Here is a 57,671-nt window from a genome sequence, read left to right on the forward strand (position 1 = left end):
TCCGTAGTGGAAAGCAACCTCAACAATAAAAAACAAGCCTTACTTTTTATTGTTCTAAACCAAGTCCTCAAACGAATTTGAAGGTGCGAAGTTTGAATATTTAACTTATGATATAATAGTGAAGAAAGGAGCTTTGTTTGTGTTTTCACAATCGTTTTTATTTTTATATCTTTTAGCTATCATTGCTTTTATTGCCAAAAATAATTCGTTGCTTTTTGCCGTTGTATTTTTATTATGTATGAAAATAATTGGTTTAGATACTAAAACCTTTTCCTTGATTCAATCTAAAGGCATAAATTGGGGTGTAACGATTATTACGATTGCTGTTCTTGTCCCTATTGCAACAGGTGATATTGGATTTAAAGATTTAACCTATACATTTAAATCACCGTTTGCTTGGATTGCTTTAATTTCAGGAATAGTAGTGGCTCTTTTAGCAAAAGGAGGAATTACCCTTTTGGCTGAAGATCCACAAATTACAACAGCATTAGTTCTTGGCACCATATTAGCTGTATCTATTTTTAATGGTGTTGCAGTCGGGCCTCTTATTGGGGCGGGAATTGCTTACATTGCCATCAAAGCAATGGAATGGATTAAGTGAACGAAAGAGGAGAGTTAGTCACATCTAGTATTACATAGCGTCCTTGTGGCAGCTTTATCTTTGGGTGTTTTCTCAAAGATTGTTGTTTTTTACATAAAAAAACATTTGAAAAAGTGTAACAATAAAGTAGAAGATTTAACAAGTCAGACAAAAATCTAACCCATTCTTATATGGATAGAGATGTCTGCCTTTTTTTTGATTGACTAAAAGTTTTTAATATTAATCGCTTTTTTATAAGTTTATCTTATGATAAACGATAACTTTATTATAATTTACTTATGAATAGGATTATATTAAAATCGGTAAATAGGGAATAGGAAAAATGAAAAGTGTGAATTGTTCGACTATAATCCTATTTTTAGTATATGATTATAAAGAGAGGATAATACATATGATGAAAGATGTATTTAACGCTCGCGAAACATTTGACTTAGATGGGAAGCGTTAAATTTGGTATTAATTAGCTTCATTAGAAGAAGTTGGAATCGATAAAGTTTCCAACCTACCATATTCTTTTAGCGTTCTAATAGAATCCGTTTTAAGATGAATGGATGGTTTTGTTCATATATCATAATTTTGTGGTAACGAGTTAGATATGTGTCTAGCTTCACAGTACAGGATGTACAAGTGCCGATATTGCCACAGGGCGTGGCGTAATTAATCGATTTTCCATGTTTGCGTAGTTGGTTGATTTACCTCTCTTGCGCTCTTAATAGGCCAGTGTTTTTCTTGCTACACTGTATAGGAAAGTTAATCTAATGCAGGCGATAATAATTTTTATAATAACTGTGGAAATGAAGTTTACTATATAGGAAACGAATTCAAGAGTAAAGGAGAGAGGCGTATGACAGTTATAAGAGGTCTAGAAGGGATAATAGCGACAACTTCTTCTATCAGCTCTATTATTGATGATTCATTAGCGTATGTTGGATATGATATTGACTCATTAGCAGAACATGCTAGTTTTGAAGAAATTGTCTTTTTATTATGGAATAGAAAATTACCAACAGACATAGAGTTAAGAAAATTTCAACAAGAGTTGGCGGAACATGCTGAACTTCCGGATTCGTTCATTGAGCAGCTTAAAATTATGCCGTTAAAGCAGGTTCATCCAATGGCAGCTCTTCGTTCAGCAGTTTCTCTTCTTGGCGTGTATGATGAAAGTGCTGAATTGATGGATGATAAATCGAATTATTTAAAAGCAGTGAAACTACAGGCGAAGATGCCAACCATCGTAACAGCGTTTTCCCGCTTAAGAAAGGGATTAGAACCAATTGGTCCTAGAAAGGATCTTAGCATTGCTGCAAACTTTCTATACATGTTAACAGGGGAAGAACCAGAGCCAATTGCAATTGAAGCCTTTAATAAAGCATTAGTATTGCATGCAGATCATGAGTTAAATGCGTCTACGTTTACAGCACGTGTTTGTGTAGCAACGTTATCCGATATTTATTCTGGCATTACTTCCGCAATCGGTGCTTTAAAAGGACCGTTGCATGGCGGTGCAAATGAAGCAGTTATGAAAATGTTGACAGAAATAGGAAGTTTAGAAAATGTTGATGCTTATATAAAAGAAAAAATGGCTAAGAAAGAAAAAATCATGGGATTCGGCCATCGTGTTTATCGAAAAGGAGATCCACGTGCAAAACATTTGAAAATAATGGCGAAAAAATTAACTGATTTAACAGGTGAAAGTTATCTTTATGATATGAGTGTAAAAATAGAGACGATGTTAAAACAAGAAAAAAATCTTGTACCAAATGTCGATTTCTTTTCCGCGTCTGTCTATCATAGTCTTAAAATTGATCATGATTTATTTACACCAATATTTGCAGTCAGCAGGGTATCTGGATGGCTTGCCCATATATTAGAGCAATATGACAACAATCGGTTAATTAGACCTAGAGCAGATTATGTAGGACCTGAAAGATTAGCATATATTCCAGTAGATGAACGCTCCTAAAGCGGGTTATCTTTTTAGTGATAAAAGGTGAATAATTTTTATCAGGTGAAATAGAACCTGATTCCCTGAAGTTTCAGCTAACTAAAACGAGTTCACCTATAAAAACAATAATGATGTTGTGTACTAAAGTAATTACTTTTTATAGGCACTGTTAAACGATAATGTTATTTAATGGGAAGGGAGTCGATTCCCTGACCTTTTGAAAATCAACAATGGAATTTAACAGAGTCTTTTTATAAAATAATGAAAGATTTTTGAAGTTAGATGGATGTCTAGCTCCGGCGCCTAGCATCTGGGAAAGATAACCTCTTGTGTCTATTCAAGAGAACATTTTTCTTCGGGGCTGAGCAAGGCGTCTGCGCTTTTCTCATAAAGGACATAAAATTCTTAGACGGAGGGATTTACATGCAAGGTGAAAAAATTACAGTCGTTGATGGAGTATTAAATGTACCAGCAAATCCAATAGTTCCTTATATTGAGGGAGATGGAATTGGTCCTGATATTTGGGCTGCAGCTTCCAGAGTATTAGATGCTGCTGTAGAAAAGGCTTATGATGGATCACGAAAAATCGTATGGAAAGAAGTACTTGCAGGTGAAAAAGCGTATAATCAAACAGGGGAATGGCTGCCTTCTGAAACATTAGATGTTATTAATGAATATTTAATCGCTATTAAAGGGCCATTAACAACGCCTGTTGGCGGCGGAATTCGTTCCCTGAATGTAGCGTTGCGACAAGAGTTGGATCTTTTTGTATGTTTACGTCCGGTAAGATGGTTTGAAGGCGTGCCTTCTCCAGTAAAAAGACCACAAGATACAGATATGGTCATTTTTCGCGAAAATACAGAAGATATTTATGCTGGTATTGAATATGAAAAAGGCTCAGAAGCTGTTGAAAAACTGATATCATTTCTTCAAAATGAAATGGGAGTAAATAAAATCCGCTTCCCTGAAACTTCTGGAATCGGAATTAAACCAGTATCACAAGAAGGGACAAGTCGCCTTGTTCGTTCAGCAATTAATTATGCCATTAAAGAAGGCAGAAAATCAGTTACGCTTGTACATAAGGGTAATATTATGAAATATACGGAAGGTGCTTTTAAAAACTGGGGCTACGAATTAGCAGAAAAAGAATTCGGAGACAAAGTGTTTACGTGGGCACAATACGACCGAATTAAAGAAGAACAAGGGGCAGATGCAGCAAATAAGGCACAAGCGGAAGCTGAGAGCTTAGGAAAAATAATTGTAAAAGATTCGATTGCCGATATCTTTTTACAACAAATATTAACTAGACCATTAGAATTTGACGTAGTAGCAACTATGAATTTAAATGGCGACTATATTTCAGATGCTCTTGCAGCACAAGTTGGTGGAATTGGAATTGCACCTGGAGCAAATATTAATTATGAAACAGGACATGCCATTTTTGAAGCAACACATGGTACAGCACCAAAATACGCTGGCTTGGATAAAGTAAATCCTTCATCTGTTATTCTTTCAGGTGTTCTGCTATTAGAACATTTAGGCTGGGGAGAAGCTGCTCAATTAGTAATTCAATCAGTAGAAGAAACAATTGCTTCTAAAGTAGTAACATATGATTTCGCCCGTTTAATGGACGGAGCAACAGAAGTAAAATGTTCTGAGTTTGGTGATGAACTGATTAAAAATATGAAGTAATACAGATAAGATTTTGTGGGAAGAGTATTTAAAGAGACTCTTCCCTCTTTTTAATTTTGGCTGTTTTCTAAAAGTTTATTGTTTTTGAATAAAATAATAAGCATAGCTGAAGCACTGAGCAGCCTGAATACACGTAGACTCCTGCTTAGAAAAGCGAGAAAGACGAGACCTCACAGGAGCCTGGCGACGAGGAGGATCGGCACTCGTCCGCGGAAAGCGAAGTGTATTCAGGCTGCGGGTTAAATAACAACAATTTATACGGAAAGAGCCTTAATTTTTAAAGGTGAATAGAACGAAATTATGGATAGAACAATTAATGGAGAAGCAGAAATTGTTCATTTATTTAGGGATGGAAGCGCTTTTTATGCTTCAGCTGCTTTCTTGACGGAAATATGTGAAATGAACGGATGGAATAATACGATATGCACTTCAATGTGCGAAAAACCAACGTTTTCTTTTATGAAATGTATATATTATAATAAAAGGGGGAAAATGGGGGATTCATAGGGGAATTATAATATTTGGAGGCAATGTATGAAAAAGAAAGTTCTTGTCGTAGATGATGAACAGTCTATATTAACACTAATACAGTATAACCTACAGCAGGCGGGTTATGATGTTATAACGGCGATGGATGGAGAAGAGGGCATGAATCTGGCATTAACAACTAATCCTGATGTTATTTTGTTAGATTTAATGTTGCCAAAATTAGATGGCATGGAAGTTTGCAAGCAACTTCGTCATCAACGAATAAATACTCCTATTCTTATGTTAACAGCAAAAGATGATGAATTAGATAAAATACTTGGATTAGAATTGGGTGCAGATGATTATATGACAAAACCTTTTAGTCCAAGGGAAGTAATTGCCAGAATAAAAGCTGTATTAAGAAGATCCCAGTATCAGTCTGAAGTACCGCAAAAAGAACCACAAGAAGATGATAGTATTGGTATTGGTGAATTAAAAATATTTCCTAATTTTTATGAAGCATATTTTAAAGAAGAATTATTAGAGCTTACTCCAAAAGAATTTGAATTATTGCTGTATTTGGCAAAACATAAGGGACGTGTTCTGACAAGGGATCAGCTATTAAGTGCAGTTTGGAATTATGATTTTGTTGGAGACACACGGATTGTAGACGTACATATAAGCCATTTAAGGGAGAAAATGGAGAGTAATACAAAAAAACCGATTTATATAAAAACGATCCGTGGTTTAGGATATAAACTTGAGGAACCAAAGTAAATGCGAAAGTTTAAATCAAAATTGCTTTCTAGTCTTTTATTACTTGTATTTATTGTTTTTCTGCTAATTGGTTTAATTCTCGGCCAACTAAACAAAAAATCTTATTTACAGTCATATGACCAAAGAATGAAAAGGGAAAGTATGTTCTTGGCAAATGAAATTGAAAATGCTGGTGGCATTGATTCTGTAAAGGCATCTACAATTAAAGAATATAGTGAATTGTTAGACTTGCAAATTACGATTACAGATAAAAAAGGAACGATTCTTTTTGATGAAGGACAAATGGAAGAAAGTTTACATGGTGCTCATATAAAGGCAATTGAATCGATTATCAGAAAGGGAAGGACAAACATGGAAGTGGGTGGGAATGCAGATTTTCATTATTATTCCAACGTCCTATCATTTAAAAATCAAAAGCAAGGATATTTATTTTTAAGTATAAAACTACAAGACATTCAGTATGCATACCATCAAATCAATGGGATTGTTATTGTTTCTCTAGTTGTTGCCTTTGCTCTACTATCATTAATAGGATTTAAACTGATTTATCGTTATATGAGACCGGTAGAATCGGCTACAAAAGTTGCTTCTGAACTTGCCAACGGAAATTATCATGCTCGTACTTATGAAGATCGAGTCGATGGAACGGGCGTGCTTAGCTCATCTATTAATACTTTAGCGAAAAATTTTCAGGATATGGTGAAAGCCCAGGAAATCCAACAAGATCGCCTAGGTACATTAATCGAGAGTATTGGAAGTGGGCTCTTACTTATTGATAGCAGAGGATATATTAATTTAATTAATAAAGCATATAAGGACTTGTTTTCTGTTCATTCTTCTGATTATTTATATAAACTCTATTATAAAGTTTTAGATCATCGGGAAATTACTGATCTAGTAGAAGAGATTTTTATGACGGAACAAAAAGTGGTAAGAGAGCTTGTTCTACAAGTAAATGAAGATAATAGAAATTTTCAAGTATACGGTGTGCCAATTATCGGTGCAAACGATGTATGGATGGGAATATTATTGGTTTTCCATGAAATAACTGAATTAAAAAAGTTAGAACAAATCCGAAAAGACTTTGTTGCGAATGTATCGCATGAATTGAAAACACCAATTACGTCCATTAAAGGATTTTCTGAAACACTATTAGATGGAGCAATGGAAAATAAAGAGACATTGGTAGAATTCTTAAGGATTATTTTAAAAGAAAGTGACCGGATGCAGCAGTTGATTCAAGATTTACTTGATTTAACAAAGTTGGAGCAGCATGGATTCTCATTAATACGTGAACGATTAAATATTTTAGATATTTTAGATGAGGCCATTAAGATTTTATGGAAAAAAGCGGAAACGAAAGAGTTGGAATTAATTTTTAAACAAAAAGAAGAAAGTATATGGATTGAAGGAGACAGAGGCAGACTAACACAAGTGTTTCTTAACCTCATTTCAAATGCTATTTCGTACACGCCTAATGGTGGGAAAATAACGGTTTCTGTTTTAGAAAGACGTAAAGATGTCATTGTTTTTGTGGAAGATACTGGTATAGGGATTGAAAACAGTGAAATAACGAGGATTTTTGAACGCTTTTATCGAGTAGATAAAGCAAGAAGCAGAAATTCCGGAGGTACAGGTTTAGGACTAGCAATCGTAAAACATTTAATCGAATTACATAAGGGGACGATTAAAGTAGAAAGCAAAATAGGGAAAGGGACCACTTTTCAAGTACAATTAAAAAAGGAACTTCCTTATTTGTGAGTGATTAAATAGAAGGGTCATTAGATTGTAGGTGTGCTTTGTTGAGGACTAGAGGTCACAACAGTGTGAACAGATTCGCCAGTGATGGTTCTCAACCTTTATAAAACAATTTGTACGAGTTTACACTACTTTTACAAACTATTTATAATCTATTAATACTTCCTTGCTACAATGTTTGGTGAAGACCCCCTTATCCATAAGGCTAAGTCGAGAGCCGAAAGCTACCCCGCTTTCGGCTCTCACCTATCTATAAGACAGTTGAGAGCTGTAAGAAAAGCTGTCGCAGAAATTCGACAGTAATTTTCCCCAGACTTTTTGAAAACCTCTATTAAGCCTATTAAAACAGCAGCCGCATTTAAAATATTCCATTAACCTCCTTTTATGAGCCTTTTTGAAAGGTACTGCTTTCCTTACAATCTTTTTATCCGCATGGTAAAATAGAGTGAACGAAATAATAATAGTATTTAGGTAATTACATACATATCGTGAATAATTAAGGAGGATTTTTATTTTGACAAAAAAGCTCATTTTAATAGATGGAAACAGCATTGCTTATCGTGCCTTTTTTGCACTGCCGCTTTTAAATAATGATAAAGGGGTGCATACTAACGCAGTTTATGGGTTTACGATGATGTTAATGAAAATATTAGAAGATGAAAAGCCGAGTAATGTACTGGTAGCATTTGATGCAGGTAAAACAACTTTTCGGCATAATACATTCAGTGAATATAAAGGAGGCCGCCAAAAGACACCTCCTGAATTATCGGAACAATTTCCATACATTAGAGAATTGTTGAATGCATTTGGCATCCGCCATTATGAATTGGAGAATTATGAAGCAGATGACATAATCGGGACGTTATCCTTGCAAGGAGAAAAAGAAGGCTATGAAGTCATCGTAATCTCTGGTGACAAGGATTTAACCCAGTTAAGCTCTGAAAAAACAACGGTGTATATTACAAAAAAAGGTATCACGGACATAGAAACGTATACCCCAAATCATATTCAAGAAAAATACGGTTTAAAACCAGAACAAATCATTGATATGAAAGGGTTGATGGGCGACAGCTCTGATAATATTCCCGGCGTTCCAGGTGTAGGAGAAAAGACGGCCATTAAGCTTCTAAAAGAATTCCAAACACTAGAAACTCTATTGCAGTCGATTGATCAAGTGAGTGGGAAAAAATTAAAAGAGAAGCTGGAAGAATTTAAAGACCAGGCAATCATGAGTAAAGAACTTGCTACGATTACAAGAGAAGCGCCACTGGCAATTGGCTTAAATGAAGTGGAGTATCCTGGTATGCAGGCAGACAAGTTAAAGGGAATCTTTAAAGAACTAGGGTTTAATTCCTTGTTAGCAAAATTAGGAGACGATGTTGCAGAAGAGGAAGTAAGCCTTGATAAGATAGAGTATAAGGAAGTAATTGAAATTTCTAAAGACATTTTTGCAGATGAAAACGTAATGTATGTAGAAATACTAGACGATAACTATCATTATGCTCCTATTATCGGTCTTTCCCTAGTAAACGAAAAAGGTGCATTCTATCTTCCGATAAAGCTTGTACTAGAATCTGAAGTTTTCAAAGAGTGGGCAGAAGATGAAACAAGCAAAAAAATTGTGTACGATGCAAAACGTTCCGAAGTGTCTTTAAGGCATAAAGGGATTCATTTAAAGGGCATCACGTTTGATGTTTTACTTGCAGCCTATATAGCAGATCCTTCTGTCACCATTGAAGACGTTGCATCGGTTGCCAAAAAATACGGATATATGAATATCCAATCAGATGAAGCATTTTATGGAAAAGGTGCAAAACGAAAAGTACCAGAAGAAGCTATCCTTTCTGAACATCTAGTTCGAAAAACGCTGGCACTTGCAGCAATAATTGACAAAATGGAAGAAGAACTAAAAGAAAACGGACAAGAAGCATTATTTTATGATTTAGAAATGCCGTTAAGCCTTGTGCTTGCAGATATGGAGTTTACAGGAATTAAAGTGGATTTAGACAGACTCCAAACAATGGGCGCAGAAATTAATGAGCGATTAAAAGAAATTGAAAGCCGCATTTATGAATTAGCTGGAGAAACGTTTAATATTAATTCGCCGAAACAGCTTGGTGTTATTCTTTTTGAAAAACTTGGTTTGCCTGTTATTAAAAAAACAAAAACGGGCTATTCTACTTCAGCAGATGTACTCGATCAGCTAGCAAGTTCTCATGAAGTCATTGGAGAAATTTTAAACTATCGACAATTAGGAAAACTTCAATCAACGTATATTGAAGGACTGCAAAAAGTGGTTCATAACAGTAAAATACACACTCGTTTTAATCAAGCATTAACACAAACAGGACGGTTAAGTTCAACAGATCCGAACCTACAAAATATCCCGATTCGTTTAGAAGAAGGAAGAAAAATTAGACAAGCGTTTGTGCCTTCAGAAGAGGGCTGGATTGTTTTTGCGGCGGATTATAGTCAAATCGAGCTGCGAGTTCTAGCAGATATAGCGAATGACGAAAAATTGATTGAAGCATTTAAAGAAGACCACGATATTCATACAGAAACAGCGATGTCTGTTTTTCATGTGGACGCGGATGAAGTAACTTCTAATATGCGTAGACATGCAAAAGCAGTTAACTTTGGCATTGTGTATGGAATTAGTGACTATGGTTTATCACAAAGCCTTCATATCACAAGAAAAGAAGCAGCAAGGTTTATTGAACGGTATTTAGAAAGCTACCCTGGTGTAAAAAATTATATGGAGGAAATTGTTGCTGACGCAAAACAACAAGGTTTTGTATCCACATTGCTTCATAGAAGAAGATATTTGCCTGAGATTACGAGCAGAAACTTTAATGTAAGAAGCTTTGCAGAAAGAACGGCGATGAATACACCGATTCAAGGAAGTGCTGCGGACATTATTAAAAAAGCTATGATTGAAATGGCGAAGCGTATAGAAGCAGAAGGTTTAAAAACACGATTATTATTACAAGTGCATGATGAATTAATATTCGAAGCGCCAAAAGATGAAATTGAAAAGTTAAAAGAAGTCGTTCCTGATGTAATGGAACATGCAGTAGAATTAAAAGTCCCATTAAAAGTGGATTATTCATACGGAGATACATGGTTTGATGCAAAGTAAAGGAAATGAGGAGAAAACTATTGCCAGAATTACCTGAAGTGGAAACAGTCAGAAGAACATTAAAAGAACTAACGCTGCACAAGGTTATAAAAGAAGTCGTTGTTTCTTGGGCAAAAATGATAAAAAAACCAGAAAATGTCGAAGAATTTTCTGATGCATTAGTTGGACAAACAATAGAAGATGTACAAAGAAGAGGAAAGTTTTTATTAATTGTTACGACCGATTTTACGATTGTATCGCATTTACGGATGGAAGGGCGTTATGGCGTATTTTCAGCTGACGATCCAGTTGATAAGCATACTCATGTTATTTTTTATTTTGAAGATGGTACAGAATTGCGCTATAAGGACGTTCGTAAGTTTGGAACGATGCATTTATTTAAAAAAGGGGAAGAGCATCATTCATTGCCTCTGTCTCAACTTGGACCGGAACCATTTGACAGCTCCTTTACGATCATGAATTTTAAAGAAAGATTAGCAAAAACGACAAGAAGCATAAAAACAGCTTTATTGGATCAAAAAATAGTCGTAGGTTTAGGAAATATTTATGTTGATGAAGCGTTGTTTAGAAGTCGCATCCATCCAGAAAGAATAGCAAATACATTAAATGACGAAGAAATCGACTGTTTATACAAAGAAATTATTGCTACATTATCAGAAGCCGTGGAAAAGGGAGGAAGTACGATTCGCTCTTATGTAAATTCTCAAGGGCAAATTGGTATGTTTCAGCTTGAACTGTATGTTTACGGCCGAAAAGGAGAAGCATGCAAAAATTGTGGCACGACATTAGAGAGAACCATTGTCGGAGGCAGAGGAACCGTATATTGCCCTGATTGTCAAAAGTAATAAAAGTCCGTGTTCAAAAAGGTAAAAAATTAGAAGCAAGAAGGTCGAGGCGGAGTAGCTAAGCAAGCTGACGAAGAAATTCGACAGCTATTTTTCCCGGACTTTTTGAACATCCTTTAAAAGAGAAAATCCATTACTTATTTAACATTGGATGGGCTCCTTCCATATATTATAGTACTATTCATTAGGAAGGGGCTTTTTTCATATGGCACAAGTAATTTCTCTTATTTTGCTGGCACTAGCTGTAAGTATCGATAACTTTAGTGTAGGTTTCACTTATGGTCTTAGAAAAATGAAGATACCTTTTAAATCAATCTTCATTATTGCTTGCTGCTCAGGATTTACATTATTAGTGGGAATGTTTTTTGGGCATGTGATTTCCCGCATATTTTCTCCAAACTTTGCAGAAAGTATCGGCGGTTTTATTTTAATATTATTAGGCATTTGGATTTTATTTCAATTTTTCCGGCCTTCAAAGGAAAAAGAAGTATTAACACATGAAAAAAATATTATTAATTTTGAGATTAAGTCCCTTGGTATTGTTATTAATATATTAAAAAAGCCAATGTCTGCTGATTTTGATAACTCTGGTACGATAACTGGAATGGAAGCAGTCGTACTAGGGCTTGCATTATCTTTAGATGCATTTGGTGCGGGGATAGGCGCCTCTATGCTAGGGTTTTCTCCTGTTTATTTAACCATTGCTGTTATTGGGATGAGTACTTCTTTTGTTTCTTTGGGAATAATAGGAGGATCTTTTTTTTCGAAAAAGAGCTTCATGGAGAAATTTTCTTTTATTCCTGGTGTTATTTTAATTATTATCGGCATTTTTAAATTATAGAGGTTGTTCAAAAAGTTTCAAGATCTCTTTCAAAACAGCATTAAAAGAGCAAAATTAGAAAAAAGGCAGGAATCATAATGACATTAATTGTGGGGCTGACAGGTGGCATTGCCAGTGGGAAAAGTACTATTTCAGCTTATTTTCAATCACTAAATTTCCCCGTTATTGATGCAGATGTAGAAGCACGGCTTGCAGTAGAAGCAGGTGAACCGGCATATAATGCCATTGTTGCACATTTTGGAACCAGTATTCTTCAAAAAGATGGCAGCATAAATAGAGGGAAGCTTGGTGAAATTGTTTTTAACAATGAAAAGGAAAGAAAAGTATTAAACAGTATCGTTCATCCAGAAGTGCGAAAAAGGATGGATGAAAAGAAAAAAAAGGCGATGGAAGATGAAGCCAAGATGGTTATTTTAGATATTCCGCTATTATTTGAAAATAACTTACATAAGGGCTGCGATCAAACAATCCTCGTTTATGTGGAAGAAGAAATTCAAATAAAACGGTTAATGAAAAGAAACAAACTTTCTTATGAAGAAGCAGTGCTAAGAATTCAAGCGCAAATGCTGCTAACAGAAAAACGTGCTTTAGCAGATGAATTAATTGATAATAATGGAACAATAGAAGGTGCGAAAATGCAGGCAAAAAACATTTTAAAAAAATGGGGCATATTGTAAGTGTTGAATATAGAAATGAAGTTTTGCGAATGAAGAGCGGATGACAGCGAATCAAGACTACTTTTGTGTAAAAGTGGAGTCGTGAGAACATCTTTTTTGGGCTGGTCAAAGCGCTTTCGTTTTTCTTATAAGAAATCCTCACAATTACTTGTACAAATAATTACTTTTCTATAAGATGATAGTAAGTATCAATACATTGCGAAACAATGAATTCGGGAGTTGATAAAGATGAGATGTCCTTCATGTCAACATAACAATACTCGTGTTCTTGATTCACGACCTGTTGATGATAGTCGCTCGATCCGAAGAAGAAGAGAGTGTGAAGTTTGCGGATATCGCTTTACTACTTTTGAAAAAGTAGAAGAAATCCCTTTAATAGTTGTGAAAAAAGAAGGCACACGGGAAGAGTTTAGCCGTGATAAAATATTACGAGGACTAATAAGAGCATGTGAAAAAAGACCGGTTGCGTTAAAACAATTGGAAGAAATAACAGCAATAGTAGAAAAAGAGCTTCGCAGCAATGCTGTTTCAGAAGTTAAAAGTGACATTATCGGCGAAATGGTGATGGATCGACTGGCAGAAGTGGATGAAGTGGCATATGTGCGTTTTGCTTCTGTTTATCGCCAATTTAAAGACATTAATGTCTTTATCAATGAGTTAAAGGAATTAATCAAAAAAGATTAGTTTATGTTCTGTTTCTAACAAATGGAATGATGGTGAAATAGTTTATAATTCACATTATTTCCTAAAAGGGAGCTAAAGGATTCTTTGGCTCTTTTTTGAATTTTAGCATTTCTGTTTCAATAATAAGTGGAATTGGAAGAGGGAGGGATAAGCTGAAATATGGCACAACATTGGCAAGACTTGCTTCCAATTGATAGGTATCATGTAGCTGTTAATGGTTTATTAAATGATTATGATCGGAAAATAATTACCTTTCTATATCAGCCTTTAATCGGTACGTATTGCATCAGTTTATATATGACATTATGGGCAGAGGTGGAAGAAAATCGGCTTTGGTCTACATCTAATTCTCATCATAGCTTAATGAATTTTATGAATTGTGGATTAAAAGAGATTTATGAAGCCAGGTTAAAGTTAGAAGGTATTGGACTATTAAAATCATTTATGAAAAAAGAAGATGAAAATCGCACCTTTATTTATGAAATACAGCCTCCATTAACACCTGAACAATTTTTTCTAGATGGTATGTTAAATGTTTATCTTTATCGGAAAATAGGGAAGGCACAATATGGCCGTTTAAAACGATTCTTTTCCGATCAAAGCAAGCCGGATGCTGGTGATTATCAATCTGTAACAAAAGCATTTCAAGATGTATTTACATCCGATCATAATCGTATTATTCAGTCCAATTATGAATTGGAAAAAGAAGATAAGCTAGAAGAAGAGTCCGTTTATATGGGAAGACAGGAGCAAAATGGGATTCAAATTCAAAATAGCTCTTTTGATTTTGACCTGCTTTTTGCAGGGCTGCATGATTCATTAATATCAAAAAAAGCGTTTACGAAAAAGGTGCTTGATGCCATTCAAAACCTGGCATTTTTATATGGGATTGATGCGATTCAAATGAAAAATATTGTCATTAGTGCCATCAATCAATCGGATGATATTGATATAGAAGAGCTTAGGATTTCTGCAAGAGATTGGTATCAATTTCAGCATAATGATCTGCTGCCGATGCTAGTAGATCGAACCCAGCCTCAGATGCATCAAATGAAAATGGAAAAACCAACAACAAAAGAAGAAGAGTTGTTGCATTACTTGGATCGTACATCCCCAAGACAGCTTTTAAAGGATATATCTGGCGGTGCTGATCCATCGAAAGCCGATTTGCAAATTATTGAGGAAATCATGTTTACTCAAAAGTTATTACCTGGTGTAATAAATGTTCTCATTCAGTATGTTATGCTGAAAACAGATATGAAACTGACAAAAGGTTATATGGAAAAAATTGCTGGACAATGGGTAAGGAAGAATATCCGTACCGTAAAAGATGCGATGGATCTTGCCAAAAAAGAACATCTGCAATATTTAGAATGGGCACAAGGGAAAAATAAGAAACAAACAACCTCTAGGAAAAAAGCTATTCGAACAGAAAAGATTCCAGAATGGTTCGGAGAAGAGCAAGAATCTGGAAATAATAATCATGAGCGAAATGAAAGTGAAGACTTTTTAAAGATTAAACAAGAGCTGGAAGAAGAAATAAAAAATTTAAGAAAATAGGTGGTGAAGACGATTGTGGAAAAAATAAATGATACGCTGCGTAAGCTGGGGGCAAACTCCAGCTTTCAGGAAAGATATAAGGTGATGAAACAAGAAGTGCTTAACCATCCAGATGTACGAGCTTTTTTTCGTGAGCATGAAGAAGAACTTACATCAAATATGGTGGAACTTGGCATGAGCAAATTGTATGAGTTTGCTAATCAAAGTAAGGAATGTAACAAATGCCCGAATCTGCAGTCTTGTATTAATATGATGAAAGGATATCATCCAAAACTCGTGATTATTAGAGGAGCAATTGATATTCAATATGATCGTTGTCCAAGAAAAGTGATGGAGGATAACCAGAAGAAAAAAGAAAAATTAATTCAAAGCTTATATGTTCCTAAGGATATACTAGAAGCTTCTTTCTCCAATATGGATATTGGAGAAGATCGTACAGATGCTGTAAGGGCTGCTATTAATTTTGTAAAGCAGTACGAGCCTGGCCAAAGGCAAAAGGGAATTTATTTTTATGGTAAATTCGGTGTCGGAAAGTCATATATTTTAGGCGCTATTGCCAATGAATTATCCCAAAAGCAAATTTCTTCCATGATTGTATACGTACCAGAGCTTTTTAGAGAAATGAAGAGTTCCATCGGTGACAGCACGTTAAACGAAAAATTAGAAAGAATAAAACGAGAGCCGATACTTATGCTAGACGATATCGGTGCTGAAACGATGTCGAGCTGGATTAGAGATGAAGTGCTTGGACCGATACTGCAATTCAGGATGTTGGAGAATTTACCAACTTTATTCACTTCTAATTTTGACTTTAGTGGATTAGAGCATCATTTAACCTATTCTCAAAGAGGAGAAGAGGAGAAGATGAAAGCGATGAGAGTGATGGAACGAATAAGATATTTAGCAAATCCTATTCATGTAAAAGGACCAAATAAAAGAATGTAATAAAAAAGCGGACATTTTCCAACAGTATAATACTGTGGGAAAATGTCCGCTTTTTTTCTTGTAAATTTACTTCTATTTTTCATATTTCCTCCATATACATGCTATCAGGGATTTCTTTAAAAAATTAGAATTAAATCGACTCAATTTAGATACCTGTCTAGCTCTGGCGCCTAGCCCCTGTGAAAAATAACCTCTTGTCTCTAAAAGTAAAAAACACTTTTTGAGTCAAGAGAGCATTTTTCTTCGGGGCTGATCAAGGCGCCTGCGCTTTTCTTATAAGGGGGGATATGATTGATTGAAATTACTTTTAAACATCTAGATGATGTGAAAAAATTAAAAAAACTCATTCATCATAAGTTCTACCATGTAGAATGGAAGGTAAATGATAATGAAGGAATAAATGAATATTTGTTAGTAATAGGTTGGAAAAAACCTTTTAATAATAGTAGAAATTTAAAAAAATTACAAATGCTTTTTTTTCAATATATTTTAAACAATAAATGTGATGATTGGACAAAGGAAATATTAGCAAAGCAATATTTCTTTAAAGATGAAACGGAACAACGACATATAGTGGAAATTATGCATTCTTTAATAGAAGGAAAAAGAGAAGAACTGGAAAATTTAGTTCATGATGTGGATATAGAAGCATGTTTAACAGAAGCGATTGAAGAAATATTTCAGGGGGATGTTTCCTTTTCTTTCGATTCTTTCGTTACTTTTCGTTTACGTACTTTTATGGAAGTATTAAAAAAATATATAGAAATCTCCATTGATGAATATAAAATGGAGCAGGAATATCAAGTGTTTATTCAAACTTTAAGGGATTTTTTATCCGATCGTGTTTCGAAAAAACAAACTATTCATGTTCTGCTTGATTTAGACATTCAATTTTATGACGAACATTACCGGGAAATGACACAACAAGACATAATGATGATGTGGGATAAAAAATTATTTGCTCATCAGTCGGTGTATATCGATCCTTTTTCCATCGGTCCACTTTTATCATTAGCTCCTAATAAAATTTATTTATATACAGAAGATAGAGAGCAGCCTATTGTTCGAACAATTGTCAATATATTTGAAGAACGTGTGCAAATTTTAGGAAAACAAGACTTTTTTCAAGATGTCAGCATCCTTTCTCGCCGATTCGAACAGAAATAAAGGATTGCCCTTGATTTTCTACCCTTTTAAGCATATAATAACGTACATAAATTAACTATATTTTTGTTACATGTTATGATGAGGACAATAGTTTTCTTATACGGTTCAAAGAGAGGGAAGATAGAGCTGAGAGCTTCCTAACACGATGAGATTACTTACCACCTTTAAACTTCAGCCAAGAACAGGTGATAAACCTAATTAATGGTTGGCGGTTTGCAGCCGTTATCTGTTTTATCTAAGCCGTTTAAAAAGCATTTTTTAAGCGGGAATTAGGGTGGAACCACGTGCTTATAGATGATATAACTCGTCCCTTTCTATTTAAGGGACGGGTTTTTTGTGTTTTCATTGGCCTTTTTAAAGTGTGTGGAACATCCTCTTCAACATGTTAATGAAAAGGAGGAATTATCATGTCAGAATTAATGAAAATATCGTTTCCTGATGGAGCTGTTAAGGAGTTTCCAGTCGGAACAACAACAGAAGAGATCGCTGCGTCTATAAGTCCTGGGTTGAGAAAAAAAGCGCTTGCCGGAAAAATTAATGGTTCTTTATATGATTTGAAAAGACCAATTAATGAAGATTGTTCTTTTGAAATAATTACACCGGAAAGAGAAGAAGCACTGGAAATTTTACGTCACAGTAGTGCTCACTTAATGGCTCAAGCGATTAAACGACTGTATAAAAATGTGAAACTAGGTGTTGGCCCTGTTATTGAAGGCGGATTTTATTATGATATTGATATCGAAGAATCTTTAACACCAGAAGATCTTCCATTAATTGAAAAAGAAATGACAAAAATCATTAACGAAAACATTGAGGTTATCCGCAAAGAAGTAAGTCGGAATGACGCAGTTGATCTGTTTAAAGAAATGGATGACGAATATAAATTAGAGCTGATCGAAGCGATTCCAGCAGATGAAACAGTAACATTATACGAACAAGGGGAGTTTATTGACCTATGCCGCGGAGTGCATGTTCCTTCTACTGGAAAATTAAAAGAGTTTAAACTGCTAAGCATTGCAGGAGCTTATTGGCGTGGAAACAGCGACAATAAAATGCTGCAGCGTATTTATGGAACAGCGTTCTTTAAAAAAGCGGAATTAACTGAGCATCTGCGTTTACTAGAAGAAGCAAAAGAAAGAGATCATCGTAAAATCGGAAAAGAACTAGACTTGTTTATGACATCACAAAAAGTGGGACAAGGCCTTCCTCTATGGCTGCCTAAGGGTGCGACTGTTCGCCGAATCGTAGAGCGTTATATTGTCGATAAAGAAGAAAAACTAGGATACGACCATGTGTATACTCCTATAATGGGAAGTGTCGATCTTTATAAAACATCTGGCCACTGGGATCATTATCAAGAGGATATGTTTCCTCCGATGGAAATGGATAATGAACAATTAGTGCTGCGTCCAATGAATTGTCCTCACCATATGGTCGTGTATAAAAATGATATTCACAGCTACAGAGAACTGCCAATTCGTATTGCAGAACTGGGAACGATGCACCGTTACGAGATGTCTGGAGCATTATCTGGTTTACAGCGCGTTCGCGGCATGACATTAAATGATGCACATATTTTTGTTCGTCCAGACCAAATTAAGGATGAATTTAAACGGGTTGTAAATCTTGTTTTAGATGTTTATAAAGATTTTGATATTACCGAGTATTCGTTCCGTTTATCTTACCGCGATCCGGAAGATACAGAAAAATATTTTGATGACGATGAAATGTGGAACAAAGCACAAAGCATGTTAAAAGAGGCAATGGATGATCTTGGTTTAGACTATTTTGAAGCAGAGGGAGAAGCGGCGTTCTACGGCCCTAAACTGGATGTTCAAGTGAAAACAGCACTAGGGAAAGAAGAAACGCTTTCTACTGTTCAATTAGACTTCTTGCTTCCTGAACGATTTGATTTAACATATGTTGGTGAAGACGGAAAACAACATCGTCCAGTTGTTATTCACCGCGGTGTTGTATCAACAATGGAAAGATTTATTGCTTTCCTTATTGAAGAGTATAAGGGCGCGTTCCCAACATGGTTATCACCAGTGCAGGTTCAAGTTATTCCAGTTTCACCTTCTGTTCATTTTGATTACGCGAAACAAGTACAAGAAAAATTACAGCTGCAAGGATTCCGTGTAGAGTTAGATGAACGTGATGAAAAAATCGGCTATAAAATCCGTGAAGCACAAATGAGAAAAATCCCATATATGCTAGTACTTGGTGATAAAGAAGTAGAAGAACAAGCGGTAAATGTTCGTAAATATGGCGAGCAAAAATCAGAAACGGTTCCATTTGATGCATTTTTAGAAAACTTAAAAATAGAAGTAAGCCGTTAAACAATCCGTATTTTTATTGAGCAAAATAAAAGAATACTAATAAGCTAAATAGACTAAAAAAGTTGTTTGTTCGAAAAAAATCATGAAAAGTATTGCATTGTATAAATAATTTTGATAAAATTTTTCTCGTTGTGATATTTCTTTCGTTGACTAATATATATCTACTGTGATATAGTTACTAAGGTAAATTGAATATGAGTTTGAGGAAAAGAAGAAGCACCCGCTTCTCACCTGATTGACACAAGATTCTAAAAGTAGTTAACAGGTAATACGTGAACATTTATTAGTCTTACTATGTTTGTTATCGTAAGTGTGGGTGGATTTCCATCCACACTTTTTTATTGTTTAGCTGCATGCAAAGAATGTTGGTACAGATATTCACTGATGAAAGCTATTACATGGAAACTGTGAACTATTTTTTCCATACGATTCAACTTGGAGGTCAAGTGTCAATTAGTGTTATTAACGAGTGGGACTTGAAAAGTTTCTCCTTGTTAAAAGATAGGAACTTCTTGACCCGAACGTTGTATTCGTTCATAAACCTTGGAGGTGTATTAACTATTAGCAAAGATATGATTTTAAATGAAGGTATTCGCGCTAGAGAGGTTCGACTTATTGACCAAAATGGTGAACAGCTTGGTATTAAAACAAAATTCGAAGCTCTTGAAATCGCAACACGTGTAAATCTTGATGTTGTTCTTGTTGCACCAAATGCAAAACCACCAGTAGCTCGTATTATGGACTACGGAAAATACAAGTTTGAGCAGCAGAAGAAAGAAAAAGAAGCACGTAAAAATCAAAAAGTTATTAATATTAAAGAAGTTCGCCTAAGTCCGACTATAGATGAGCATGACTTTAATACAAAGCTTCGCAATGCTATTAAATTCCTAGAAAAAGGCGATAAGGTAAAAGCATCTATCCGTTTTAAAGGACGTGCTATTACACATAAAGAAATCGGTCAACGTGTATTGGTTCGCTTTGCAGAATCTTGTACAGAAGTTGCCTCAGTGGAATCGCATCCGAAAATGGACGGCCGAAGCATGTTCATGACTTTAGCGCCTAAAACCGACAAGTAAAGAGGAGGAATACGAAATGCCAAAAATGAAAACTCACCGTGGAGCTGCTAAACGTTTCAAAAAAACTGGCTCTGGTAAATTAAAACGTTCACATGCTTATACAAGCCATTTATTTGCTAACAAATCTACAAAACAAAAACGCAAACTTCGCAAAGGTGCTTTAGTATCTTCTGGAGATTACAAACGCATCCGTCATTTATTAGATAACATTAAGTAATACTCAGGAAAATAGGAGGGAAACAATATGCCACGTGTTAAAGGCGGTACAGTTACACGCAAACGTCGTAAAAAAGTTCTTAAATTAGCTAAAGGTTATTTCGGTTCCAAACATACATTATACAAAGTTGCAAACCAACAAGTAATGAAATCTTTAATGTATGCATACCGCGATCGTCGTCAGAAAAAACGCGACTTCCGCAAATTATGGATTACTCGTATCAATGCAGCTGCACGTATTAACGGTTTATCTTACAGCCGTTTAATGCACGGATTAAAAGTTGCTGGTATCGAAGTAAACCGCAAAATGCTTGCTGAGCTAGCTGTTAGCGATGAAAAAGCATTTGCTGAATTAGCTTCTGTTGCAAAACAAAACTTAAAATAATTACTGAAAAAAGAAGGTATACGGTTACCTTCTTTTTTTGCGTATATGGGTTTGTCTAATATAATAGGAGAGACAGCGGGAAAAACGAGTGCTAAAGTGAAGAAAAAAACAATGCCCCTCTTTAAAGCATATTAGTCCGCACCTTCACCGATAAACTATCAGATTGAAAACAAAGGCTATATTAAAGCTCATTGTTGATTTTGGCACTTTGTTTATTGGAGTGGAAGGCGTGAGACTCCTGCGAGATAAGCGAGTCAAAGGGAGACCCCACAGGAGCAAAGCGACGAGGAGGCTCCCGGACCGCCCGCGGAAAGCGAACGCCTCTCGCTGCAATCAACAGGCAAGTTTAACAGAGCCAAAATAAAAGGAGGAAAAAATGAACTACATTCTATACATACTAGCAATTTATTTCGTTTTTATTAATATAGTTGGTTATTTTTTGATGAAAGTCGATAAAAAGCGAGCGACTAAACATCAATATCGAATAAGTGAAAAGACGTTATGGAGCATTGCCTTTCTTTTTGGCTCTATTGGCTTAACAGTGGGCATGAATACTTTTCGGCATAAAACAAAACATACGAATTTTAAAGTAGGGCTGCCGTTATTATCATTGCTTGAAATAGGAATTATCGCTTATATTCTGTTCCTATTGTCATAAAAAGCAAGACCGCATTATACAATGAAGTAACAGCTAGATTCTACAGAACTGAAGGTGATGAAGGTGAATGAACAATTATCGATGTTATTTGTGATGATTGAATTAAGCGGGATTTTTGCACCAATCGCATTTATTCTTTTTCATACGGCAAGGCAAGTGTTGTTTATTCCTCCGATGATTGTTTGTATTGCTGGAGGAATTCTTTTTGGAATCACATTAGGAACGATTTATTCGATTATTGGCTTGACACTAAATTGTATCTTTTTTTATCTTATCATTCATAAGTTCCCGAAAATACATCGTAAACTTTCCGTGTTAAAAAAACGCTGGTTTGGAGAATTTCGAAATTTAACCGTCGGACAAATCACCGTACTTCGCCTCATTCCCTTTATTAACTATCATTTATTAAACTTTTGCTTGTTGGAAAAAAGACAGGGTATAAAAGATTATATAAAATATGCATGTATAAGCAACATCCCGTTAGCATTTTTTTATACGATTTTTGGACAGTTTATTAAACAATTTACGCCGACGATGATGATCATCATCTTATTTTCCTTATGCATCCTTGTGTATATTTTAAGGGAAAAAGTGACCATCATTAAGTGGAAAGAATTTTTTAAAGAAGCACATGAAATTCAAAAAAGCTAAAACAAAATCGTTTTAGCTTTCAGGCTGATGGCAAACACGATCTACAATAGAAGATCGCTTTAAATTTTTGGCAAGTTCCACTGTATTTTTGCATGTGGATAAGTAGATTGAATAGAATTCTCTATAAATAGTTTATCTTCCTTCATAAGTTTTGTGTCAAACGGTTCTGTTGGCCAAATCAAAATACTAACTACATTGCTGGATGAAGGATTGTTATCAACGTATTTTTCTCCTTCGAATAAAAAACCTTTATACGTCAAAAGAAAATTCATTCGCACATTTTTAGGGTCATCCAATAAATAATATTTGTTTTGTCTGCGATAGAATGCCAGTTTTCTTTCTGGTTTTAGGAAAAATGCAACGATGCGATAAAGGATAAATAGAATAAGTGCAAGCAATAATGAACGCAATATCCACATCATATAAAAGCCTCCAATGAAATTGTCATTAAGATTACAATTAACTAATGTTATACGTTCAAAAAGTTAAAAGGTTTCATTTTTTTTGAAAAAATTTTATGTCTTTAAATCATTAATTTGGAGAAAAAGTAATTATTTTAATAGAAAAAGGAAAAAGTGATATACTAGGAACATAATTTATTACCTAGTATAATAAGAATTGTTTGGACAACTAACATTAAGGGAGTCGAAATAATGAAAAAAATGGATGAAACGTTACTCATGTTAAAGGAATTAACAGACGCTAAAGGGATTCCTGGCAATGAGCAGGAACCAAGAGAAGTCATGAAAAAATACATAACTCCACATGCAGATGAAGTTACTACCGATAATTTAGGCAGTTTAATTGCCAAAAAAATCGGCAATGAAAAAGGTCCGAAAATTATGGTAGCTGGACATTTAGATGAAGTTGGTTTTATGATCACCCGTATTGATGACAAAGGCTTTCTTTATTTTCAAACAGTAGGAGGCTGGTGGTCACAAGTCATGCTGGCACAGCGAGTAACCATTGTCACAAAAAATGGGGAGCTTACAGGTGTGATTGGTTCAAAGCCACCGCATATTCTACCACCGGAAGCACGTAAAAAACCAGTTGAAATAAAAGATATGTTTATTGATATTGGTGCGTCGTCAAAAGAAGAAGCCGGGGAGTGGGGCGTTAGACCTGGTGATATGGTCGTTCCGTATTTTGAATTTACTGTGATGAATAATGAAAAAATGCTGCTTGCAAAAGCATGGGATAACCGGATTGGTTGTGCAATTGCAATTGATGTACTAAAAGGATTAAAAACAGCCGAACACGAAAACATTGTATACGGTGTTGGAACGGTTCAAGAAGAAGTTGGGTTGCGCGGTGCAAAAACAGCTGCGCAAAAAATTAAACCAGATATTGCTTTTGCTGTGGATGTTGGCATCGCCGGAGATACACCTGGAATAACGGAAAAAGAAGCATTAAGCAAAATGGGAAAAGGTCCACAAATTATTTTATACGATGCATCAATGGTGTCCCATAAAGGATTAAGAGATTTAGTAACAGATACAGCAGATAAATTGGAAATTCCTTACCAATTTGACAGTGTACCTGGAGGTGGAACAGATTCAGGGGCTATTCACTTAACACATGATGGTGTACCAGCACTTTCTATTACCATTGCAACACGTTATATTCATTCTCATGCAGCTATGCTTCATCGAGATGATTATGAAAATGCTGTAAAATTAATTATCGAAGTGATAAAAAAATTAGATCGTGAAACTGTGGATAGGCTGACATTTTCATAAAATATATACTGTTTTTTAATCGTTCGAGAGAGAAGTTATCTTAGTGGCCTTCTCTCTTTTTTTTTGGCCAGACTGTATAACTGAAGCTGATGATAAAATCAATGCCAAGAATAATAGACCAAATTTTTATCAAACGGATAAAGGGATCTGTTTGTTGTGGGTTATTGATCCAAGTAATGATGATAAGCAATAAGGAAGTGCCAATCACATAAGATAATAAGTGACGCAGCCACCCCGTTCTTTCTTTTTTTGCATGCTCCTGTCCGTATTTTTTCTCTGGCTTTGGACCGTTTGCAAATTGATAGGCAAAGCGCTGATCCATCCATTTAATAAGCTGATGCCCAAATCCTATTGTAACTCCAATATAAACGGCTGCTAATCCATGGACAGTAGATGCTGGACTGCCGTTTTTTAAATCAACAACTGTGAATAAAAGTAAAAACAAATCAATGAAAGGCGTAAGCAATAACAAAATATTTCCTAATTTTTTTTGATGGAAAATATACCGGCAGCATAACCCGACCGTAACGACTATCCAAAAAGCAATTTCACAGCCTATAATCAAATAACCAATCATAATAAATCCTCCTGTTTTTAATACAGATGTATTATAAAAATAAAATAACACAACTGTATTAAAAAAACAATAGATGATATACTGAATATATGCCGAAAATAGTTGATCATAAAAAACAAAAAGAAAAAATTGCAAAAGCAACCTGGAGTGTAATTAAAAAAGTTGGAATTGAAAAAGCTTCTGTCCGGACAATAGCAGAAGAAGCAGAACTATCTGTCGGTGCTTTGCGCCACTATTTTAAAACACAATCAGAGTTGCTGCAGTTTACGATGAAACTTGCATCTGAAAGAGTGAATGAGCGAATTTCTTCCTTAACTTTTAGCGAAGATGTATTAGAAGATATCTGTTCCGTATTATACGAACTTCTTCCATTGGATAAGGAAAGAAAAGAAGAAATGGAGGTTTATTTTGAATTCACGAAAAAGTCTTTTGTTGATTCAAATATTATTGCAATACGAAACCAAATATATAAAGAATTAGAATTAGGCATTAGCCGTTGTATCGAGTATTTAATCCAAAGCGGCAAAGCGTCTCCTACTTTATCTATTCCTTTAGAAGTTGCACGATTATTTGCGCTAATTGATGGGTTGGCGTTGCATGGATTAATGAATGAAATAGAGGAAGAAAAAATAAAAGAAATTGTAAAACTGCATGTACAATCGTTGTGTAAATAGGAATACTGAAATAAGTAAGAGGTCCCTATAAGAGACCTCTTACTTATTAACTAAAATTATTATTAGGATGTTCTTCTTCAACCGCAATGGCGGCTTTTCTTGCCCGCAACAGACGAATAATATTTAAAACAATCGTTTTCGCGACAGCGTAAGTCGGGATCGCTAAAATCATGCCAAGCACACCAGCTAAATTTCCAGCCACCAATAATAAAATAATAATCGTTGCCGGATGCGTATCTAATCTTTTTCCTAAAATAAGCGGTGATAATACATTTCCTTCGACTTGTTGAGCGATGGTAATAACCACGATAACAAGAAGTGCCTGTGTAGGCGATGTAAACAACGCGATAATAACAGCAGGCGCACCGCCGATTAAAGGACCTACATAAGGAATAATATTTGTAATGGCGACAATCATAGCCATTACAAGCGCATAATCCAAGTCGATAATCCAATAGCCGATATATGCTAATGTACCGACAAATGTTGCAACCATTACTTGACCTTGAATATAAGCAGCCAATGTTTCACTTGTTTCTTTAATAATTTTTACACCTTCATTACGGTAAGAGGAAGGAAAAAATTTGGATAATGCAGAAGGGAATTTATTCCCGTCTTTGAAAAAGTAAAACAGTAAAAATGGAACGGTTACAATGGTGACCGTAATATTTGTCATCGTACTGATAATAGTGGAAAGGCTATTTGTTAAATTACTTGGAATTGTTTGGGCAATTTCGTTTAGCCTGTCACCAATATCCTCCAATGTCACGTAATTTTGATTCAACAGCCATTGATATTGTTTTGTATCATTTAAATAATGGAAATATTTAATTGTTTGATCAGCATAATTAGGAATATTGCTGAACAGTTCTGTTATCTGTTTAGATATTAGCGGGAAGACACTTCCAATTGCCAGAATGACTAAACCGATAATGACAACATAGATAAGCAAAATCGCCAATGTTTTAGGAATTTTAGATTTTTGTAAAAAAACAACAATAGGGTTAAGCAGAAAATATAAAAACCCGGTAATAATAATAGGAGCAAAAAGCGTAGAAAAGAGCACTCCTACCGGTTGAAATAGAAAAGAAATTTTTGTGCAAATATAAATGATGGCGACAATTAATAATATTTGCAACAGCCAGTATTGAAACTTCTTTTTAGTCAAATTCTTCACCTTTTTCTTTTATAGTAAAGGCACTGTTAAACTTGCCTGTTGATTTCCGTTCCAGGCGTTCGCTTTCCGCGGGCGGTCCGGGAGCCTCCTCGGCGCTTTGCGCCTGTGGGGTCTCCCTCTGACTCGCTTTTCCCGTAGGAGTTTCACGCCTTCCACTCCAATCAACATAGTGCCAAAATCAACAATGAGCTTTAACATAGCCATAGTAAAAGTAGTATAGCATAGAAAAGATTCCTTATATACCCAATTTGCAGAATAGTAAAAAGGAATGTGATTTGCGTTGATAAAAGGAATACGAAAAAGCTGGACAGATAGTTTCAAAAAAGGAAAAATTTATTGGAAGTTTAAAAAAATAGTGTGTTTATGGATGGGAGACAATGGATTGTTGATAGTCAAATTTTCCGATTTAGAGAAAAATTATTAGAATGGATTTTGCTTAAAACTACAAAAACATAATAAAAGGCTGTTTTCTAAAAGTTTGTTGTTTTTGAATAAAATAATAAACATGGATGAAGCACTGAGCAGCCTGAATACACGTAGACTCCTGCGGGAAACGCGAGAAAGACGAGACCCCACAGGAGCATAGCATTGATGCGGCTCGGCACTCGTCCGCGGAAAGCGAAGTGTATTCAGGCTGCGGGTTACATAACAACAATCTATACGAAAAGAGCGTAATAAAAAATTGTTTTTAATCTATAAGCCATGTAAAGTTGTTTATCTTCTAAGGCAATCTTGGCATAGTTTAACAAGAATAAATATGGATTGACTGATGTCAGAATATAGAATAAAATGAGGAAAAATTTACAAATGTAATGAAACGATGATTAGGGGTATTTAGGAATCGTAATTGTTCAGAGAGTTGTCGGCTCGTGAAAGGCAGTCAATAAAATTACCCAACTCGCCCATAATTGGTTAGTTTGAATTATTGTTATTGGAAATAAATATAACATTTTGCTAGAAGAGATTTTTCAAACACATCGTTAAAAAGCTAATGATCGTTTATTGAATGAGGAACGATTTTATGTATAAGATGTGCTATTAATTTTGATAAAGAGGGAGTTCATACATAATATGCGAGATATTGAACTAATGAGTTTTGCTATAGGGTTGCCTAAAAAGATGAAGTATAATCTTGATAAAGAAATGGATACGGGGATCTGTAAAGAAGAAGTGGAACAGGCTTTCTTAGATAAAGAAGGCTTTCGTGGTGATGGAGTAGCTGATTTAAGGTATCATGGGGGTCCAGATCGTGCTGTTTGCGTCTATCCTTATGAACATTATTTAGTTTGGGCAAAAGAGTTTAGTAGTACATTACCTTTAGCGGCATTCGGAGAAAATTTAACAGTAACAAACATGTTGGAACGTGATGTATGCATTGGAGATGTTTATCAACTAGGAGATGCAATAATACAAATAACACAAGGAAGAGTTCCTTGTAGTACGATAACAAAGAGAACGAATATACCAGGTATTCTAAAAAGAATCGTAGAAACTGGTCATACGGGTTATTTATGTCGAGTTATAGAAGAAGGCACTGTCAGAAAGGACTCAAAAATAACGTTAATAGAGCCTCATCCAAAACAAGTCTCCATTCTTTTTAGTAATCAAATCTATTTTCATAGACAGAAGGATGTTGAAGGGATTAAAAAAGTATTAGAAGTCGAAGAATTGGCTTGCGAATGGAGAAAACAGTTAACAGGGCGATTAGAGAAACTAACGAAATAAATGATGAATACTGAGATATTTTTCAACCAGCAAAAATCGGTTTCCATAAGTGAAGAACCGAAAAGTCTTCACTTATGGGTTCTTCTCTTTATTTTAACCCGCTTTCAAGTGTTTGCAGCATTTCTGTTTTTTCTGGTTCAGAAGAATTTTGCCAGATGATTTCGAAAAGAACGCCAAGTCCTGGAAGCATTTTTTCTTCCCCGTTTTGAATAGCATCGACAATCGTATTCTTTAACTCATCTTGTGAATTTCCTGAAACATTATGAATAATCGCGTTACGTAAATTTAAATTCATTGCTGGATATGCCCTCCTGAATAATTTTCTAGTGAATGCTTAAAGAAACATTCTATTATAGCATTTCTCCTTTACCGTTTATTATGTATTTCGATTGAGCTATAATGAGTATTAGTGCATTATAAAAGTGAGGAGAAATAAGTTGAAGCATATACATTCCGTTAAAAACCCTCAAGTAAAAGAGTGGAAAAAACGTTTAAGCAAAAAGGAAAGAGATAAAACAGGAACATTTCTTGTGGAGGGATTTCATCTTGTGGAAGAAGCGTTTAAAGCAGATGCGATTCTTGATTTAATCATTTCAGAAGAGATTGATTTACCTGGGTGGGATTATGGAGATATACCCGTTACCATTGTGACAAAAGAAATTATGGACCAACTGACAGATACAGAAACACCACAAGGAATTGTTGCAGTTTGCAAGCAAATGGAGAACGCGTCTATTATTTCTTCAGGTAAAACGTTTATCGTATTAGATAAAGTACAAGATCCAGGAAATTTAGGGACAATCATCCGAACAGCGGATGCTGCGGGAATGGATGCTGTTATTATTAGCGAAGGAACAGTCGATATTTATAATCCGAAAGTCGTTCGCTCCGCACAAGGCAGTCATTTTCATTTACCAATTTTAAAACAAAATATCCCGAATTTTATCGATGCTTTAAAAGAAAAAAGCATCCCTGTCTTTGGAACTTCGCTTGAAAATGGGAAAAACTATCGAGAGGTAGAACGCACACAGCAAGGATTTTGTCTCATAGTTGGAAATGAAGGAAATGGAGTCAGCAAGGAAGTACTGGCAAAAACGGATGCAAATTTATATATCCCTATTTATGGGAAAAGCGAGTCCTTAAATGTTGCAGTGGCTGCTGGTATTTTATTGTATCATTTTAACTAATGGCTGTTTTCTCAAAGTTTGTTGTTTTTTACATAAAACATTTGAAAAAGTGTTTCTTAGCAGCCTGCATACACGTAGACTCCTGTGGGAATGCGAGAAAGACGAGACCCCGCAGGAGCGAATGCGACGAGGAGGCTCGACGCTCGCTAAACGGACGAAGTGTATGCAGGCTGTGCATATGAAAGCAACAATCTATACGAAAACAGCCTAACTAATAGACAAACTATTGACGAACGATTAACTCAGATTACCCATTTATCAAAATAAACAAAGATTGCATTTGAAAATCGTATGAAAATATACTATAATTAATGGCAAATTGCATGAATAAAAACAAAGACGGAGAAAAGTAGTTTATTGCTTTGATAAAGGGAGAAAATGCCTTAGACTGAAAGCATTTTTATCAAAAAGATAAATGAAGTTCACCTCCTGAGTTGGCATCGGGACCATTTCATTTAGGTGAAATGTAAAGATGTACCGGTTTAATAAGCCGTTATCGAAATGAAGCGAACTTGATGCTTTTTATTGAGTTAATTAGGGTGGTACCGCGAATACAAAACCTCGTCCCTTTTTTAGGGAGAGGTTTTTTTTGTTGCCGAAAAACAAAAACTTGCTGCTATATCATGCAAATCGTTTAAGGAGGAATCAATGTGGAAGCAAAATTAAAAGAACTGCAGGCGGAAGCTTTACAAAGCATTTCAAACGCTGAAAATGTGAAACAATTAAATGATATTCGAATTGCTTATCTTGGAAAAAAAGGACCTATTACAGAAGTGTTAAAAGGGATGGGCAAACTTTCAGCGGAAGAGCGTCCAAAAATGGGAGCATTAGTAAATGTGATCCGTGATGAGATTACAAATCAGATAGAAGAGAAACAAAAAGTATTAGAAGAAGCAGAAGTGCAAAAGAAAATTGCAGCCGAAACAATTGATATCAGCTTGCCAGGCCGACCAATTGCTGTTGGAAACCATCATTCTTTAACGAGAGTAATCGAAGAAGTAGAAGATTTATTTATTGGCATGGGTTATACAGTAGAAGAAGGCCCAGAAGTAGAAGTTGACTACTACAATTTTGAAGCGCTGAATTTGCCAAAAAATCATCCGGCTCGTGATATGCAAGACTCTTTTTATATCACAGAAGAACTATTATTACGAACACATACTTCTCCTGTGCAGGCTCGTACAATGGAAAAACATAAAGGCAAAGGTCCTGTTAAAATCATTTGTCCAGGGAAAGTGTATCGCCGCGACAACGATGATGCAACACATTCGCATCAATTTATGCAAATTGAAGGTCTTGTAGTTGATGAAAATATTCGCATGAGCGATTTAAAAGGAACATTGGAAGTTTTTGCAAAAAAAATGTTTGGAGAAGAAAGAGAAATTCGTTTGCGCCCAAGTTTCTTCCCGTTTACAGAACCATCTGTTGAAGTGGATATTTCATGCAGCATTTGTAAAGGAAGCGGCTGCAGTGTTTGTAAAGGAACTGGCTGGATTGAAGTATTAGGTGCTGGAATGGTGCATCCGAATGTACTGGAGATGGCCGGCTTTGATTCAAAGAAATATTCTGGATTTGCTTTTGGAATCGGTGCAGAACGCATCGCAATGCTAAAATACGGAATTGATGATATTCGTCATTTCTATACAAATGACATTCGTTTCTTAAAGCAGTTTTCAGTACCGGAATATTAAGGTTGGAGGAGAATAATAATGTTAGTATCCTATAAATGGTTAAAAGATTATGTAGATTTAAGTGATATCGATCCACAAGAGTTGGCTGATAAAATTACAAAAAGCGGGATTGAAGTAGAAGGCGTTGACGTTTTAAATGACGGCATCAAAAATGTCGTAATCGGTTATGTAGTAGAAAGAGAACAGCATCCGAATGCTGACAAACTGAACAAATGTTTAGTAGATGTTGGTGAAGAAGCACCTATTCAAATTATTTGCGGCGCAGCCAATGTCGATAAAGGACAAAAAGTAGCAGTAGCAAAAGTTGGTGCGGTACTTCCTGGTAATTTTAAAATCAAAAAGGCGAAACTTCGCGGCGAAGAATCAAATGGAATGATTTGTTCATTGCAAGAGCTAGGCATCGAAAGCAAACTAACAGCGAAAGAGTATGCAGAAGGTATTTTTGTTTTCCAAAGTGATGTCGAAGTTGGCCAAGATGCGCTAGAATATTTACAGCGTGACGATGCGGTATTGGAATTAGGATTAACACCTAACCGTGCTGATTGTTTGAGCATGTTAGGGGTTGCGTATGAAGTGGCAGCTGTTCTAGGAAAAGAAGTAAAGCTTCCAACAGTTGAATATCCGACAGCAAATGAGAAAGCATCCGATTATGTACAAGTGAGCGTGGAAAATAAGGAAGATGCTCCATTATATACAGCAAAAATCATCAAAAACGTAAAGATTGCTCCATCTCCTTTATGGATGCAAGGTCGATTAATGGCAGCAGGCATTCGCCCGCATAATAATGTCGTGGATATTACGAATTACATTTTATTAGAATATGGCCAGCCTCTTCATGCATTTGATTATGACCGTCTAGCATCAAAAGAGATTCTTGTCAGAAGAGCGAAAAAAGACGAAACGATTGTAACGCTGGATGAAGCAAAACGAGTACTGTCAGAAGATAATTTAGTTATTACAAATGGCGAAACAGCAGTAGCAGTCGCTGGTGTAATGGGTGGAGCAAACTCTGAAGTGCAATCTGATACAACAACTGTATTATTAGAAGCTGCTTATTTTGACAGCGGCGTAATCCGCAAGTCATCGAAAGTATTAAGCTTAAGAAGTGAAGCGAGTGCACGATATGAAAAAGGCATTGATCCAAATCGTGTTCGTTTAGCGGCAGAAAGAGCAGCACAGCTTCTGCATTTATATGCAGGAGGCGAAGTTTTGGAAGGCGAAGCGGTTGTTGATACATTAACAGCAGAACCAAAAACGGTGTCTATCTCATTAGAAAAAATTAATAAAGTATTAGGTACTGCTTTAGAAGTAAATGAAGTAAAAGACATCTTTGCACGACTTCAGTTTGAAACAAAAGAAGAAGATACTGTATTTACAGTAACTGTACCAACAAGAAGAAATGATATTTCCATTGAAGAAGATTTAACAGAAGAAGTGGCACGTCTGTATGGTTATGATCATATTCCAACAACATTGCCAGTTGGTGCATCGATTCCTGGTGTGTTATCTCCATACCAGAAAAAACACCGCACTGTTCGTAAATATTTAGAAGGTGCCGGTCTTTATCAAGCGATTACTTATGCGCTGACAAGTGAAAAGAAGGTGCAGCAATTTGCTTTAGAAAAACGTAATCCTGTTCGTTTAAGCATGCCGATGAGTGAAGAACGCAGTCTTCTTCGACAAAGCATCATTCCACAATTATTAGAAGTGGTAAAATACAACAGTGCTCGTCAAAATGAAAGCCTTGCTGTATATGAAACAGGTGTTGTTTTCTTAGCAAACGAAGGTGCAGCCAATGAGCTTCCAGAAGAAAGAGAACATTTAGCAGGGGCGATTACTGGCTTATGGAGTGCGAACCTTTGGCAAGGAGAGAAAAAAGCAGTTGATTTCTTTGTGATCAAAGGGGTATTAGAAGGGTTATTCCAAAAACTAGGTGTTATGGATAAAATTGCTTTTGTAAGAGGAGCAATCGACGGCATGCATCCAGGAAGAACGGCAGATGTATTATTCAACGGCGAAGTAATAGGATTTGTTGGCCAAGTGCATCCGCAAGTACAAAATGATTTGGATATAAAAGAAACATATTGCTTTGAATTAAATTTAAGCAAGCTTTTAGCAGCAGACGTAGAAGATCTTCACTATACAACGATTCCTCGTTTCCCTTCTGTAACGAGAGATATTGCTTTAGTTGTCGATACAACGATTTTAGCAGGCGATATTCAAAATATCATTGTAGAAGCTGGCGGCTCCTTATTAAAAGAAGTTCAAGTATTTGACTTGTACGAAGGAGATAAAATGGAAGAAGGCAAAAAGTCGATTGCCTACACATTAAAGTATTTTGATCCAGAACAAACATTAACAGAAGAAATGATTACAAAAGCACATGATAAAGTATTAGCAGCAGTAAAAGAAAAAGCTGGTGCGGTACTAAGAGGATAAAAGAAACCGATTTGTTTAAGGGGTTGTCTCTAATAGAGATGGCCCTATTTTTTTATTGGCTGTTTTTCAAAGTTAGTTGTTTTTTACGTAAAAAATGGAAAAAGAAGTACTCAGCAGACTGAATACACGTAGACTCCTGTGGGAATGCGAGAAAGACGAGACCCCACAGGAGCGTATGTGACGAGGAGGCTCGACGCTCGCCCACGGAAAGCGAAGTGTATTCGGGCTGCGAGTTTAAAAGCAACAATCTATACGAAAACAGCCTTGTTTTTTGAAGAACTGTTAAAGAAGAGGGTTGTTTGAATAAGGTGTGTGAAAAGAAAAAAATGAATAGAATGAGTGGTAAAATAAAGAAAAAATGTTTTGGGAATTGGTATAGGTTAAATTCTTTGAAGAGGGGATACACATGATAGAAAACGTAAAAGAACTATTAAAAAACAAGGAATTTGAAGAAGCTAAAAAATTGCTTATCAGCCTACTTGAAAAAAATCCTGATGATGCTGAACTCAATTTTTATTGTGGTTCCATTCATGATTCTTTAGGTTTTGAAATAGAAGCTATTAAATATTATGAGAAAGCACTGTCAAATAATGTTGAAGGTGAATTAAGAGAAATGCTATTCATACAATTGGGAAGTAGTTACCGATGTATTGGTGAGTATCAATTATCTAAATCAATACTAACGCAAGGGTTGAGTGAGTTTCCAACTAACTTAGCCATCCAAACTTTTTTAGCTATTACACTTTATAACTTACAAGAAAATAAAGAGGCCGTATCTTCTTTATTAAACGTATTACTTGTTTCTTCTGATGATAAGTGGATAAAAAAATATAATAAGGCGTTTCAATTCTATTCTAATAATTTAGATGAAATATGGTAAATAATTTGTTAAACTAACAGGTGATTTAGCTAACGGAAAATCATGTAAATGGGCCCTTTTTTATGGTCTTTTTTTATGTGACATCACCATTACTATTTACTATAACTTTTTGCAAAAAAATAATAAATTGTAAAAGCATGACGTAATTTGACAGGGTATGACTTTCCTCTCTTGAACGGTTCATGTTATGATAGAGATTAGGATTCTTATGATTGGAGGCATAATTGTGACAGACACACCAAAAAACCGTACAACTGTAGAAATATATGGTACACCATATGTAATAATAGGTGAAGAACCGTCAAGCCATGTACGCTTGGTTGCCTCTATAGTAGATAAAAAAATGCGAGAACTCTATGCGAAGAATCCATCCCTTGATTTAAATAAATTAGCCGTGTTGACGACTGTTAATATAGTAAACGATTATGTTAAATTATTAGACCGAGTCGAACAGCTGGAAAATGAATTAAAAAGAGAAAAGGACTGAAAAAGTCATGTTGGATTTTATTGTTATTGTGTTATTGTTATTTGGACTGTTAAGAGGCTTAAAAAGAGGTTTTATTTTACAAATAGTCCATTTAACCGGGTTTATTGCTGCCTTTATTGTGGCAAATAAATATTACATACCTTTATCTGAAAAGTTAACCCTTTGGGTGCCATATCCTAATGTAGGTGAAAATAGTTTCATTACAACCCTTTTTAGCAATGCAAATGTGGAAGATGTATTTTATCGGGCAATTGCATTTGTGCTGATTTTTTTTGCTGTGAAAATCGTATGGCAAATAATTGGCAGCATGATAGACTTTGTTGCTAGTTTACCAGTTTTAAAACAGCTGAATACATGGGCGGGAGCGATATTAGGATTTATTGAAGTGTACTTAGTTATTTTTATTCTATTATATATCGCAGCACTTATGCCAATCGAATTTATTGAAAATAATTTAAATAAGTCGATAATAGCAGCTGGTATTATTGAAAACACCCCTTATTTTTCCGAAAAAATTAAAACGCTTTGGTTTGACTATATGGCTTCTTAAAAAGGGTATAAGACTCTTCTAGAAAATAGAGGAGTCTTTGCTTTGCACTTTCAACTAATTATTGAAACAGAAAAGAACATGATATGATAAAAGCAGGTGATAAAAATGAACATAACAAAAAAAGAAGTAATGCGTTTATTAGAACAAATTGCCGTCTATATGGAGTTAAAAGGAGAAAATACCTTTAAAGTTTCAGCCTTTCGGAAAGCTGCGGCAAGTTTAGAAAATAATGAAAAAAGCTTATCTGAAATTACTGATTATACAGCACTTCCTGGAATCGGCAAAGGAACGGCTGCTGTTATTGAAGAATATGTTACAACAGGAACATCCACAGCGTTACAACAGTTGAAAGAAGAAGTACCAAAAGGATTAATTCCACTATTACAGCTTCCTGGTCTAGGAGGAAAAAAAATCGCCAAGCTATATAAGGAGCTTGCTGTTACGAATGCAGAAGATTTACAGACTGCTTGTGTCGAAGGAAAAGTGCAAGCACTTAGTGGTTTTGGAAAAAAAACAGAAGAAAAAATCCTCGAAGCATTACAAAATGTAGGTTCGAGACCAGAAAGACTACCGATTGCTTATATGCTGTCAGTAGCTGTCTCTATTGAAAAAGACCTAAAGGAAATAGAAGAAATTAGTCAATTTTCTCGAGCTGGCAGTTTAAGAAGAATGCGCGAAACAATAAAAGATCTAGATTTTATTATTGCAACAGACAATCCTTCAGCAGTAAAAAATAAATTAACGAAGCTACCTTCTATTAAAGAAATAACGGGTGCAGGAAATACAAAAGTAAGCATCGTATTAGATTTAAAGTATGATGTTTCCGTAGACTTCCGCATCGTAACTCAAGCTGAATTTGCGACAACACTCCATCATTTTACCGGTTCTAAAGAACATAATGTAAAAATGAGGCAGTTGGCAAAAGAGCGGGGAGAAAAAATTAGTGAATACGGCGTGGAAAATGTAGAAACAGGAGAAATAAAAACATTCGCTGCAGAAGAAGATTTTTATCATTATTTTCAGCTTCCGTTTATTCCACCAGAATTAAGAGAGGATGGTAAAGAAGTAGAAGCATTTAGGGAAGACAATACGATTATTTCTTTGGAAGATATAAAAGGCGATTTACATATGCATTCTACATGGAGTGATGGTGCTTTTTCTATTGAAGAAATGGTAGAAGCAAACAGAGCCCTTGGTTATCAATATATGGCGATTACCGATCATTCTCAATATTTAAAAGTGGCCAATGGACTAACGCCCGAACGTTTGCGCGAACAAATTCAAGAGATAAAAAGGTTAAATGAAAAATATGACGATATCACGATCCTTGCTGGTGTAGAAATGGATATTCTGCCAGATGGCTCATTAGATTATGAAGATAGTTTATTAGCGGAATTAGATATCGTTATTGCATCCATTCATTCTTCTTTTTCCCAACCGAAAGACAAAATAATGGAAAGATTAAAAAACGCGATGCAAAATAAATATGTTGATATCATCGCCCATCCAACAGGCCGGAAAATCGGCATAAGAGACGGTTATGATGTCGATATGGAACAATTAATTCTTTTAGCAAAAGAAACAAATACAGTATTGGAACTGAATAGCAATCCAAATCGTTTGGATTTGCATGCAGAGTACGTGAAAATGGCCCAAGATAAAGGGGGTTACATTATCATTAATACAGATGCACATCATACAAAAGAGTTAAATAATATGAGCATTGGCGTATCAACAGCAAAAAAAGGCTGGATACAAAAAGAAACAGTAATAAATACGATGGATAAACAAGACTTGCTGAACTTTTTGCAAAAAAAGAAGCAGTAATATAAATAGAAGAAAAGCAAAGGAGAAAACTCCATGCACGAAAGAGTATTAAAAACATTAGAGTTTGACAAAATTAAAAGCCAATTATTAGAACATGTATCTTCATCTTTAGGACAGTGGAAAGCAGAACAACTAGTTCCTTCTACAGAGTTTGAAGAAGTGGTTCGCTGGCAGGAAGAAACAGATGAAGCAGCTAAAGTATTCCGCATGCGCGGGAATATTCCATTAAGCGGAATATACGATATTCGTCCACATGTAAAGCGTTCCTCAATCGGCGGAATGCTGAGTCCTGCAGAGCTGAATCAAATCGCGAATACGGTGCATGCAAGCAGACAAATCAAAAGATTTATCGAAGAATTTAATGACGAAGAAAGAGTGCCGATTTTAGCTGAACTCGTAAACCAAATTATTGTTTTAGCTGAAGTAGAAGAAGAAATTAAAATGGCAATAGATGAGCAAGGCGTTGTCATGGATAGTGCGAGTGAAGCGTTGCGAAGCATTCGCCATCAGCTTCGGAGAAATGAATCGAAAGTAAGAGAAAAGCTCGAAAGCATGATCCGTTCCTCCAATGCAGCAAAGATGCTTTCAGATGCCATTATTACGATCCGCAATGATCGCTTTGTTATTCCGGTAAAACAAGAATATAGAGGGAATTATGGCGGCATTATTCATGATCAAAGTGCTTCAGGGCAAACCTTATTCATTGAGCCGCAGTCGGTTGTGACGCTTAACAATGAGCTGCAGGCAATCCGTGTAAAAGAACAGCAAGAAATCGATCGGATTTTAACGCAATTAACGGCACTTGTTTCTGGATACAGCACAGAGCTTTTAGATATTGTTGGTGTGTTATCAGAAATTGATTTTATGTTTGCAAAAGCAAAATATGGACATCGATTAAAAGGAACGAAGCCGAATATAAATAAGGAAGGCAAGATTTCTCTTTTTAAAGCAAGGCATCCATTAATTCCTGTTGATGTAGTCGTCGCAAATGATGTGACATTAGGAGATGATTTTTCCACGATTGTCATAACAGGACCAAATACAGGCGGAAAAACCGTTACGTTAAAAACAGTCGGGTTATGTACGCTGATGGCTCAGGCCGGCTTGCAAATTCCAGCGTTGGATGGTTCAGAAATGAGCGTATTCGATGCAGTGTATGCAGATATTGGCGATGAACAGTCGATTGAGCAATCATTAAGTACGTTTTCTTCCCATATGGTCAACATTGTCAGCATATTAGAGGAAGTTGACCATAACAGCCTTGTATTATTTGATGAATTAGGTGCAGGAACCGATCCGCAAGAAGGGGCGGCACTGGCCATTTCGATATTGGATGAAGTGAATCGCCGCGGCGCGCGTGTTATTGCTACGACCCATTATCCTGAATTAAAAGCCTATGGCTACAACCGAGAAGGGGTTATGAATGCAAGTGTTGAATTTGACGTGGAAACATTAAGTCCAACCTATAAATTATTAATTGGTGTGCCAGGGAGAAGTAATGCTTTTGAAATAAGCAAACGTCTAGGGTTGCAGGACCAAGTAATTGCTGCAGCACGAGCTCATGTTAGTGATGAAAGCAGTAAAATAGAAAATATGATTGCATCATTAGAAGAAAGTCGAAAACATGCAGAAGAAGAGTACAAGGACGCACAAGAATTACGAAAGCAAGCAGAAATGCTCCACCGTGATTTACAAAAGCAAGTAATGGATTATTATGATAAAAAAGAAACACTTCAAGAAAAAGCAAAAAAACAAGCTGCTGACATCATTGAACAGGCGAAACAAGAGGCAGAACAAGTTATTTCTGATTTGCGGAAAATGCAGCTTGAAAAACGAGCAGAAATAAAAGAGCATGAATTAATTGAAGCAAGAAAAAGATTAAGTGATGCAACGCCAAAAACAACTGTAAAAAGAAAAGAAGCAATTAAAACGACTACCCATGATTTCCAATCAGGGGATGAAGTGAAAGTATTAACATTTGGTCAAAAAGGACAGTTGTTGGAAAAAATTTCTGATAAAGAATGGCAAGTCCAAATTGGCATTATGAAAATGAAGGTGAAAACAAAAGATTTGGAATTTATTAAAACACCGAAAGTAGTCGAAACAAAACCACTTGCATCGATTAAAGGCAAAGATTATCATGTGAGTTTAGAGTTGGATTTACGCGGCGAAAGATTTGAAAATGCTTTAGTAAGAGTAGAAAAATACATTGATGATAGTTTGCTTGCCGGATACCCTAGAGTTTCGATTATCCATGGAAAAGGTACAGGTGCGTTAAGAACTGGCGTACAAGAGTATTTAAAAAATCATCGATCGGTAAAAAGTATTCGATTTGGAGAAGCAGGAGAAGGCGGCAGTGGTGTTACCGTCGTAGAATTAAAATAAAGGCGGCGCGAGCGGAGCCACTCTGTCCTTAATAAGGATAAACAACAAATATAGAGTGCAATCAAAAGTTTACTTCTATAAAAATTGGCGAAGCTCCGACCCCTTTTCCATAGGAGTGTATATATAGAAAACAAATAGAGGAGATAGTGCATGAATCAATTTTGGACTAACGAGTATATAAAAACTGCAGGTGATTATAGTGTTGTCATTTTAAGCATGGTCGTATTTTTGGCTATTTTTGAATTGGTAACTAAGTATAATAATTGGGAAGAAATAAAAAGAGGAAATCTTGCCGTTGCAATGGCAACAGGCGGGAAAATGTTTGGAATAGCCAATATATTTAGGCATTCCATTATGCAAAACGATTCTTTATTAACGATGATTGTTTGGGGCGTGTATGGATTCTTTTTATTGTTGGTAGGGTATTTTATTTTTGAGTTTTTAACACCAAAATTTAGAATAGACGAAGAAATCCAAAACGATAACAGAGCAGTTGGATTCATCTCCATGATTATCTCGATTGGTTTATCTTTTGTAATCGGCGCTGGCATTTCATAAAATAGATTGGGGATGTTTTATTGCTTGGCAGTTTTCTCAAAGTTTGTTGTTTTTTACATAAAAAAATGGGAGAAGCAGTACTCAGCAGACTGAGACTCCTGTGGGAATGCGAGAAAGACGAGACCCCACAGGAGCGTATGCGACGAGGAGGCTCGACGCTCGCTAAACGGACGAAGTGTATTCAGGCTGCGAGTTTAAAGCAACAATCTATACGAAAACAGCCTATTGTTTCTATCACTGTATTGAAAAAACACGTGTTTTCTATAAAGAGGACGCGTGTTTTTTTTTATAGTATCAGAATTTATAAGTTTCAACTTAGATTAGTGTCTAGCTCCGGCGCCTAACCCCTGTGAAAAATAACCCTTTGCCTCTAAAAGTAAAAAGCACTTTTCGAGTCAAATGAACATTTTTCTTCGGGGCTGAGCAAGGCGCCTGCGCTTTTCTGATCTTCAGCTTGGCTTAGCCCTTTTTTAATATGGGCGGATTTTAAATAACTGAACGGATCCTTGCGCCATATAATAAACTAGTACAAGAGACAAGCAGGAGGAATGAGTTTATGTATCGTGAAAAACCGTGGCTGGATCTTTATCCACCGGAAATACCGAAAGATGTTTATTATCGACCCTATACGTTGCAGCAATCATTAATATATGCTGCAAAAGAATATCCAGATCATAAAGCGATTCATTTTATGGGAAAGGAGTGGACATTTCAGGAAGTATACAAAAAATCAATGACGCTGGCAGGTTATTTACAGAAAATAGGATTGGAAAAAGGCGATAGAGTAGCCGTTATGCTGCCAAATACTCCGCAAACGGTTATTGGCTTTTATGCGATTCTTTTAGCAGGCGGCATCGTAGTCCCTACAAATCCTTTATATCAAGAAAGAGAAGTTCATTTTATATTAAAAGATTCAGGAGCTAAAATGATCATTACATTGGATCTTTTATATAATCGAATCCAGCAGGCAAAAAAAGATACAGAGCTTAAACAAATTATTGTTACAAAGATACAAGATTTTCTCCCATTCCCTAAAAACATCCTCTATTCTATCGTGCAAAAAAAACAACAACGAAAAAATACCCCAATTTATGAAAGCCATTCTACCCATATGTTATTTGACATATTAAAAAAACCATTCATAGAAGTAAAGGAATATCAAACTGATTTTGAAGAAGACGTTGCCATTCTTCAATACACAGGTGGAACAACAGGTTTTCCAAAAGGGGTAATGCTGACTCACCGTAATTTAATCGCAAATACCGCGATGGTACGTCAATGGTTATACCGCATGAAAAAAGGAGAAGAAATAATACTTGGCATTATGCCTTTATTTCACGTATACGGCATGACGACCTTAATGATTCTATCTGTGATGGAAATTTATAAAATGATCTTAATTCCTAAATTTGATGCAGCTGCCACTTTAAAAACCATCCAAAAGCAAAAACCAACGATTTTCCCTGGAGCTCCTACCATTTATATTGGACTTTTAAACCATCCACAAATCGAAAAATATGATCTTACTTCCATTAAAAGTTCCATAAGCGGATCAGCGCCATTGCCTGTTGAAATCATCGAAAGGTTTGAGGAAAAAACAGGCGGAAAATTAGTCGAAGGATATGGATTAACGGAGACTTCTCCGGTAACGCATGCTAATTTTCTCTGGGATCATGAAATTGTGAAAGGGAGCATTGGAGTGCCGTGGCCAGGAACAGATGCAGCTATTTTTTCACTTGAGACAGGACAGAAACTTCCTCCTGGAGAAATTGGCGAATTAGGAATCAACGGTCCACAGGTGATGAAGGGGTACTGGAATAATCCAGAAGAAACCGCAAAAGTATTAAAAAACGGCTGGCTGTTAACAGGTGATATTTGTTATATGGATGAAAAAGGCTATTTTTATGTTGTAGACCGGAAAAAAGATCTTATTATTGCTAGTGGATTTAATATTTATCCAAGAGAAGTAGAAGAAGTGTTATATGAGCATCCAGATGTAGAAGAAGCAGCAGTGGTTGGCGTTGGAGATCCTTATCGAGGAGAAACAGTCAAAGCATTTATCGTGTTGAAAAAAGGAGCAACATTAACCGCAGAAGATTTAAATCATTTTATGAGGAAACGAATTGCATCCTTTAAAGTACCTCGCTTGTATGAGTTTAGAGCAGAGCTGCCCAAAACAGCAATAGGAAAAGTTTTACGGAGAGAATTAAAGGAAGAACATCAACGAAATACGGATATGTAAAGGAGGGAACACCTAGTGAATATTATCGTATTGTTATCCAGAACATTTGATTCCGAACAGCAAATTACAGTTCAAGATAATAAGGTGCAAATAGTTGATGTCAATTATATGATCAATCCGCTTGATGAAAGGGCATTAGAAGAAGCCATTCGCTTAAAAGAAAAGCATGGAGGAACGGTATTGGTTGTAACAGCAGGAGAAGAAAATGCAGAAAAGCAGCTTCGGCTCGCATTAGCAATCGGAGCAGATAAAGGCGTATTGTTGTTATTAGATGATGCAAAAGAAGAACCTGTCGTTATTGCCAATGCATTATCCTCGTATTTACAAACGGTTCCATTTGATATTATTTTAGCCGGTGCATTTGCTATGGATGGCGGCAGCGGGCAAGTTGGACCTCGTGTAGCAGCCGCACTTAACATTCCGTATATAACCAATATAGCAAAGTTGACTATAGAAAATGGAAAAGCAATTGTTGAAAAAGACACAGGTGAAGAGGTGGCAACGTATGGCGGTCCATTGCCATTATTAGTGACTGTTCCACAAGGATTAAATGAACCAAGACTGCCTGCTTTAGCCGGTATTATGAAAGCAAAAAGAAAATCTTTAGATAAAATTACTCCGCAACTCAATAATTCCTTATCGATAACCACCGAACAATATCAATTTCCTATTGTTGAAAGACAAAATGTTTTTATACAAGGAGACAGCGAAAAACAAGCTGGTCAACTTTCAGAGATCATCAAAAAAATGAGGTAGCTAAGGAGGGGTAATTTTGAGAGAGAAAATCCTTATTATAGGTGAAATGAAGCAAGAAAAAATACGTACTGTCACATTTGAATGTTTATCGGCTGCTAACGGAATCGCTGCTGATGCGGAAATCGTCGTTCTATTATATGGGAAAGATAAAACAACATCGGATGTAGATGATCTTTTGCAGTATAAAATGGACAAAATACTATGGATCAGTACGAAAGAAACACCATTTTCTGATGAAGCATATAGAAAGCATGTAGAAGCTATATTAAAAAAAGAAAAACCAGCAAAGGTATTTATTCCTCATACTGATTTTGGAAAAAGCATCGCAGCCTATTTAAGTAAAGTATTAGCCATTCCTCTCCTTTCTAATGTAAACGGCATGAGACGTGAAAAAGATTCGATAGTATTTACACGATCAATTTTTTCGGGAAAACTAAATGAAACGGTTCGATTAGATGAAGATACTTTTATCGCTGCCATAAAGCCAAATAGCTGGGTAGTACCTAATGAACACGGGAAACAAGCAGTCGTTATAGAAGAACAGGTAATGGATAAAACAACACCAGTTTTTCCTTTATTAAAAGTGGAAAAAAAGAACGGCAACAGCATCGATTTATTGGATGCAAAAGTAATCGTTGCAGCTGGAAGAGGCATAAAAAATACAGAAGGAATGGAATTAATAAAAAAATTAGCATCGTTGCTTGGAGGCACAGTCGGCGTTTCCAGAGGGGCGGTTGAATTAGGCCTTAGCGATTCATCGCTGCAAGTTGGGCAAACGGGCAAGACGGTGGGACCTGATCTTTATATCGCTTGCGGAATTTCAGGAGCGATTCAACATATCGTCGGAATGAATGGTGCAAAAGTGGTCGTAGCGATTAATAATGATCCCGATGCACCTATTTTTAAAGAAGCAGACTATTGTATTGTAGGAGATATATTTGAAGTAGTGCCATTGTTAATTCAACAGTTGGAAGGTGCAGAATATGGAGAAAGTGCTGATTAATTGAAGTGCTAAATATATCGAATAGAAGCAATAAGTGTAGGGAAAATTATCGACGAAACAAATTATTAGCATCCTAACAAAAACGATGGTATACTTTCGATATTAAAAGTTAACCACTTAGAGGAGGCAGTTGTAATGGCAATATCACATGCAACAGATCAAAATTTTCAAACAGAAACAGGTTCAGGAGTAGTACTAGTAGATTTTTGGGCACCTTGGTGCGGACCTTGTAAAATGATTGCTCCAGTATTAGAAGAATTAGACGCTGAAATCGGAGAAAAAGCAAAAATTGTTAAAGTTGACGTGGATGAAAACCAAGAATCTGCAGCTAAATTCGGCGTAATGAGCATTCCGACATTATTAGTTTTCAAAGATGGCGAAGTAGTGGATAAAGTAGTTGGATTCCAACCAAAAGAAGCTCTTTCTGAATTATTATCTAAACATGTTTAAAAGAGTTAGTGAAGGACAAATTGTTCTTCACTAATTTTTTGTCTTCTATCCTATTTCCTTCCACGACTTTTTCCTTGCTGAAAGCATTCTCCAACAAGTATCATATTATAATAGAGTGTAGTAGATTAGTGTAGATTCAAGCATTCAGGGAGGAAAGACGATGAATAGTACAATAAAAAATAAACTGATGCTCTTACCTGATCAGCCTGGATGTTATTTAATGAAAGACCGACAAGGCACAGTGATTTATGTAGGAAAAGCAAAGGTATTAAAAAATCGAGTCCGCTCTTATTTTACTGGTTCCCATGATGGAAAAACATTAAGACTCGTTAACGAAATTGAGGATTTTGAATATATTATTACTTCTTCTAATATGGAAGCATTATTATTAGAGATTAATTTAATAAAAAAGTATGATCCAAAATACAATATTATGTTAAAAGATGATAAAACGTATCCTTTTATTAAGCTGACTGCAGAAAAACATCCACGCTTAATTACAACAAGAAAAGTTAAAAAGGATAAAGGCAAGTATTTCGGACCATATCCCCATGTCCAAGCAGCAAATGAAACAAAAAAACTGCTTGATCGCATATATCCATTAAGAAAATGTACGACACTGCCTGACAGGGTCTGCCTCTATTATCATATGGGCCAATGCCTGGCTCCATGTGTAAAAGATATTCAAGAAGCAGAATATCGTCAAATCGTGGATGAAATTACAAAATTCCTTAACGGTGGCTACAAAGAGATTAAAAAAGAGCTTACGGTGAAAATGACTGCTGCAGCAGAAGAATTAGACTTTGAGCGGGCAAAAGAATATCGTGATCAAATCGCTCATATTGAAGCAACAATGGAAAAACAAAAAATGACAATGGCCGATCTAGTGGATAGAGATGTTTTTGGCTATTCTTTTGATAAAGGCTGGATGTGTGTTCAAGTATTTTTTATTAGACAAGGGAAATTAATTGAACGAGATGTAAGCATGTTTCCTATTTATCAAGAACCAGAGGAAGAAATGCTCACGTTTTTTGGACAGTTTTATGAAAAAGAAAACCATTTTAAACCGAAAGAAATCTTAATTCCTAGTAGCATTCAGGGAGAGATGGTGGAAGAACTTCTCGGAGTAAAAGTATTAAAACCGCAAAAAGGACAAAAAAAAGAACTTGTGCTGTTAGCAAAAAAAAATGCCGAAAATGCGTTAAAAGAAAAATTTGCGTTAATTGAGCGTGATGAAGAAAGAACGATTAAAGCTGTAGAGAATTTAGGGAAGCAGATGGGGATTTATACGCCGCATCGAATCGAGGCATTTGACAACAGTAATATTCAAGGTACAGATCCGGTTTCTGCGATGATTGTTTTTGTGGATGGAAAACCAGCAAGAAAAGAATACCGGAAATATAAAATAAGAACGGTGCAGGGACCGGATGACTATGAGTCGATGCGAGAAGTAGTGAGACGGAGATATCAGCGTGTGCTAAAAGAGGGATTGCCACTGCCGGATTTAATAGTAATTGATGGCGGAAAAGGGCATTTGGAAGCAGTCAAAGAAATTCTTTTATTTGAATTAGGCTTGGATATTCCCGTGGCAGGCTTGGCAAAAGATGAAAAACACCGAACCTCGCAATTATTATACGGTGATCCGTTGGAAATCATTCCATTAGCTAGAAACAGTCAGGAATTTTATTTGCTGCAACGAATTCAAGATGAAGTACACCGATTTGCGATTACCTTTCATCGCCAAGTCCGTGGGAAAAATGCCTTTCAATCTTTATTAGATGACATACCTGGAATTGGGGAAAAGCGTCGAAAGCTGTTATTAAAAACATTTGGCTCTGTAAAAAAAATGAAAGAAGCAACAATCGAAGAATTCCGTACGATCGGCATACCGGCAAATGTAGCGGAAGAGCTATTGAACAAACTGCAAGAATAATTCATTAATCAACTATTGTATAAAAAAAAACTCTATGCTATAATGATGGCAACTTATTCTTAATAAGTGAAGGTAGAGGTGCGAACTTCAATAGTAATAATCCAGAGAAGAATGAGCTTCAAAGAAGGATTATGAAAGGGACAGTTCGCCGAAGTAAAGAAGAACTCATTATTTTCTTTGCTGGTTTTGTATTGAACAAATGCAAGACTGTCAAAACAAGGAATTGTTTTGGAGGGCTATCTCACTGTTTGTGCACATTTTAATGGAGTTTTTCTGCACAGCAATGAGACGTTCTCATTGCTTTTTTTATTGTCTTAAAAAGCAATGAAAAAAGTATTTATCGAAGTAATAGTGAGAGTTCAAAAAGGCAGCAAATTAGAAGCAAGAAGGTCGAGGCGGTGTAGCTTTGAGCAACGGAACGTATGCAATTAAATACGTGAGTAGCGGAAAAGCAAGCCAACGAAGAGATTCGCCGCTGATCATTTGATGACTTTTTGAATATCCTCTACACTTCTAAGAGAAAAAAAGAAAGTAGGGAATGCTGTGGGTTTAGTAGTACAAAAGTTCGGTGGAACATCAGTAGGCAGTGCAGAAAGAATCAAAAATGTTGCCGAGCGCGTAATCGAGGAGAAAAATAGAGGAAATGATGTTGTCGTTGTCGTTTCTGCAATGGGTAAAACAACGGATGAATTAGTAAGACTAGCTGGAGAGTTGTCAGATCGTCCTTCAAAAAGAGAAATGGATGTATTGCTTTCAACAGGAGAACAAATAACGATCAGCTTATTATCAATGGCTTTAAATGCTAAACAAGTAGATGCGATTTCTTATACTGGCTGGCAAGCAGGAATTCAAACAGAATCGGTACATGGAAATGCACGCATTTTAAATATTGAAACAGAAAAAATGCACGCTCAACTAAAAGAAGGAAAAGTTGTCATTGTAGCAGGCTTCCAAGGCGTGGCAGAAGATGGTTCGATTACGACATTGGGAAGAGGCGGCTCCGATACAACTGCAGTAGCGTTAGCTGCAGCGCTTAAAGCGGATAAATGCGATATTTACACAGATGTAACAGGTGTATATACAACAGATCCTCGATATATTAAAAATGCAAGAAAATTATTATCCGTATCTTATGATGAAATGCTCGAGTTGGCAAATTTAGGAGCAGGTGTACTGCATCCTCGAGCAGTTGAATACGCAAAAAATTATCAAGTACCACTTGTAGTACGCTCAAGCATGGAAAGAGAAGAAGGAACAATCATCGAGGAGGAAGTATCAATGGAGCAAAACTTAGTTGTAAGAGGGGTAGCGTTTGAAGATAATATTACTAGTGTAACGGTGTTTGGATTAAAAAATCCTTTAACAAGCCTATCTACGATTTTTACTACATTAGCATCCCAACATATTAATGTAGATATTATTATTCAAAGCTTAACCGACCAACAAACAATGAATGTATCTTTTTCGATTAAAGACAGTGATCTGGAAGAGACAGTGAAAGTACTGGAAGAGGTTAAAGCAGAATTATCTTATGAGAAAATAACTTCTGAACAAGGACTTGCCAAAGTATCGATTGTAGGATCAGGCATGATTTCCAACCCTGGTGTTGCAGCTGATATGTTTAAAGTGTTGGCAACAAAAGATATTGTCATCAAAATGGTAAGCACTTCAGAAATTAAAGTATCAACAGTTATTGAAAAAGACAAAATGGTTCAAGCGGTTGAGGCTTTGCATGATGCATTTGAACTTAGTGCGATTCCTGTAAACGCGTAAGCAAGATTAAACTGAAAAAAGCTGCCTAGATTGGCAGCTTTTCTTATGCAAAAGAAAATTATACGGGGTCTTTACTGTCCCAACGCACGGTTATCGTTATTTTTTTGTCTCTTCTTTTTGGATCTTCAAACGCTTCGGCAATGACTTTTTTTAGATGTTCATGTTGCTGGGCTAAGTAGCCTGTCTCGAGTTGAAAGGTGCATTTTCCTTTTTCTCTTAATCTTTTTTCAATCAAAGGACTAGTTAAAGTATACTCCATTTCATATTTGGACTGCTTGCTGACTTCAAGCGTTCCCCAGCCTGCTTTTTCAAAAAAATTTCTCGCCTCTTCTATGTGTTCAAGCGGAAACATTCTGGCAATTCTTTTTCCAGCCCAATACAAAAGTTCCGGTGTATCTCTTCCTAATAAATCTGGTATTAATATTTCACGAATTAATTCATAACCATAAGCAGGAACAGTAAGAGGTTCTTCATCCACTCTTGATCTTCCTTCTACAGATGTTAACTCACTCAATAGTCTCTCCTCTTTCTATCATTCTAGTGTATCTATTTGTCATAATTGTAAGATGATCGTAATAATGTTGGAAAAAATAGATTGCTTTAATAGTATACTGTAAATCTAGAAAAAAAACAGCTATCATCTGTAAGCAAAAAGCCAGTCTAAATGTATTCAGACTAGCTTCCTTTATAAGTGGATGTTAATTCTTTTTTATATTGCAAGGCGGAAATCAAATGTAATCCTTTTAATGTGGGAATTTGTTTATTCAGCATTTCCAGTGCTTCTGCTTTTTGGCCTTCTTTTACTTTATGCTCCATTTCCAGCCAGGCAAGCATGACTTTATCGTTTATGCGATCTTTATTTGTTTCATAATTAGATAGATCGCCTTCTTTAAGGGAAATCATTGCTGTATAATACCATTTGGCTTTCGTTTCCTTCATTAAAGGGAGCAGTTCTTTAACTAAATGAAACTTTTTTTGTTTAGCCAGTAAAATAATCTCAGAAACGATTTTAACTTGCTTGTAGCGAATTTTATCTAGCTGTTTCCTTGCTTCTTCCTCTTCATCATGAAAGAGCAAAAAAAGAAAATGATAATGAGGGTGCTTTGATTTTTGTAAAAACTGCAAAATTTTCTTTTCGTCTTTTTCAAATAGGATCGGGTATAAGGATAGATAAAGCATAAAAAAGAAGAAAAGAATGGAGACTATGATAATTAGCGAAATATGCAGCTTAAAGAAAAACATGACTAAAACAGTTATAAAAAGAAAAATATAAGGCAAGATCAAATGAGTTCCTCCGATAATAAGTATGTAAAAAGGGAATCTTGCAAGAGGATATTTCAATATGTTTCGCAAGAATTCCCTGCAAAAACAGAAAATTTTACAACTTAGCTGTTTTCTAATTGCATTTTTTTATACACTTTGACATTCTGATAAACAACTTGCAATAATGGCGCAGGGACAGAAGTGTTTTTTGCCAACTCCAATAAGTATCCTTGTAAATGATCACCTTCAATAAGGGAACCTTTCTCCATATCGCGCTGCATCGATGATTTCATATCGTATCCAATCGCATCAATTGTCTTCATATGCTCGTCCACAATATTTTCATGAATAGGCGCACCGTATGCTCGCATAATCTGAGCCGCTTCCTCAAACATTTGACGGATGAAGTCTTTGCCGCCATCACTTTCGCGAATAGGTCCAATCGGCGCGCGCAATAGCGAAGTGACACCCGACATAACAGAGATAAAAAGATATTTATGCCACATCGCTTGTTCGATATGATCACTTAAAATAAAATCTGCTTTCGCACCGCTAAAGGAATCTGTAATTTTATGTATTCGTTCCGTATCTTGGTTTCCAAATTCACCGTAAACAACCCGGGCAGCTGCACTTGTCTGAACAACATCGCCTTCTTTATTTAAAGTTGTTTCGATAAAGCATAAACCGCCAATAACCTTATCTGCGCCAAAAGCTTCTTTTAACGTATCTAAATGGGAAATACCATTTAATAGAGGCAACACGACCGTTTTTTCTCCAATAAAAGGTTTAAGATCGTTTATAGCTGCTTCTAAATGATAGGATTTTGTAGAGAATAAAACTAAATCAAATGGTTCTGCAGCATCCGTTGTAGTAACTAATTTAGGTTGAAAAGAAAAGTCTCCATTTACACTGCGTATGACAAGACCATTTTTCTCCAGCTGCTTCTTTCGGCCACTGCGAACAAGAAATGTCACATCCTCACCTTTTTCAACTAAGCGTCCGCCGAAATATCCACCAACGCCGCCAGCTCCTAATACTAAAATACGCATATAAACCTTCCTTTCAAAAAAACATGCATTTTGCTCCATTGTAGCATATTTGTACCATTTATTTATTGTTTCAACTATTGAAAAAACAAAATAAATACGGTAGGATAATTAGCCGTCAAAATTTCAACCTATGATAATCACCCATTTTTTAATCTTTCATACAATGGTCTTGTATCAAATTTTTAAATAATAGGGGGATATTCTGTCGTGTCAACATCTTATATGGATTATACGAAATCAAATGTACAGTATTTTTTTGATATCAATAAAAATCGGTTGAAAACCCGTAATGCACAAAATTATATCAACGAATTAGGAAGAAACAATTTAAATACACTGGGAGATGTTTCCTTGCTTGATATATATTTAAGCAAAGGTCGTGTGGTGGAACCGCATTATCATCAAAATGCAGCTGAACTTGTTTATTGTATTTCAGGATCAGCCGTTGTTTCCCTTATTAACCCTTTTAATAATACATTGACAAATATTCCAATAAAGCCTGGGCAAGTAGCAAATATTCCGCAAGGCTGGTGGCATTGGGAAATAGCTAATGAGGATAAAACCCATTTACTTGCCATTTTTGATGCACCATATCCACAATATATTTTTGGATCGGACATTCTGACAAAAACACCAATAGAAGTGCTTGCTCATACGTATTGTTTAAATCCAGAACAATTAAAGAAAACACTTGCTCCGTTAAAAAATCAAACCATTGTCATTGGACCTACTGATGAATGTGTCAGCCAAACCGAGCAAAGGAAGCAAACATATATAAATACTTCTAATTCTCAACCGCTACATTATCAAAATAACAAATCATATATGCCTCAAAATCGATATTATTCTCCTCAACCTAGGTATAATCAAGGCTATTATTATGGATAACTTGCCATTCTTTTAAGTAAATACAAAAAGGATGGAATGTGTTTACACTCATCCTTTTTAGAAATATGTAGTTTTTTGTCGAGTATAATTTGTAAATAAAAGTATGTACTTATGTTATAATTCAATTTTTGGTAGGGGAAACAAATAAGTCAAAAAGTTGTAAGGAGTTTTGGAATGCAAAGAAAAAAGAGTTTAATCGTTTTATTTTTGGTACTAGCAGTAGGTTTGGCTTTTTTTCTTTATCAAATGGATGATAACAAGGAGATAAAAAGCAAAAAAAATGATGAAGTTGTAATAACTAGATCTATAGAAAAAAACTCTGCTGAAAGGGTTATTTTGGGTGAAAAGGATGAAGAATACGTTGTTGGGAAGGATCTTCAACCTGGTTTTTATGATATAAAGCCATTAAACAGTAAAGAAGTAAATTTTTTCGGGTGGAAACTAAGTGAAAACGAAGAGCTGCATGCAATTGCTTTTAGGAAAAATAATAAATTTCACGTGTTTGAAGGTCAAGTCGAAATGACGCCCTCAAAGTTTCAGAAATTAAAAAAGGTGAAAGATTACTATATTATTTCCAATTCAGGATATTATGAAGTAGGTAATGAATTCCCTGAAGGCAGATATGAATTTATATTAGATGATAACTCTGTCTCATTAGATACCTATATTAATGTTCGAACGAGAGAAGATAAACCGAAAGTGACTATTCAATGGGATAATAAAAAAAGTGCTCGTTCTAATAGTGTCATTTTAAAAAAGGGTGATAGCATTTATATTGATAAGACAGATTCAAAAGAAAAACAAAGAGACGAAGTAATGTTGAAAGTAAAAGAAGCGGAAAAAGATACATATTATGATTAACTGATTTGATGAACTTATTATTTTTAACAAGAATCCTTCACCCACTAACTAGGAAGTTGAAGAAAAATAATGAACTATTTAGAAAAGTACTATTTAGGGAGTAGATAAATAATTGAAATCTAAAGAAAACGTATTGTGGAGTATATTTAAGTTATACGGTATTTTGTATGTTTTATTATATATTGGTTACATCTTTATCATAAACATTCTGGATTCTTCTTACAGTATCGTGAGTATTCCTGCTATTCTAGTACCTTATGTTTTTTTACTATTCTTTCTATTTGTTTTATGGAAATATACGAATTGGAGAACAGAAAGAAAAGCAAAGACTAAATTTATAACCAGGACAACTATTGGTATTATCCCGCCTCTATTTTGTGCAATTATTTTAGGAGTAAACGAATATAAATCTAATTTCTCTGTGAAAAAATGGTTGATTAACGAGAGCGAAAGAGTGTATATGGTAGATGACTTATTAAATGAATATGAATTAATAGGTATGACAAAAAAAGAAGTAAGTACGCTATTGGGACCGACTGAAGCAGATGATTATTTTAAAGAAGAGAATAATATTGTTTATTACCTTGGAAATGAAAGAAGCCTAATTAGTATAGACAGTGAATGGTTAGTTATTACTTTTGATGAAAATAAGAAAGTTGTGAAGTATGAGGTGGTAACAGATTAAATTTTTTCTTTTTTACATAAGAATTGTTAAAGGTGAATTTTTGAAGAATATCTCGATTTTTGAGATGTATTGATTTTCAGGACTTAAATGAATTAGCAGACAGTCATTAACTAGAAAGGGGAAACAGCATGAATTTTTTCTTTAAGCCTACAGTGGTATGGCTGCTTTTAAGTATTGTTTTCCTGTATTTAGTGGGCTTATTTACTATAAGGCCGGAAGTTACATCAGGCAATGGCAATCTTGGCCTTATTTTTGTTTTGCTCGCCGTAATCATTTTTCTGCGATTCGCCAAGAACTTATGGAAAAGCCTAGGTACGCTTGTTTTGCAGCCGCGAACCTGGAAGTTCGTAAGCCTTGGATCGCTATTTGTTCTACTGTTGGCTAGTTTCTTGGAATATCGGTATACGTTGAATTTGATCGATCAATTAGGGGGCACTCCCGCACAGAAGTCCTCAAGAATTTACCGCTATTCATGGGTTAATCAATATACAAATACTTTATTCATCAATGTTTATACCTTTATTATGTTAATTTCAGGTGTCGTATTCTTACATGCGATATTGAGGAGAAATCGTAAGAACAGTAAAAAAAGTGCCTGACAATTATTTTTCTAGACGTTGAAAATGCAAAAAGCTTATGAGACACCCTTTAAAAGGGAGGTTGTTCTTTTTTAGTACAAAAGATAAAAGATAAGCCATTTTTTCCTGAAAAACCTATATAATAAATTGAGTTTTTGTTTAATCTTAAACAGAGCTATTAGGGCAAATTAATCTTACCTCTTGAAGTAGTGGGACCTACAAGTATTATAAATATTTCATGCTTAAACCTAAGTAAATGAAAGTGGAAACTAAAATAAACCCAGAGAAAAAAAGAACTTTATTTCGATTAGACAAATTTTTCATCCAACCCCATCTTTTTCGGTCTGTATCAAACCAGTAACAGTCAATGATAACCGTTAATACAATAATTAGTAAGATTACGAAAGAACTCATTAGTTACCCTCCATTTCTTTATATCCAGTATATGTTAATTTTATTGTAACATATTCCATTAAATAAGTCTGCTTGCTCCACCTTTTGCTATTAAAGAACAATATTTATAAACATTCATAAAAAAATAAATTATCACATCATTTAAACTTTACCGAAAGAAGTAAAAACAATTTTAAACCACAATAAAAGAAAAAAGTCGTCCAAATTTCCCAAAATGTAGTCACTCCAAGGCTTCTCCCTACATAAGATATTCAGACTATGATAATACCCACCCCAGAGTTCATAGCTGGCGTAGGCAAGGAGGGTTATACTATTTGAAGGAGAACGAATTTACTCACAAGCCATTATTAACAAAAAGAGAAAGAGAAGTGTTTGAGCTGTTAGTATAAGACAAAACAACGAAAGAAATAGCAAGTGATTTAAAAAACAGTTCGAAATCATATTTTAATTGTAATGGTAGCTTTCATGTATTCTTCCTCCATTTTATTGTGTTCGTAAAAGTTAATCATTTTTGCAAGATGTAAATATATGAAATTATATAGCATACTACTAAATAAATAACTACAAAAAAGCACTATCCTGAAGATAGTGCAAGAAGTGTCATGACATTCGTAAGTCTCTTTTCATTTCTTCATATTCACGTTTAGAATTATTACCATGTAAACTAAGAATATGTTTTTCTAATTCTTCTAGTTTTGAAACAAAAATAGGATGAAGCTCTGTTGTATTTGCTTTTCCATACATACAATTTGTATAAAAAATTAATTGAGAAGCGATAAAATCGTCATTTGTTTCAAGTATAGCATCTATCATATGAGGGATATACTCAAAAGCTTCAACACTACTTTTATTATCTATGATTCTATCAAAAGAATGAGCTAGATAGAACTCATCTTCATTTATTTTCTCAACCCAGTTTTCTAAAATGCTTTCAATGTCTTTATGCATAAATAAAACCCCTTGTTTATTATTTAAACTTAAAATCGTCAAATTTTTTAGTTTTTTTGTTATATACAAAGTGTATTACAACGTTTTGGCCTTCCTTTGTTTTTAATTTTCTCTCCATTTTAACCCAACCATCTTTATGGTGCCATCTGCTGTCATTCAATTTAATACTTGTAAATTCAGTAGCTCCATCTAATGGGTTATTTAATACATGATCCATAAAGATTTCCTCAACTAAATCTTTCGGATTTTGCCTTCCTGTAGAACCTTTTCCTAGTGATTTTTTTGCTATTTTTTTACTGATATCTTTGACGGCACTTTTAATAGCAGCTTTTCCGAATTGTTTGATAACCCAACTGATTCCAATTCTTACTATAAAACCTACTAAAACAGCTACAACAGGAACTATAGATGCTTGTAATTCAGTTGAATCTACATTAATAACTTCTCCGGTATCTACATTAATAAGTGTAGCATTAAAGTCCTCATCAGATACACTATTAAGCAATATTTTGTAAGTGTGTTCAACTAGTTCACCATTTTCAGCCTCTGAAGAAAAGTCAAAAGACATCTCGTTTGTCTCATTATTAATTGATAGAGCGCCATTTGCTGATAGTTCTTCTGCATCTATCTTCGTTTCTATAACAGTTTCTGTTTTTTCAACTTCTACTGTTGTTTCTAAAACATCTGACACATTGCCTTCAATTGTATCCTCAACAAAGGAAGCGGCATCATCAGAGGCAACTACTATACCTTCTTCTGTTGGATCAATCTTAGTTATTATGCTTTCTTCATTTAATACGTTTTCTTGGGTTTCATTTGACTCTTGTGCTTTTGCTACTCCCGGTGTTATGTAAGCAAATAAAAATACACTGGTAATAATATAAATAAATAAATTTTTCATTCTACATCTCCTCTAGGGAATATATAAAAATCCCTTGCCTGTATATTTTTTATTATCTAATTCTTTAATTTTTAATAGATTAGAAGAAAGTATATTTGTTTTGGGGGAACCGTTTGAAAGATTGAATGCTATTATTCCTGTAGCATATGCAGTAGCAAAAGATGTCCCACTTACTATATTTTTTCCTCGTATCCTTCCTATTATTGGTATATCTACTCCTGGTGCTACCAAGTTTATTTTCCCAGTTGCTGCTAATGAATAATGGTTAAATTCTTTATCAACTGCTGAAATTGAAATTACGCCGGGATATTTTGCGGGATAATCAGTATACAAACCAAAAGTATTACCAGCTGCTGCTACTATAATTATTCCTTTTTCTAAAGCATCGTTAATAGCTTTCTCTAACACTTCTGAGTTTTTTTGAAAACCAAAACTTATATTAATAATGTCTACCTTTTGTTCAATGCTCCATCTAATACCTTTAACAACATCTTCAATTTTTCCACTTCCATTTTTATCGAGTACTTGTACATCGTATAAATGCGCAGAAGGGAAAATACCGATGACATTTTCTTTGTTCGGTTTTGCTGCAATAATCCCTGCAATCGCAGTACCGTGTCCAAAAGAATCATAAGTTTTCTTTTGCCCATTGGTAGCGTTATAAGTTTTTTTTACCTGTGCTTTAATAGCTTCATGGTTACGGTTAATTCCACTATCTAGTATGGCAATTTTAATATTTGCTTTATCGGGCATTTTTATCTTTTTGGATTCTAGTACATTACAAACAGCCCAATTTCTTTCACAGTCTTTACTATTTAAAACTATTTCAGAATTTTTTTGTGTACAAGAAGTGAAAACAGCAATAAAAACTATTAATAAAAATGGAGTGGAAAATCTTCTCATTATGTACTTAACATCCTTTTATATAATTTATTAGGAGTATATTTTTATCCAGTAATTGTCACCTTCTTCCTATGAAAATGTTAAATAACAATTATGTAAAATGGTAACATAATATAGAAAATGTGACAATATTGTGAATAGTAATTAGAAAATTTTCTAAATTTTATTAAGATTAGGTTGACTTTGGGAGTTGATTCGAATTTGTTTTAATTGATGATAAAAATCCAAATTAACAAGAATTATGTGTTAGTTCAAATAAGTAGAAAAGGCGGGGATAGGTATTTTGTAAGTTCTTATTCTGAAATAGAGGTGATAATTCAAGCAAAGGGTTTTAAAGCAACTTTATGTTATGAGGTTCTTTTGCTTGTTAATGTAGATGTGATGTTTGTAGCTAATTTACTATGAGGAAACAATTAGAGAATGCATCTAATCGCCAATTCTTCATTAGACTTGATTTGGCGACAATAATTATTATCTTATCTACATGGTTCTTTTCACTTTTGTAGTTGAATTTGTTAAAAGTAGTTCAGCGTATTTCAGAAAAATATAAGAAAATTATTCAATATTCAATCTCCTGCAGAAAGAATATATCCAATCCAAACCACAATAAAAGAAAAAAGTCGTCCAAATTCCCCAAAATGTAGTCACTCCAAGGCTTCTCCCTACATAAGATATTCAGACTATGATAATACCCATCCCAAAGT

The 57,671-nt window shown here is 35.3% G+C and carries 51 protein-coding genes, 1 pseudogene, 1 riboswitch and 2 other annotated features; of the genes and pseudogenes, 41 read left to right on the forward strand and 11 right to left on the reverse strand.

What is annotated here, in order from left to right; all coding sequences use genetic code 11:
- Positions 1 to 139: 139 nt before the first annotated feature.
- From ACTXGU_RS06190 to ACTXGU_RS06280, 19 genes are all read left to right on the forward strand, one after another.
- Positions 140 to 601 carry a DUF441 domain-containing protein gene (locus ACTXGU_RS06190; RefSeq protein ID WP_443480627.1) on the forward strand — a complete coding sequence of 154 codons (462 nt, stop codon included), beginning with the start codon at positions 140 to 142 and terminating at the stop codon, positions 599 to 601.
- An 844-nt stretch (positions 602 to 1,445) separates the two neighbouring features.
- On the forward strand, positions 1,446 to 2,564 hold the full coding sequence (citZ, locus tag ACTXGU_RS06195) for a citrate synthase (protein WP_443480628.1): 1,119 nt from the start codon (positions 1,446 to 1,448) through the stop codon (positions 2,562 to 2,564).
- 405 nt (positions 2,565 to 2,969) lie between these two features.
- Positions 2,970 to 4,238 (forward strand): NADP-dependent isocitrate dehydrogenase, encoded by a 1,269-nt coding sequence (gene icd / locus ACTXGU_RS06200; protein WP_443480629.1) that lies wholly within the window; start codon positions 2,970 to 2,972, stop codon positions 4,236 to 4,238.
- A 534-nt stretch (positions 4,239 to 4,772) separates the two neighbouring features.
- Positions 4,773 to 5,483 (forward strand): winged helix-turn-helix domain-containing protein, encoded by a 711-nt coding sequence (locus ACTXGU_RS06205; RefSeq protein ID WP_443480630.1) that lies wholly within the window; start codon positions 4,773 to 4,775, stop codon positions 5,481 to 5,483.
- Positions 5,484 to 7,244 (forward strand): two-component system histidine kinase PnpS, encoded by a 1,761-nt coding sequence (gene pnpS, locus ACTXGU_RS06210; RefSeq protein ID WP_443480631.1) that lies wholly within the window; start codon positions 5,484 to 5,486, stop codon positions 7,242 to 7,244.
- Positions 7,245 to 7,755: 511 nt separating this feature from the next.
- Positions 7,756 to 10,380, forward strand: coding sequence for a DNA polymerase I (polA, locus tag ACTXGU_RS06215; protein WP_443480632.1), 2,625 nt, complete (start codon positions 7,756 to 7,758; stop codon positions 10,378 to 10,380).
- A gap of 20 nt (positions 10,381 to 10,400) precedes the next feature.
- Positions 10,401 to 11,225, forward strand: a complete 825-nt coding sequence (gene mutM, locus ACTXGU_RS06220) for a DNA-formamidopyrimidine glycosylase (protein ID WP_443480633.1) — start codon at positions 10,401 to 10,403, stop codon at positions 11,223 to 11,225.
- A 205-nt stretch (positions 11,226 to 11,430) separates the two neighbouring features.
- Entirely contained in the window at positions 11,431 to 12,066 is a 636-nt protein-coding gene (gene ytaF, locus ACTXGU_RS06225; RefSeq protein ID WP_443480634.1) for a sporulation membrane protein YtaF, read from the forward strand.
- A gap of 77 nt (positions 12,067 to 12,143) precedes the next feature.
- On the forward strand, positions 12,144 to 12,743 hold the full coding sequence (gene coaE, locus ACTXGU_RS06230; protein ID WP_443480635.1) for a dephospho-CoA kinase: 600 nt from the start codon (positions 12,144 to 12,146) through the stop codon (positions 12,741 to 12,743).
- A gap of 228 nt (positions 12,744 to 12,971) precedes the next feature.
- Positions 12,972 to 13,427: a transcriptional regulator NrdR gene (gene nrdR, locus ACTXGU_RS06235; protein WP_443480636.1), complete on the forward strand. Its 456-nt coding sequence runs from the start codon at positions 12,972 to 12,974 to the stop codon at positions 13,425 to 13,427.
- 159 nt (positions 13,428 to 13,586) lie between these two features.
- Positions 13,587 to 14,987: a replication initiation and membrane attachment family protein gene (locus ACTXGU_RS06240; protein WP_443480637.1), complete on the forward strand. Its 1,401-nt coding sequence runs from the start codon at positions 13,587 to 13,589 to the stop codon at positions 14,985 to 14,987.
- A 15-nt stretch (positions 14,988 to 15,002) separates the two neighbouring features.
- Positions 15,003 to 15,932 carry a primosomal protein DnaI gene (gene dnaI / locus ACTXGU_RS06245; protein ID WP_443480638.1) on the forward strand — a complete coding sequence of 310 codons (930 nt, stop codon included), beginning with the start codon at positions 15,003 to 15,005 and terminating at the stop codon, positions 15,930 to 15,932.
- A gap of 291 nt (positions 15,933 to 16,223) precedes the next feature.
- On the forward strand, positions 16,224 to 17,099 hold the full coding sequence (locus tag ACTXGU_RS06250) for a putative sporulation protein YtxC (protein ID WP_443480639.1): 876 nt from the start codon (positions 16,224 to 16,226) through the stop codon (positions 17,097 to 17,099).
- A gap of 407 nt (positions 17,100 to 17,506) precedes the next feature.
- Positions 17,507 to 19,438 (forward strand): threonine--tRNA ligase, encoded by a 1,932-nt coding sequence (gene thrS, locus ACTXGU_RS06255; RefSeq protein WP_443480640.1) that lies wholly within the window; start codon positions 17,507 to 17,509, stop codon positions 19,436 to 19,438.
- Between the two features lie 202 nt (positions 19,439 to 19,640).
- Positions 19,641 to 19,784 (forward strand) — a sequence feature (ribosomal protein L20 leader region).
- 226 nt (positions 19,785 to 20,010) lie between these two features.
- Complete coding sequence (infC, locus tag ACTXGU_RS06260) at positions 20,011 to 20,514, forward strand: translation initiation factor IF-3 (RefSeq protein WP_443480803.1); 504 nt, start codon at positions 20,011 to 20,013, stop codon at positions 20,512 to 20,514.
- A gap of 16 nt (positions 20,515 to 20,530) precedes the next feature.
- On the forward strand, positions 20,531 to 20,731 hold the full coding sequence (gene rpmI, locus ACTXGU_RS06265; protein WP_152114027.1) for a 50S ribosomal protein L35: 201 nt from the start codon (positions 20,531 to 20,533) through the stop codon (positions 20,729 to 20,731).
- Positions 20,732 to 20,758: 27 nt separating this feature from the next.
- Positions 20,759 to 21,115 carry a 50S ribosomal protein L20 gene (gene rplT, locus ACTXGU_RS06270; protein ID WP_443480641.1) on the forward strand — a complete coding sequence of 119 codons (357 nt, stop codon included), beginning with the start codon at positions 20,759 to 20,761 and terminating at the stop codon, positions 21,113 to 21,115.
- 376 nt (positions 21,116 to 21,491) lie between these two features.
- Entirely contained in the window at positions 21,492 to 21,773 is a 282-nt protein-coding gene (locus ACTXGU_RS06275; protein WP_443480642.1) for a DUF1294 domain-containing protein, read from the forward strand.
- 63 nt (positions 21,774 to 21,836) lie between these two features.
- Positions 21,837 to 22,424, forward strand: a complete 588-nt coding sequence (locus ACTXGU_RS06280) for a TVP38/TMEM64 family protein (RefSeq protein ID WP_443480643.1) — start codon at positions 21,837 to 21,839, stop codon at positions 22,422 to 22,424.
- Between the two features lie 59 nt (positions 22,425 to 22,483).
- On the opposite strand, the gene ACTXGU_RS06285 is transcribed toward ACTXGU_RS06280, so the two are convergent.
- Complete coding sequence (locus ACTXGU_RS06285) at positions 22,484 to 22,846, reverse strand: sigma-w pathway protein ysdB (RefSeq protein ID WP_443480644.1); 363 nt, start codon at positions 22,844 to 22,846, stop codon at positions 22,484 to 22,486.
- A gap of 231 nt (positions 22,847 to 23,077) precedes the next feature.
- On the opposite strand from ACTXGU_RS06285, the gene ACTXGU_RS06290 reads away from it, so the two are divergent.
- Complete coding sequence (locus tag ACTXGU_RS06290; protein ID WP_443480645.1) at positions 23,078 to 24,163, forward strand: M42 family metallopeptidase; 1,086 nt, start codon at positions 23,078 to 23,080, stop codon at positions 24,161 to 24,163.
- A 40-nt stretch (positions 24,164 to 24,203) separates the two neighbouring features.
- Here the strand turns inward: ACTXGU_RS06290 and ACTXGU_RS06295 are convergent, their stop codons facing one another.
- Positions 24,204 to 24,740, reverse strand: a complete 537-nt coding sequence (locus tag ACTXGU_RS06295) for a 2TM domain-containing protein (RefSeq protein ID WP_443480646.1) — start codon at positions 24,738 to 24,740, stop codon at positions 24,204 to 24,206.
- 89 nt (positions 24,741 to 24,829) lie between these two features.
- Here ACTXGU_RS06295 and ACTXGU_RS06300 point away from each other — a divergent pair, with 89 nt between their 5' ends.
- Positions 24,830 to 25,414, forward strand: coding sequence for a TetR/AcrR family transcriptional regulator (locus ACTXGU_RS06300; protein WP_443480647.1), 585 nt, complete (start codon positions 24,830 to 24,832; stop codon positions 25,412 to 25,414).
- A 46-nt stretch (positions 25,415 to 25,460) separates the two neighbouring features.
- Here ACTXGU_RS06300 and ACTXGU_RS06305 read toward each other — a convergent pair whose 3' ends face one another.
- Positions 25,461 to 26,582 (reverse strand): AI-2E family transporter, encoded by a 1,122-nt coding sequence (locus ACTXGU_RS06305; protein ID WP_443480648.1) that lies wholly within the window; start codon positions 26,580 to 26,582, stop codon positions 25,461 to 25,463.
- Positions 26,583 to 27,662: 1,080 nt separating this feature from the next.
- Between ACTXGU_RS06305 and ACTXGU_RS06310 the strand changes: the two genes are divergently transcribed.
- Positions 27,663 to 28,316, forward strand: a complete 654-nt coding sequence (locus ACTXGU_RS06310) for an MOSC domain-containing protein (RefSeq protein WP_443480649.1) — start codon at positions 27,663 to 27,665, stop codon at positions 28,314 to 28,316.
- Positions 28,317 to 28,404: 88 nt separating this feature from the next.
- On the opposite strand, the gene sspI is transcribed toward ACTXGU_RS06310, so the two are convergent.
- The gene (sspI, locus tag ACTXGU_RS06315) at positions 28,405 to 28,611 is read right to left on the reverse strand and encodes a small acid-soluble spore protein SspI (protein WP_443480650.1); all 207 of its coding nucleotides are present in this window, start codon (positions 28,609 to 28,611) and stop codon (positions 28,405 to 28,407) included.
- Positions 28,612 to 28,753: 142 nt separating this feature from the next.
- Here sspI and ACTXGU_RS06320 point away from each other — a divergent pair, with 142 nt between their 5' ends.
- The 15 genes from ACTXGU_RS06320 (at position 28,754) to ACTXGU_RS06390 (ending at position 48,477) form a co-directional block, all read left to right on the forward strand.
- Complete coding sequence (locus ACTXGU_RS06320) at positions 28,754 to 29,503, forward strand: TrmH family RNA methyltransferase (RefSeq protein WP_443480651.1); 750 nt, start codon at positions 28,754 to 28,756, stop codon at positions 29,501 to 29,503.
- A gap of 327 nt (positions 29,504 to 29,830) precedes the next feature.
- Positions 29,831 to 30,075, forward strand: a binding site (T-box leader).
- A 78-nt stretch (positions 30,076 to 30,153) separates the two neighbouring features.
- Positions 30,154 to 31,194, forward strand: coding sequence for a phenylalanine--tRNA ligase subunit alpha (gene pheS, locus ACTXGU_RS06325; protein ID WP_443480652.1), 1,041 nt, complete (start codon positions 30,154 to 30,156; stop codon positions 31,192 to 31,194).
- Positions 31,195 to 31,212: 18 nt separating this feature from the next.
- Positions 31,213 to 33,633, forward strand: a complete 2,421-nt coding sequence (gene pheT, locus ACTXGU_RS06330; RefSeq protein WP_443480653.1) for a phenylalanine--tRNA ligase subunit beta — start codon at positions 31,213 to 31,215, stop codon at positions 33,631 to 33,633.
- Between the two features lie 406 nt (positions 33,634 to 34,039).
- Complete coding sequence (locus ACTXGU_RS06335; protein WP_443480654.1) at positions 34,040 to 34,513, forward strand: tetratricopeptide repeat protein; 474 nt, start codon at positions 34,040 to 34,042, stop codon at positions 34,511 to 34,513.
- 226 nt (positions 34,514 to 34,739) lie between these two features.
- Positions 34,740 to 35,000, forward strand: coding sequence for a cell division protein ZapA (zapA, locus tag ACTXGU_RS06340; protein WP_443480655.1), 261 nt, complete (start codon positions 34,740 to 34,742; stop codon positions 34,998 to 35,000).
- 7 nt (positions 35,001 to 35,007) lie between these two features.
- Entirely contained in the window at positions 35,008 to 35,550 is a 543-nt protein-coding gene (locus tag ACTXGU_RS06345; RefSeq protein WP_443480656.1) for a CvpA family protein, read from the forward strand.
- Between the two features lie 105 nt (positions 35,551 to 35,655).
- A complete protein-coding gene (polX, locus tag ACTXGU_RS06350) occupies positions 35,656 to 37,377 on the forward strand; it encodes a DNA polymerase/3'-5' exonuclease PolX (RefSeq protein ID WP_443480657.1) in 1,722 nt (573 codons plus the stop codon).
- A 33-nt stretch (positions 37,378 to 37,410) separates the two neighbouring features.
- A complete protein-coding gene (locus ACTXGU_RS06355) occupies positions 37,411 to 39,762 on the forward strand; it encodes an endonuclease MutS2 (RefSeq protein WP_443480658.1) in 2,352 nt (783 codons plus the stop codon).
- A gap of 150 nt (positions 39,763 to 39,912) precedes the next feature.
- Positions 39,913 to 40,320, forward strand: a complete 408-nt coding sequence (locus ACTXGU_RS06360; RefSeq protein WP_443480659.1) for a DUF350 domain-containing protein — start codon at positions 39,913 to 39,915, stop codon at positions 40,318 to 40,320.
- A 556-nt stretch (positions 40,321 to 40,876) separates the two neighbouring features.
- Positions 40,877 to 42,562, forward strand: coding sequence for a long-chain-fatty-acid--CoA ligase (locus tag ACTXGU_RS06365; protein ID WP_443480660.1), 1,686 nt, complete (start codon positions 40,877 to 40,879; stop codon positions 42,560 to 42,562).
- A 15-nt stretch (positions 42,563 to 42,577) separates the two neighbouring features.
- Positions 42,578 to 43,318, forward strand: coding sequence for an electron transfer flavoprotein subunit beta/FixA family protein (locus ACTXGU_RS06370; protein ID WP_443480661.1), 741 nt, complete (start codon positions 42,578 to 42,580; stop codon positions 43,316 to 43,318).
- Between the two features lie 16 nt (positions 43,319 to 43,334).
- Entirely contained in the window at positions 43,335 to 44,321 is a 987-nt protein-coding gene (locus ACTXGU_RS06375) for an electron transfer flavoprotein subunit alpha/FixB family protein (protein WP_443480662.1), read from the forward strand.
- A 135-nt stretch (positions 44,322 to 44,456) separates the two neighbouring features.
- Positions 44,457 to 44,771, forward strand: coding sequence for a thioredoxin (gene trxA, locus ACTXGU_RS06380; protein WP_443480663.1), 315 nt, complete (start codon positions 44,457 to 44,459; stop codon positions 44,769 to 44,771).
- A 160-nt stretch (positions 44,772 to 44,931) separates the two neighbouring features.
- On the forward strand, positions 44,932 to 46,704 hold the full coding sequence (uvrC, locus tag ACTXGU_RS06385; protein WP_443480664.1) for an excinuclease ABC subunit UvrC: 1,773 nt from the start codon (positions 44,932 to 44,934) through the stop codon (positions 46,702 to 46,704).
- Positions 46,705 to 46,769: 65 nt separating this feature from the next.
- A riboswitch (Lysine riboswitch) is annotated at positions 46,770 to 46,951 on the forward strand.
- Between the two features lie 296 nt (positions 46,952 to 47,247).
- Positions 47,248 to 48,477, forward strand: a complete 1,230-nt coding sequence (locus ACTXGU_RS06390; protein WP_443480665.1) for an aspartate kinase — start codon at positions 47,248 to 47,250, stop codon at positions 48,475 to 48,477.
- 58 nt (positions 48,478 to 48,535) lie between these two features.
- Here the strand turns inward: ACTXGU_RS06390 and ACTXGU_RS06395 are convergent, their stop codons facing one another.
- The 3 genes from ACTXGU_RS06395 to panE all read right to left on the reverse strand — a co-directional run bounded on the left by ACTXGU_RS06395 (position 48,536) and on the right by panE (position 50,789).
- Positions 48,536 to 48,991, reverse strand: coding sequence for a YslB family protein (locus tag ACTXGU_RS06395; protein ID WP_443480666.1), 456 nt, complete (start codon positions 48,989 to 48,991; stop codon positions 48,536 to 48,538).
- Positions 48,992 to 49,152: 161 nt separating this feature from the next.
- Positions 49,153 to 49,761, reverse strand: coding sequence for a hypothetical protein (locus ACTXGU_RS06400; protein ID WP_443480667.1), 609 nt, complete (start codon positions 49,759 to 49,761; stop codon positions 49,153 to 49,155).
- Positions 49,762 to 49,862: 101 nt separating this feature from the next.
- Positions 49,863 to 50,789, reverse strand: a complete 927-nt coding sequence (gene panE, locus ACTXGU_RS06405) for a 2-dehydropantoate 2-reductase (RefSeq protein WP_443480668.1) — start codon at positions 50,787 to 50,789, stop codon at positions 49,863 to 49,865.
- A gap of 222 nt (positions 50,790 to 51,011) precedes the next feature.
- On the opposite strand from panE, the gene ACTXGU_RS06410 reads away from it, so the two are divergent.
- From ACTXGU_RS06410 to ACTXGU_RS06420, 3 genes are all read left to right on the forward strand, one after another.
- Positions 51,012 to 51,677, forward strand: a complete 666-nt coding sequence (locus ACTXGU_RS06410; RefSeq protein ID WP_443480804.1) for a cupin domain-containing protein — start codon at positions 51,012 to 51,014, stop codon at positions 51,675 to 51,677.
- Between the two features lie 174 nt (positions 51,678 to 51,851).
- A complete protein-coding gene (locus tag ACTXGU_RS06415) occupies positions 51,852 to 52,538 on the forward strand; it encodes a hypothetical protein (protein WP_443480669.1) in 687 nt (228 codons plus the stop codon).
- Between the two features lie 112 nt (positions 52,539 to 52,650).
- Positions 52,651 to 53,223, forward strand: coding sequence for a hypothetical protein (locus tag ACTXGU_RS06420; protein WP_443480670.1), 573 nt, complete (start codon positions 52,651 to 52,653; stop codon positions 53,221 to 53,223).
- A gap of 803 nt (positions 53,224 to 54,026) precedes the next feature.
- On the opposite strand, the gene ACTXGU_RS06425 is transcribed toward ACTXGU_RS06420, so the two are convergent.
- Entirely contained in the window at positions 54,027 to 54,215 is a 189-nt protein-coding gene (locus ACTXGU_RS06425) for a hypothetical protein (RefSeq protein WP_443480671.1), read from the reverse strand.
- A gap of 314 nt (positions 54,216 to 54,529) precedes the next feature.
- Between ACTXGU_RS06425 and ACTXGU_RS06430 the strand changes: the two are divergent.
- A pseudogene (locus tag ACTXGU_RS06430) lies at positions 54,530 to 54,739 on the forward strand (LuxR C-terminal-related transcriptional regulator).
- A gap of 76 nt (positions 54,740 to 54,815) precedes the next feature.
- Here the strand turns inward: ACTXGU_RS06430 and ACTXGU_RS06435 are convergent.
- Genes ACTXGU_RS06435 through ACTXGU_RS06445 form a run of 3 tightly spaced genes read right to left on the reverse strand, consistent with a single transcriptional unit; the run spans position 54,816 to position 56,967 of the window.
- Positions 54,816 to 55,163 (reverse strand): hypothetical protein, encoded by a 348-nt coding sequence (locus tag ACTXGU_RS06435; RefSeq protein ID WP_443480672.1) that lies wholly within the window; start codon positions 55,161 to 55,163, stop codon positions 54,816 to 54,818.
- A gap of 19 nt (positions 55,164 to 55,182) precedes the next feature.
- Positions 55,183 to 56,064 carry an SAR2788 family putative toxin gene (locus tag ACTXGU_RS06440; protein WP_443480673.1) on the reverse strand — a complete coding sequence of 294 codons (882 nt, stop codon included), beginning with the start codon at positions 56,062 to 56,064 and terminating at the stop codon, positions 55,183 to 55,185.
- A 12-nt stretch (positions 56,065 to 56,076) separates the two neighbouring features.
- Positions 56,077 to 56,967: a S8 family serine peptidase gene (locus ACTXGU_RS06445; protein WP_443480674.1), complete on the reverse strand. Its 891-nt coding sequence runs from the start codon at positions 56,965 to 56,967 to the stop codon at positions 56,077 to 56,079.
- Between the last annotated feature and the right edge of the window lie 704 nt (positions 56,968 to 57,671).

The sequence above is a fragment of the Niallia sp. 01092 genome (genome assembly GCF_052318935.1).
GTDB lineage: Bacteria > Bacillota > Bacilli > Bacillales > Cytobacillaceae > Niallia.

Bases quoted from the DNA above. Each gene is read 5' to 3' on its own strand.
- ACTXGU_RS06355 (WP_443480658.1), top strand. From the start codon at position 37,411: ATGCACGAAAGAGTATTAAAAACATTAGAGTTTGACAAAATTAAAAGC.
- rplT (WP_443480641.1), top strand. From the start codon at position 20,759: ATGCCACGTGTTAAAGGCGGTACAGTTACACGCAAACGTCGTAAAAAA.
- ACTXGU_RS06310 (WP_443480649.1), top strand. From the start codon at position 27,663: ATGCGAGATATTGAACTAATGAGTTTTGCTATAGGGTTGCCTAAAAAG.
- ACTXGU_RS06445 (WP_443480674.1), bottom strand. From the start codon at position 56,967: ATGAGAAGATTTTCCACTCCATTTTTATTAATAGTTTTTATTGCTGTT.
- panE (WP_443480668.1), bottom strand. From the start codon at position 50,789: ATGCGTATTTTAGTATTAGGAGCTGGCGGCGTTGGTGGATATTTCGGC.
- ACTXGU_RS06300 (WP_443480647.1), top strand. From the start codon at position 24,830: ATGCCGAAAATAGTTGATCATAAAAAACAAAAAGAAAAAATTGCAAAA.
- ACTXGU_RS06290 (WP_443480645.1), top strand. From the start codon at position 23,078: ATGAAAAAAATGGATGAAACGTTACTCATGTTAAAGGAATTAACAGAC.
- coaE (WP_443480635.1), top strand. From the start codon at position 12,144: ATGACATTAATTGTGGGGCTGACAGGTGGCATTGCCAGTGGGAAAAGT.
- ACTXGU_RS06345 (WP_443480656.1), top strand. From the start codon at position 35,008: ATGTTGGATTTTATTGTTATTGTGTTATTGTTATTTGGACTGTTAAGA.
- ACTXGU_RS06440 (WP_443480673.1), bottom strand. From the start codon at position 56,064: ATGAAAAATTTATTTATTTATATTATTACCAGTGTATTTTTATTTGCT.
- pnpS (WP_443480631.1), top strand. From the start codon at position 5,484: ATGCGAAAGTTTAAATCAAAATTGCTTTCTAGTCTTTTATTACTTGTA.
- ytaF (WP_443480634.1), top strand. From the start codon at position 11,431: ATGGCACAAGTAATTTCTCTTATTTTGCTGGCACTAGCTGTAAGTATC.
- ACTXGU_RS06415 (WP_443480669.1), top strand. From the start codon at position 51,852: ATGCAAAGAAAAAAGAGTTTAATCGTTTTATTTTTGGTACTAGCAGTA.
- rpmI (WP_152114027.1), top strand. From the start codon at position 20,531: ATGCCAAAAATGAAAACTCACCGTGGAGCTGCTAAACGTTTCAAAAAA.
- pheT (WP_443480653.1), top strand. From the start codon at position 31,213: ATGTTAGTATCCTATAAATGGTTAAAAGATTATGTAGATTTAAGTGAT.
- nrdR (WP_443480636.1), top strand. From the start codon at position 12,972: ATGAGATGTCCTTCATGTCAACATAACAATACTCGTGTTCTTGATTCA.
- icd (WP_443480629.1), top strand. From the start codon at position 2,970: ATGCAAGGTGAAAAAATTACAGTCGTTGATGGAGTATTAAATGTACCA.
- ACTXGU_RS06285 (WP_443480644.1), bottom strand. From the start codon at position 22,846: ATGATGTGGATATTGCGTTCATTATTGCTTGCACTTATTCTATTTATC.
- citZ (WP_443480628.1), top strand. From the start codon at position 1,446: ATGACAGTTATAAGAGGTCTAGAAGGGATAATAGCGACAACTTCTTCT.
- thrS (WP_443480640.1), top strand. From the start codon at position 17,507: ATGTCAGAATTAATGAAAATATCGTTTCCTGATGGAGCTGTTAAGGAG.
- ACTXGU_RS06435 (WP_443480672.1), bottom strand. From the start codon at position 55,163: ATGCATAAAGACATTGAAAGCATTTTAGAAAACTGGGTTGAGAAAATA.
- ACTXGU_RS06425 (WP_443480671.1), bottom strand. From the start codon at position 54,215: ATGAGTTCTTTCGTAATCTTACTAATTATTGTATTAACGGTTATCATT.
- ACTXGU_RS06335 (WP_443480654.1), top strand. From the start codon at position 34,040: ATGATAGAAAACGTAAAAGAACTATTAAAAAACAAGGAATTTGAAGAA.
- trxA (WP_443480663.1), top strand. From the start codon at position 44,457: ATGGCAATATCACATGCAACAGATCAAAATTTTCAAACAGAAACAGGT.
- polX (WP_443480657.1), top strand. From the start codon at position 35,656: ATGAACATAACAAAAAAAGAAGTAATGCGTTTATTAGAACAAATTGCC.
- ACTXGU_RS06275 (WP_443480642.1), top strand. From the start codon at position 21,492: ATGAACTACATTCTATACATACTAGCAATTTATTTCGTTTTTATTAAT.
- ACTXGU_RS06240 (WP_443480637.1), top strand. From the start codon at position 13,587: ATGGCACAACATTGGCAAGACTTGCTTCCAATTGATAGGTATCATGTA.
- ACTXGU_RS06410 (WP_443480804.1), top strand. From the start codon at position 51,012: ATGGATTATACGAAATCAAATGTACAGTATTTTTTTGATATCAATAAA.
- sspI (WP_443480650.1), bottom strand. From the start codon at position 28,611: ATGAATTTAAATTTACGTAACGCGATTATTCATAATGTTTCAGGAAAT.
- ACTXGU_RS06360 (WP_443480659.1), top strand. From the start codon at position 39,913: ATGAATCAATTTTGGACTAACGAGTATATAAAAACTGCAGGTGATTAT.
- ACTXGU_RS06205 (WP_443480630.1), top strand. From the start codon at position 4,773: ATGAAAAAGAAAGTTCTTGTCGTAGATGATGAACAGTCTATATTAACA.
- ACTXGU_RS06365 (WP_443480660.1), top strand. From the start codon at position 40,877: ATGTATCGTGAAAAACCGTGGCTGGATCTTTATCCACCGGAAATACCG.
- ACTXGU_RS06295 (WP_443480646.1), bottom strand. From the start codon at position 24,740: ATGATTGGTTATTTGATTATAGGCTGTGAAATTGCTTTTTGGATAGTC.
- infC (WP_443480803.1), top strand. From the start codon at position 20,011: ATGATTTTAAATGAAGGTATTCGCGCTAGAGAGGTTCGACTTATTGAC.
- uvrC (WP_443480664.1), top strand. From the start codon at position 44,932: ATGAATAGTACAATAAAAAATAAACTGATGCTCTTACCTGATCAGCCT.